56 protein-coding genes and 1 rRNA gene (1 of these 57 only partly in view) are annotated in these 56,952 nt (G+C 69.1%); 11 read left to right on the top strand and 46 right to left on the bottom strand.

What is annotated here, in order from left to right:
* The 6 genes from ACYVBN_RS16235 to mihF all read right to left on the bottom strand — a co-directional run.
* Positions 1-975, bottom strand: the 5' end (the start) of a protein-coding gene (locus tag ACYVBN_RS16235; RefSeq protein WP_460601422.1) for a primosomal protein N'. Its footprint begins 1,161 nt before the window's first position; the window shows 975 of its 2,136 coding nt (coding positions 1-975); its start codon is at positions 973-975; its stop codon lies off the left edge, out of view.
* A 57-nt stretch (positions 976-1,032) separates the two neighbouring features.
* A complete protein-coding gene (metK, locus tag ACYVBN_RS16230; RefSeq protein WP_460601421.1) occupies positions 1,033-2,247 on the bottom strand; it encodes a methionine adenosyltransferase in 1,215 nt (404 codons plus the stop codon).
* 65 nt (positions 2,248-2,312) lie between these two features.
* Positions 2,313-3,530, bottom strand: coding sequence for a bifunctional phosphopantothenoylcysteine decarboxylase/phosphopantothenate synthase (gene coaBC / locus ACYVBN_RS16225; protein ID WP_460601420.1), 1,218 nt, complete (start codon positions 3,528-3,530; stop codon positions 2,313-2,315).
* A gap of 92 nt (positions 3,531-3,622) precedes the next feature.
* Positions 3,623-3,886 (bottom strand): DNA-directed RNA polymerase subunit omega, encoded by a 264-nt coding sequence (gene rpoZ / locus ACYVBN_RS16220; RefSeq protein ID WP_440281134.1) that lies wholly within the window; start codon positions 3,884-3,886, stop codon positions 3,623-3,625.
* A gap of 50 nt (positions 3,887-3,936) precedes the next feature.
* A complete protein-coding gene (gene gmk / locus ACYVBN_RS16215) occupies positions 3,937-4,542 on the bottom strand; it encodes a guanylate kinase (RefSeq protein WP_460601419.1) in 606 nt (201 codons plus the stop codon).
* Complete coding sequence (gene mihF, locus ACYVBN_RS16210) at positions 4,539-4,865, bottom strand: integration host factor, actinobacterial type (RefSeq protein WP_460601418.1); 327 nt, start codon at positions 4,863-4,865, stop codon at positions 4,539-4,541. The genes gmk and mihF overlap by 4 nt, the downstream gene beginning before the upstream one ends.
* A gap of 301 nt (positions 4,866-5,166) precedes the next feature.
* On the opposite strand from mihF, the gene ACYVBN_RS16205 reads away from it, so the two are divergent.
* Positions 5,167-6,501: an MFS transporter gene (locus tag ACYVBN_RS16205; RefSeq protein ID WP_460601417.1), complete on the top strand. Its 1,335-nt coding sequence runs from the start codon at positions 5,167-5,169 to the stop codon at positions 6,499-6,501.
* Positions 6,502-6,550: 49 nt separating this feature from the next.
* Here the strand turns inward: ACYVBN_RS16205 and pyrF are convergent, their stop codons facing one another.
* The 9 genes from pyrF to ACYVBN_RS16160 all read right to left on the bottom strand — a co-directional run bounded on the left by pyrF (position 6,551) and on the right by ACYVBN_RS16160 (position 16,770).
* Entirely contained in the window at positions 6,551-7,450 is a 900-nt protein-coding gene (gene pyrF / locus ACYVBN_RS16200; RefSeq protein ID WP_460601416.1) for a beta/alpha barrel domain-containing protein, read from the bottom strand.
* Between the two features lie 8 nt (positions 7,451-7,458).
* On the bottom strand, positions 7,459-10,764 hold the full coding sequence (gene carB, locus ACYVBN_RS16195) for a carbamoyl phosphate synthase large subunit (RefSeq protein WP_460601415.1): 3,306 nt from the start codon (positions 10,762-10,764) through the stop codon (positions 7,459-7,461).
* The gene (carA, locus tag ACYVBN_RS16190; protein WP_460601414.1) at positions 10,764-11,945 is read right to left on the bottom strand and encodes a carbamoyl-phosphate synthase small subunit; all 1,182 of its coding nucleotides are present in this window, start codon (positions 11,943-11,945) and stop codon (positions 10,764-10,766) included. Before carA ends, carB begins: the two co-directional genes overlap by 1 nt.
* A 2-nt stretch (positions 11,946-11,947) precedes the next feature.
* Complete coding sequence (locus tag ACYVBN_RS16185) at positions 11,948-13,288, bottom strand: dihydroorotase (RefSeq protein ID WP_460601413.1); 1,341 nt, start codon at positions 13,286-13,288, stop codon at positions 11,948-11,950.
* Positions 13,285-14,208, bottom strand: a complete 924-nt coding sequence (locus tag ACYVBN_RS16180; protein ID WP_440281126.1) for an aspartate carbamoyltransferase catalytic subunit — start codon at positions 14,206-14,208, stop codon at positions 13,285-13,287. Before ACYVBN_RS16180 ends, ACYVBN_RS16185 begins: the two co-directional genes overlap by 4 nt.
* On the bottom strand, positions 14,205-14,786 hold the full coding sequence (gene pyrR / locus ACYVBN_RS16175; RefSeq protein WP_440281125.1) for a bifunctional pyr operon transcriptional regulator/uracil phosphoribosyltransferase PyrR: 582 nt from the start codon (positions 14,784-14,786) through the stop codon (positions 14,205-14,207). Before pyrR ends, ACYVBN_RS16180 begins: the two co-directional genes overlap by 4 nt.
* 314 nt (positions 14,787-15,100) lie before the next feature.
* Complete coding sequence (gene nusB / locus ACYVBN_RS16170; protein WP_460601412.1) at positions 15,101-15,547, bottom strand: transcription antitermination protein NusB; 447 nt, start codon at positions 15,545-15,547, stop codon at positions 15,101-15,103.
* Between the two features lie 2 nt (positions 15,548-15,549).
* On the bottom strand, positions 15,550-16,110 hold the full coding sequence (efp, locus tag ACYVBN_RS16165; protein WP_440281123.1) for an elongation factor P: 561 nt from the start codon (positions 16,108-16,110) through the stop codon (positions 15,550-15,552).
* Between the two features lie 147 nt (positions 16,111-16,257).
* Positions 16,258-16,770 carry an O-acetyl-ADP-ribose deacetylase gene (locus ACYVBN_RS16160; protein WP_440281122.1) on the bottom strand — a complete coding sequence of 171 codons (513 nt, stop codon included), beginning with the start codon at positions 16,768-16,770 and terminating at the stop codon, positions 16,258-16,260.
* Between the two features lie 71 nt (positions 16,771-16,841).
* Here ACYVBN_RS16160 and ACYVBN_RS16155 point away from each other — a divergent pair, with 71 nt between their 5' ends.
* Positions 16,842-16,964, top strand: coding sequence for a hypothetical protein (locus ACYVBN_RS16155; protein ID WP_440281121.1), 123 nt, complete (start codon positions 16,842-16,844; stop codon positions 16,962-16,964).
* Positions 16,948-17,493 (top strand): DUF418 domain-containing protein, encoded by a 546-nt coding sequence (locus tag ACYVBN_RS16150; RefSeq protein WP_460601411.1) that lies wholly within the window; start codon positions 16,948-16,950, stop codon positions 17,491-17,493. The genes ACYVBN_RS16155 and ACYVBN_RS16150 overlap by 17 nt, the downstream gene beginning before the upstream one ends.
* Positions 17,494-17,502: 9 nt before the next feature.
* Here the strand turns inward: ACYVBN_RS16150 and aroB are convergent, their stop codons facing one another.
* From aroB to ACYVBN_RS16075, 15 genes are all read right to left on the bottom strand, one after another.
* Positions 17,503-18,600: a 3-dehydroquinate synthase family protein gene (aroB, locus tag ACYVBN_RS16145; RefSeq protein WP_460601410.1), complete on the bottom strand. Its 1,098-nt coding sequence runs from the start codon at positions 18,598-18,600 to the stop codon at positions 17,503-17,505.
* Positions 18,593-19,108: a shikimate kinase gene (locus tag ACYVBN_RS16140; RefSeq protein WP_460601409.1), complete on the bottom strand. Its 516-nt coding sequence runs from the start codon at positions 19,106-19,108 to the stop codon at positions 18,593-18,595. Before ACYVBN_RS16140 ends, aroB begins: the two co-directional genes overlap by 8 nt.
* Complete coding sequence (gene aroC, locus ACYVBN_RS16135; RefSeq protein WP_460601408.1) at positions 19,105-20,319, bottom strand: chorismate synthase; 1,215 nt, start codon at positions 20,317-20,319, stop codon at positions 19,105-19,107. Before aroC ends, ACYVBN_RS16140 begins: the two co-directional genes overlap by 4 nt.
* Before the next feature lie 61 nt (positions 20,320-20,380).
* The gene (locus ACYVBN_RS16130; protein WP_440281116.1) at positions 20,381-21,268 is read right to left on the bottom strand and encodes a shikimate dehydrogenase; all 888 of its coding nucleotides are present in this window, start codon (positions 21,266-21,268) and stop codon (positions 20,381-20,383) included.
* The gene (gene mltG, locus ACYVBN_RS16125) at positions 21,238-22,572 is read right to left on the bottom strand and encodes an endolytic transglycosylase MltG (protein WP_460601407.1); all 1,335 of its coding nucleotides are present in this window, start codon (positions 22,570-22,572) and stop codon (positions 21,238-21,240) included. The genes ACYVBN_RS16130 and mltG overlap by 31 nt, the downstream gene beginning before the upstream one ends.
* A complete protein-coding gene (gene ruvX / locus ACYVBN_RS16120) occupies positions 22,569-23,075 on the bottom strand; it encodes a RuvX/YqgF family protein (RefSeq protein WP_460601406.1) in 507 nt (168 codons plus the stop codon). Before ruvX ends, mltG begins: the two co-directional genes overlap by 4 nt.
* The gene (gene alaS, locus ACYVBN_RS16115) at positions 23,072-25,789 is read right to left on the bottom strand and encodes an alanine--tRNA ligase (protein WP_460601405.1); all 2,718 of its coding nucleotides are present in this window, start codon (positions 25,787-25,789) and stop codon (positions 23,072-23,074) included. Before alaS ends, ruvX begins: the two co-directional genes overlap by 4 nt.
* A 168-nt stretch (positions 25,790-25,957) precedes the next feature.
* Positions 25,958-26,170, bottom strand: a complete 213-nt coding sequence (locus ACYVBN_RS16110) for a hypothetical protein (protein WP_460601404.1) — start codon at positions 26,168-26,170, stop codon at positions 25,958-25,960.
* Entirely contained in the window at positions 26,167-26,547 is a 381-nt protein-coding gene (locus ACYVBN_RS16105; RefSeq protein ID WP_460601544.1) for a DUF948 domain-containing protein, read from the bottom strand. Before ACYVBN_RS16105 ends, ACYVBN_RS16110 begins: the two co-directional genes overlap by 4 nt.
* Positions 26,548-26,716: 169 nt before the next feature.
* Positions 26,717-27,865 carry an ABC transporter ATP-binding protein gene (locus tag ACYVBN_RS16100; RefSeq protein ID WP_460601403.1) on the bottom strand — a complete coding sequence of 383 codons (1,149 nt, stop codon included), beginning with the start codon at positions 27,863-27,865 and terminating at the stop codon, positions 26,717-26,719.
* A gap of 3 nt (positions 27,866-27,868) precedes the next feature.
* Complete coding sequence (locus tag ACYVBN_RS16095; RefSeq protein WP_440282659.1) at positions 27,869-28,963, bottom strand: ABC transporter ATP-binding protein; 1,095 nt, start codon at positions 28,961-28,963, stop codon at positions 27,869-27,871.
* Complete coding sequence (locus tag ACYVBN_RS16090) at positions 28,960-29,958, bottom strand: ABC transporter permease (protein ID WP_440282658.1); 999 nt, start codon at positions 29,956-29,958, stop codon at positions 28,960-28,962. The genes ACYVBN_RS16095 and ACYVBN_RS16090 overlap by 4 nt, the downstream gene beginning before the upstream one ends.
* 94 nt (positions 29,959-30,052) lie before the next feature.
* Positions 30,053-31,834, bottom strand: coding sequence for an ABC transporter substrate-binding protein (locus tag ACYVBN_RS16085; RefSeq protein WP_460601402.1), 1,782 nt, complete (start codon positions 31,832-31,834; stop codon positions 30,053-30,055).
* Positions 31,835-31,927: 93 nt separating this feature from the next.
* Positions 31,928-32,968 carry an ABC transporter permease gene (locus tag ACYVBN_RS16080; RefSeq protein WP_460601401.1) on the bottom strand — a complete coding sequence of 347 codons (1,041 nt, stop codon included), beginning with the start codon at positions 32,966-32,968 and terminating at the stop codon, positions 31,928-31,930.
* Between the two features lie 171 nt (positions 32,969-33,139).
* Complete coding sequence (locus ACYVBN_RS16075; RefSeq protein WP_460601400.1) at positions 33,140-34,753, bottom strand: periplasmic substrate-binding domain-containing protein; 1,614 nt, start codon at positions 34,751-34,753, stop codon at positions 33,140-33,142.
* On the opposite strand from ACYVBN_RS16075, the gene ACYVBN_RS16070 reads away from it, so the two are divergent.
* On the top strand, positions 34,737-34,937 hold the full coding sequence (locus ACYVBN_RS16070; protein ID WP_440282654.1) for a hypothetical protein: 201 nt from the start codon (positions 34,737-34,739) through the stop codon (positions 34,935-34,937). The two genes, ACYVBN_RS16075 and ACYVBN_RS16070, sit on opposite strands and share 17 nt — an antisense overlap.
* A 92-nt stretch (positions 34,938-35,029) precedes the next feature.
* Here the strand turns inward: ACYVBN_RS16070 and ACYVBN_RS16065 are convergent, their stop codons facing one another.
* On the bottom strand, positions 35,030-36,403 hold the full coding sequence (locus ACYVBN_RS16065; protein WP_460601399.1) for a replication-associated recombination protein A: 1,374 nt from the start codon (positions 36,401-36,403) through the stop codon (positions 35,030-35,032).
* A gap of 19 nt (positions 36,404-36,422) precedes the next feature.
* Here ACYVBN_RS16065 and ACYVBN_RS16060 point away from each other — a divergent pair, with 19 nt between their 5' ends.
* Together ACYVBN_RS16060 and ACYVBN_RS16055 are read left to right on the top strand one after the other, a co-directional pair.
* The gene (locus ACYVBN_RS16060) at positions 36,423-37,193 is read left to right on the top strand and encodes a GNAT family N-acetyltransferase (RefSeq protein WP_460601398.1); all 771 of its coding nucleotides are present in this window, start codon (positions 36,423-36,425) and stop codon (positions 37,191-37,193) included.
* 79 nt (positions 37,194-37,272) lie between these two features.
* Positions 37,273-38,109: a thioesterase family protein gene (locus tag ACYVBN_RS16055; RefSeq protein ID WP_460601397.1), complete on the top strand. Its 837-nt coding sequence runs from the start codon at positions 37,273-37,275 to the stop codon at positions 38,107-38,109.
* Between the two features lie 54 nt (positions 38,110-38,163).
* On the opposite strand, the gene aspS is transcribed toward ACYVBN_RS16055, so the two are convergent.
* The gene (gene aspS, locus ACYVBN_RS16050; protein WP_460601396.1) at positions 38,164-39,966 is read right to left on the bottom strand and encodes an aspartate--tRNA ligase family protein; all 1,803 of its coding nucleotides are present in this window, start codon (positions 39,964-39,966) and stop codon (positions 38,164-38,166) included.
* A 326-nt stretch (positions 39,967-40,292) separates the two neighbouring features.
* Here aspS and ACYVBN_RS16045 point away from each other — a divergent pair, with 326 nt between their 5' ends.
* From ACYVBN_RS16045 to ACYVBN_RS16035, 3 genes are read left to right on the top strand one after another with little or no spacing between them, the layout of a single operon-like run.
* The gene (locus tag ACYVBN_RS16045; protein ID WP_460601395.1) at positions 40,293-40,547 is read left to right on the top strand and encodes a type II toxin-antitoxin system VapB family antitoxin; all 255 of its coding nucleotides are present in this window, start codon (positions 40,293-40,295) and stop codon (positions 40,545-40,547) included.
* 4 nt (positions 40,548-40,551) lie between these two features.
* The gene (locus ACYVBN_RS16040; protein WP_460601394.1) at positions 40,552-40,932 is read left to right on the top strand and encodes a type II toxin-antitoxin system VapC family toxin; all 381 of its coding nucleotides are present in this window, start codon (positions 40,552-40,554) and stop codon (positions 40,930-40,932) included.
* Between the two features lie 34 nt (positions 40,933-40,966).
* Positions 40,967-41,683, top strand: coding sequence for a BUD32 family EKC/KEOPS complex subunit (locus ACYVBN_RS16035; RefSeq protein WP_460601393.1), 717 nt, complete (start codon positions 40,967-40,969; stop codon positions 41,681-41,683).
* A 5-nt stretch (positions 41,684-41,688) separates the two neighbouring features.
* Here the strand turns inward: ACYVBN_RS16035 and ACYVBN_RS16030 are convergent, their stop codons facing one another.
* Together ACYVBN_RS16030 and ACYVBN_RS16025 are read right to left on the bottom strand one after the other, a co-directional pair.
* A complete protein-coding gene (locus tag ACYVBN_RS16030; protein WP_460601392.1) occupies positions 41,689-42,342 on the bottom strand; it encodes a hypothetical protein in 654 nt (217 codons plus the stop codon).
* Complete coding sequence (locus ACYVBN_RS16025; protein WP_460601391.1) at positions 42,275-42,652, bottom strand: YchJ family protein; 378 nt, start codon at positions 42,650-42,652, stop codon at positions 42,275-42,277. Before ACYVBN_RS16025 ends, ACYVBN_RS16030 begins: the two co-directional genes overlap by 68 nt.
* A 58-nt stretch (positions 42,653-42,710) precedes the next feature.
* Between ACYVBN_RS16025 and argG the strand changes: the two genes are divergently transcribed.
* Both argG and ACYVBN_RS16015 read left to right on the top strand, forming a co-directional pair.
* Positions 42,711-44,129, top strand: coding sequence for an argininosuccinate synthase (argG, locus tag ACYVBN_RS16020; RefSeq protein ID WP_460601390.1), 1,419 nt, complete (start codon positions 42,711-42,713; stop codon positions 44,127-44,129).
* Positions 44,130-44,132: 3 nt separating this feature from the next.
* The gene (locus ACYVBN_RS16015; protein WP_460601389.1) at positions 44,133-45,020 is read left to right on the top strand and encodes a patatin-like phospholipase family protein; all 888 of its coding nucleotides are present in this window, start codon (positions 44,133-44,135) and stop codon (positions 45,018-45,020) included.
* Positions 45,021-45,059: 39 nt separating this feature from the next.
* Here ACYVBN_RS16015 and ACYVBN_RS16010 read toward each other — a convergent pair whose 3' ends face one another.
* The 12 genes from ACYVBN_RS16010 to rrf all read right to left on the bottom strand — a co-directional run bounded on the left by ACYVBN_RS16010 (position 45,060) and on the right by rrf (position 56,944).
* Positions 45,060-46,169 carry a PLP-dependent aminotransferase family protein gene (locus tag ACYVBN_RS16010; RefSeq protein ID WP_460601388.1) on the bottom strand — a complete coding sequence of 370 codons (1,110 nt, stop codon included), beginning with the start codon at positions 46,167-46,169 and terminating at the stop codon, positions 45,060-45,062.
* A gap of 44 nt (positions 46,170-46,213) precedes the next feature.
* A complete protein-coding gene (locus ACYVBN_RS16005; RefSeq protein ID WP_460601387.1) occupies positions 46,214-46,873 on the bottom strand; it encodes an NUDIX hydrolase in 660 nt (219 codons plus the stop codon).
* Between the two features lie 19 nt (positions 46,874-46,892).
* Complete coding sequence (locus tag ACYVBN_RS16000) at positions 46,893-48,578, bottom strand: CTP synthase (protein WP_460601386.1); 1,686 nt, start codon at positions 48,576-48,578, stop codon at positions 46,893-46,895.
* 36 nt (positions 48,579-48,614) lie between these two features.
* Positions 48,615-50,339 (bottom strand): DNA repair protein RecN, encoded by a 1,725-nt coding sequence (gene recN, locus ACYVBN_RS15995; RefSeq protein WP_460601385.1) that lies wholly within the window; start codon positions 50,337-50,339, stop codon positions 48,615-48,617.
* Positions 50,340-50,437: 98 nt separating this feature from the next.
* Positions 50,438-51,343: a diacylglycerol kinase catalytic domain-containing protein gene (locus ACYVBN_RS15990; protein ID WP_460601384.1), complete on the bottom strand. Its 906-nt coding sequence runs from the start codon at positions 51,341-51,343 to the stop codon at positions 50,438-50,440.
* Complete coding sequence (locus tag ACYVBN_RS15985; protein ID WP_460601383.1) at positions 51,340-52,143, bottom strand: TlyA family RNA methyltransferase; 804 nt, start codon at positions 52,141-52,143, stop codon at positions 51,340-51,342. The genes ACYVBN_RS15990 and ACYVBN_RS15985 overlap by 4 nt, the downstream gene beginning before the upstream one ends.
* A gap of 3 nt (positions 52,144-52,146) precedes the next feature.
* Positions 52,147-52,593, bottom strand: coding sequence for a hypothetical protein (locus ACYVBN_RS15980; protein WP_460601382.1), 447 nt, complete (start codon positions 52,591-52,593; stop codon positions 52,147-52,149).
* Between the two features lie 8 nt (positions 52,594-52,601).
* On the bottom strand, positions 52,602-53,315 hold the full coding sequence (locus ACYVBN_RS15975) for a hypothetical protein (RefSeq protein WP_460601381.1): 714 nt from the start codon (positions 53,313-53,315) through the stop codon (positions 52,602-52,604).
* A 76-nt stretch (positions 53,316-53,391) separates the two neighbouring features.
* The gene (locus ACYVBN_RS15970) at positions 53,392-54,393 is read right to left on the bottom strand and encodes an HAD-IIA family hydrolase (protein ID WP_460601380.1); all 1,002 of its coding nucleotides are present in this window, start codon (positions 54,391-54,393) and stop codon (positions 53,392-53,394) included.
* A 196-nt stretch (positions 54,394-54,589) separates the two neighbouring features.
* Positions 54,590-55,042 carry a single-stranded DNA-binding protein gene (locus tag ACYVBN_RS15965; protein WP_460601379.1) on the bottom strand — a complete coding sequence of 151 codons (453 nt, stop codon included), beginning with the start codon at positions 55,040-55,042 and terminating at the stop codon, positions 54,590-54,592.
* Between the two features lie 144 nt (positions 55,043-55,186).
* Positions 55,187-55,999 carry a tetratricopeptide repeat protein gene (locus ACYVBN_RS15960; RefSeq protein ID WP_460601378.1) on the bottom strand — a complete coding sequence of 271 codons (813 nt, stop codon included), beginning with the start codon at positions 55,997-55,999 and terminating at the stop codon, positions 55,187-55,189.
* A gap of 827 nt (positions 56,000-56,826) precedes the next feature.
* A 5S ribosomal RNA gene (gene rrf, locus ACYVBN_RS15955) occupies positions 56,827-56,944 on the bottom strand.
* Between the last annotated feature and the right edge of the window lie 8 nt (positions 56,945-56,952).

The raw sequence follows: 56,952 nt of genomic DNA, 5'->3' as shown, positions 1-56,952 counted from the left end.
CGGCTCCGCGAGCAGGTCGTCACCGTCGTCCCAGCACGCGAGCAGGCCGAGGTCGCGCACCGGCGCCCACGCGGCGGCCCGGGTGCCGATGACGCAGCGGACATGACCGCGCAGGACCTTCAACCACGCGGTGTAGCGGGCCTGGGGGCCTTGTTCGGCGGTGAGGCGCACATGCCGGCCCTCACCCAGCTCCGCGACCAGCGCCGCGTCCAACCGGTCCAGATCCCGGTGGTCGGGCACCACCAGCAGGACGCCGCGTCCGCCGTGCAGCGTCGCCCGGGCGGCCTGTGCCAGAGCGGCCGGCCAGTCCTGGGCCGCCTCCACGGTGGGCGCCGCGAGCCAGCTCGCGGGGGGAGCGTCACCGCCGGACAGACGCCTCAGGAACGCCTCGCCCGCCGGATAGCGTTGCCAGGCGGTGTTTGCCGGCGCGGTCGGCCGCTCCGGCACCGGCGCCGTCCGGGCATCGAGCGCCTTCTCGGCGCCGGCGTGGCGCGGTGGCACGGCGAGCCGGAGCACATCGGCCAGCGGACCGGCATAGTGGTCGGCGACCGCGCGGCAGGCGTCGAGGACGGCCGGTGTCAGCACGGGCTCGGGGCTGACGACCCGTCGCAGCGGCGTCAGGCGCCCGGTGTGCTCGGGCTCCTGCACGCGCTCGATCACATATCCGGACACGTCCTTGCCGGCGAACCTGGCCTTGATCCGCACCCCGGGACGAGCCTGCTCAGCGAGCTGCTCGGGGACCGCGTATTCGAACGGCCGGTCCAGATGCGCCAGCGCGACATCCAACACCACGCGGGCCACCGGCAGCGGGATGCTCGCGTCGTCGGGCTCGGCCCGGACGCGCTCCGCTTTCGCCCGGGGCGCGGCGGCGGCGTGCAGCAGGTGCAGCTGCTCCGGTGTGGCGGGTCCGGGTCGGTGGTCGTCGGCCTCGCGCGCTGCTGCCGGCGCAGTGCTGGGTCGGCCGGACGAGTGCATGCCCTTGTTATACGTGACGCCCCGGACATCGCCGGCCGGCAGTCGTGATCAGCAGGCTCAGATGGCCCGCTGCAGCGCTTCGACCTTGTCGGTGCGTTCCCAGGTGAAGGCGTTGTCGACGCCGTCGGCCCGGGTCCGGCCGAAGTGCCCGTATGCCGCGGTCGGCTGGTAGATCGGCCGCAGCAGGTCCAGCTCCTCGACGATGGCGGCCGGGCGCAGGTCGAAGACCGTGTTGATGGCGTTCTGGATCTTCTCCAGCGGCTGCTTCTCGGTGCCGAAGGTCTCGACATACAGACCGACCGGCTGCGCCTTGCCGATGGCGTAGGCGACCTGCACCTCGCAGCGCTCGGCGAGGCCAGCAGCGACGACGTTCTTGGCCACCCAGCGCATGGCGTATGCCGCCGAACGGTCCACCTTCGACGGATCCTTGCCGGAGAAGGCGCCGCCGCCGTGGCGGGCCATCCCGCCGTAGGTGTCGACGATGATCTTGCGGCCGGTGAGACCGGCGTCGCCCATCGGGCCGCCGATGACGAACTTGCCCGTCGGGTTGATCAGCTTGCGGTAGGACGAGGTGTCCAGGGTGTTGCCGGTTGCGGCGAGTTCTTCCAGGACCGGCTTGATGACGAGCGTGTCGATGTCCGGCTCGAGCATGCCTTCCAGGGAGATGTTCTCGGCGTGCTGGGTGGACAGCACCACCGTGTCGAGACGGACGGCCTTCTCACCGTCGTACTCGATGGTGACCTGCGTCTTGCCGTCCGGGCGCAGGTAGGCGAGCTCGCCGCTCTTGCGGACACCGGTCAGTCGCTCGGAGAGCCGGTGCGCGAGGAAGATCGGCAACGGCATCAGCTCGGCGGTGTCGGAGCAGGCGTAGCCGAACATCAGCCCCTGGTCGCCCGCGCCCTGGCTGTCGCGGGCCTCGGTGCCGCCCTCGGCGCGGTGCTCGTGCGCGGTGTCGACGCCCTGGGCGATGTCCTGCGATTGTTCGCCGATGGAGATGGACACACCGCAGGAGTTGCCGTCGAAACCCTTGAGCGAGGAGTCGTAGCCGATCTCCTTGATGGTGTCGCGGACCAGCTTCGCGATCGGCACGTAGCTGTCGGTGGTCACTTCGCCGGCCACGTGGACCAGTCCGGTCGTGACCATCGTCTCGACGGCGACCCGTGACTTGGGGTCGTCGGCGAGCATGGCGTCCAGGATCGAATCGCTGATCTGGTCGCAGATTTTGTCGGGGTGCCCCTCGGTCACGGATTCCGAGGTGAAGAGACGGGCCACAGGTTGCTCCTTCGATGTGCAGCGGCTGCTGGCTGGCGCCACCGTCCGGCGGAGCCACCCGGAGTCTAAACGGTGTGCAGGTGTTGCTGGACGACATCCCACACAGCGCGTGCCAGCGTCGCCTTGTCGGCCGGCCCGACGTCCGCCGCCGTCCCGATGTCGTCGCCGTCGCGGGTGAGGATGTGTATGACGGCCTGGTCCTGGCCGAACGTCACGCCCGGACCGACCTCGTTGACGACCTGGATGTCACTGCCCTTGCGGGCGAACTTGGCACGTGCGTGCTCCATGACGGATGCCTCGGCATCCCCGGTCTCGGCCGCGAAACTGACGATGACCGGAGTCGGGCAAGCCCCACGGTCGGCGACCAGGCCCTGGACGATGTCGGGGTTCTGGACCAGCCGCAAGGTGAGGTCGTCGTCGCCGGACTTCTTGATCTTGTGATCGCTGTATGCCGCCGACCGGTAGTCGGCCGGTGCCGCGGCCATCACGATCGCGTCGGCGTCGCTTGCCGCGGCGGTGACTGCCCGCTGCAGCTCCACGGTCGTCTCGACGCGCACGACCCTCACCCCGGGCGGGGTCGGCAGGTCGGCGTTGGCGCTGACGAGGGTCACCCGTGCGCCCCGCTCGGCGGCGACGGCAGCGAGCGCGTAGCCCTGCTTGCCGCTGGAGCGGTTGCCGAGGAAGCGCACCGGGTCGATCGGTTCCCGGGTCCCGCCGGCCGAGACCACCACGTGCCGGCCGGACAACGGCCCGTCCGGGCGGTGCGCCAGGGCCAGCGCGTAGTCGGCGATCTCCTCGGGTGCACGCAGCCGGCCGGGGCCGGTGTCGGCTCCGGTCAGCCGGCCCGAGTCCGGGTCCATGACGTGCACGCCACGCTCCCGCAGGGTCGCCACATTGGCGACGGTCGCCGGGTGCTGCCACATCTCGGTATGCATCGCCGGCGCGAGGACCACCGGACAGCGTGCCGTCAGCAGCGTGTTGGTGAGCAGATCGTCGGCGAGTCCGTGTGCGGCCTTGGCCAGCAGGTCAGTGGTGGCCGGAGCGACCACCACGAGGTCGGCCCCCTTGCCGAGCCGGACGTGTGGCACCTCTTCGACCCGGGTCCACACGTCATCGGCAACGGGCTTGCCGGACAACGCGGCCCAGGTGGGCGCGCCGACGAATCGCAGGGCGGCCGCCGTCGGGATCACGGTGACGTCGTGACCGGCTTCGGTGAATCGGCGCAGCAGCAGGCACGCCTTGTAGGCGGCGATGCCCCCGCTCACGCCGAGAACGATCTGCATAGCTGGTGGTTACAGCGCAACCGGGCGTGGTGCGTGGACCCCGCGAAGTATGGGGAGGAGCGGAGCGAGGCAAAAACTTCGCGGGGTGCGCATCAGGCTTCGATCTTCTCGATCGACAGCAGACCCTCGTTGATCTCGCGCAGCGACACCGACAGCGGCTTGTCGTTGACCTGGCTGTCGACCAGCGGGCCGACATACTCCAGCAGGCCTTCGGACAGCTGCGAGTAGTAGGCGTTGATCTGCCGGGCGCGCTTGGCGGAGTAGATGACCAGCGCGTACTTGGAGTCGGCCACCTGCAGCAGGTCGTCGATCGGCGGGTTGGTGATGCCCTCGGGGGCGGCCTTGGTGCCAGACACGAAGAAAATCTCACTTCTCGTTGGGGGTGTAACCGGTCAGCGGCTGCGCCTCATGAGGTGGCGCAGATGTGCTGCTGCATCAAGTGTACGAGTTCCTCGGCGGCGCGCTGCACATCGTCGTTGACGATGGTGGTGTCGAACTCGGCCTGCGCGGCGAGTTCCCGGCGCGCCGTGGCCAGCCGCACCTCGCGTTCGGCCTCGCTCTCGGTCCCACGGCCGACCAGCCGGCGCACCAGCTCCTCCCAGCTGGGCGGCGCGAGGAAGACGAAGTAGGCCTCGGGCAGTTGCTCGCGCACCTGCCGGGCGCCTTGCAGGTCGATCTCGAGCAGCGGCAGCTTGCCGTCGGCCGCCGCCTCGGTCACCGGGCGGCGGGGTGTGCCGTAGCTGGCCCGGCCGTGTACCACCGCGTGCTCGAGGAACTCACCGCCGGCGACCATCCGGTCGAAGCGCTCCTGGCTGATGAAGTGGTAGTGCTTGCCGTCGACCTCCCCCGGCCGTGCCGGGCGGGTGGTGGCCGACACCGACAGCCAGACCTCGGGATAGTGCTGGCGGATGTATGCCGACACGGTGCCCTTGCCGACGGCGGTCGGCCCGGCCAGCACGACCAGCGGGGCGCATTTCCGCTGGTCGGTGGTGCTGGGGATGTCGGACGTCACGCCTCCCCCGACTGCTCGAAGTGCTCCAACAGCCGCTGCACCTGGTTCGCGCCCAGGCCACGGACCCGGCGCGTCTCGGCGATGCCGATGTCGGCCATGATCTGGCGGGCCCGCACCCGCCCGACGCCGGGCAGCGACTCCAGCAGCGCGGACACCTTCATCTTGCCGATGACCTCGTTGTCCTTACCGGCCTCGATGACGTCGCGCAGCGAACCCTGCGCGTACTTCAGCCGATTCTTGACCTCCGCCCGTTCTCGTCGCGCGGCCGCCGCCTTGGCGAGTGCCTCAGCGCGCTGCTCCGGCGTCAATTGCGGTAGGGCCACGTGTCTTTCTCCTGGCGTGCGTCCGATGCGAGGTGTGTCGCTGCGAGGGTGTTCGTTCACCCGCACCCAGCGAACCTAGCGAGTGTCCCAGCAGTTCGGCAACGAGGGGTCACCCCCGGGTCAGCCGCCCCTCCCGCGGGGGAACGCCGCGCCCACGGACCGACTTGGACCTGCACCGACCAGCGGGTAACGTCGTGCGCCGTTTGTGTCCGACGGACCCCTACCAGGACCTGGAGATGATTCGGTGAGTCTCACTCACCCGTCCAACCAACCCGTCCCGAATTCTGTCCTCCGCCGTGCCGTGGGTGCCTCCGCACTCGGCAACGCCGTCGAATGGTTCGACTACGGCATCTACGCGTACGGCGTCGCCCACATATCCAATGCACTCTTCCCCGCCGGCTCCGACAGCGCCGTCGCGTTCACCCTGCTCGGCTTCGCCCTCAGCTTCCTGATCCGCCCCATCGGCGGATTCTTCTGGGGGCCGCTGGGCGACCGCATCGGCCGCAAGAAGGTGCTGGCCGCGACGATCCTGCTGATGGCCGGTTCGACCGTCCTGGTCGGCGTCATCCCGTCATACGCCGCGATCGGCATCTGGGCGCCGATCCTGCTCTACCTGCTGCGGATGCTGCAGGGCTTCTCGACCGGCGGTGAGTACGGCGGGGCGGCCACCTTCATGGCCGAATACGCGCCCGATCGCCGCCGCGGCTTCTGGGGCAGCTTCCTGGAGTTCGGCACGCTCGCCGGCTTCAACCTCGGTGCCCTGCTGATGCTGTTGCTGACCAACGTGCTCAGCTCCAGCCAGATGGACAGCTGGGGCTGGCGCCTGCCGTTCCTGGTCGCCGGCCCGCTCGGCCTCATCGGCAGCTACCTGCGCTCCAAGATGCAGGACACGCCGGTCTACCGCGATCTGGAGAAGAAGGAAGAGGTCCAGGACAACCCGGGCCGCAACCTGCGCGACCTCGTGGCGCAGTACTCCCCGCAGATCTTCCAGCTGTTCGGGCTGGTGCTGGCGCTGAACGTCGTCAACTACACCCTCATCTCGTACATGCCGACCTACCTGCAGGACGCGATCGGGCTGTCCGACAACGGTGCGCTGATCGTGCCGGTGATCGGGCAATTCCTGATGATGGCCGTGCTGCCGTTCCTCGGTGCGCTCTCCGACCGGGTGGGGCGCAAGCCGCTGTGGGCCACCTCGCTGATCTCGCTGACGATCCTGTCGGTGCCGATGTTCGCGCTGATGTCCACGGGCACGGTCGGTGCCCTGATCGCCTTCGCCGTGCTCGCACTGCTCTACGCGCCGCAGTTGTCGACCATCTCGGCGACGTTCCCGGCGTTCTTCCCGGCGCACGTGCGGTTCGCCGGACTAGCACTCAGCTACAACGTCGCCACGTCGCTGTTCGGCGGCACCGCCCCGGTGGTCAACGACCGCCTGATCAGTTGGACCGGCGACGACCTGTGGCCGGCCTACTACATGGCGGGCGCCTGCGTCCTTGGGCTGGTGGCCCTGTGGTTCGTCATCGAGACGAAGGGAGTCTCCTTGCGCGGCAAGGAGATCCCCGGCACCGAGGCCGCCGAGGAGGAAGCGCGGGCAGCGCAGGACTCCACGCCGGCGCCGGCACCCAGCCTGGAGCGGTGAGCCAGCGAAGCGCGCTCCGACACCTGGGGCGCCGGTGGCCGGTCGCGCTTCAGTCCAGTGCGGCCGGCGGCCGCAGTGCGGCCGCCTGTTGCTGCACCTCGCGCAACGCCTGCCGCAGCGCCGCGACGTCGGGACCGGCCGACAGGACCGCGCGGGAGGTCGCGGGAAGCACCAGCCGGGCGGCCGGCCCGAACCCGCGGCCGATGTCACCGATCGTCGCGCCCTGGGCGCCCAGGCCGGGAGCCAGCAACGGTGCGCGTGATTGGGCGAGGCGTTCGGCCAGACCCAGGTCGGCGATGTCCTTGCCGACCGTCGCGCCGACCACCATGCCGACGTCTCCGTAGCTGTCGGCACGGGCCAGCGCATTGGCCTCGGCGACCTCGTCCACGATCGTGCCGCTGACGGTCTCCTCGCCCCACATAGCGTGCTGGACGTGCCCGGCCTCCGGGTTGGAGGTCATCGCCAGCACGAAGACGCCACGTCCGGCCCGTCGCGCCAGATCGAACGCCGGTGCCAGCGAACCGAACCCGAGGAACGGGCTGACCGTGATCGCGTCGGCCCGCAGCGGCGAGGCGTCGGACAGGTAGGCCTGCGCATAGGCCGCCATCGTCGAACCGATGTCGCCGCGTTTGACGTCCAGCAGGCTCAGCGTGCCCATCTCGCGCAGGCCGGCCAGCACGTCCTCGAGCATCTCGACGCCGGCTGCGCCGAACCGCTCGAAGAAGGCACTCTGCGGTTTGACCAGCGCTGCCTGCCCGCCGAACGCCTCGACGGCGATCTCACAGAACTGCCGCAGTCCCTGGACGGTGTCGGGCAGCTGCCACGCCTCCAGCAGGGCGGCGTGCGGGTCGATTCCGACACATACGGATCCGAACCGGTCCACCGCCTCGCCGAGCCGGATGCCGAACGGGTCCAACGCTTTCGGCTGCTGGCCTGCACTGGTGCCCATGACGCTCCTCAGACCCGCCCGTAGAGGTCGAGGTCGCGTGCGTGATCCTGCAACGGCTTGACCTTGAACGGTCCGGCGAGTTGCGCCTCGATGCCCTGCACCGCCGCGGCCAACTGCTGCACCGTGGTGATGATCGGCCGGTCCATGCTGGTGGTCGCCGCGCGGATCGCGTAGCCGTCCTCGCGAGCACCCTGCCCGGACGGTGTGTTGACCACCATCGCCACGTCACCGTCCAGGATCCGCTCGACGATCGTGGGCTCCCCGTGCTCGCCGGTGCCGTCGCTGTGCTTGCGCACCACCTCGGCGGTGATTCCGTTGCGCCGCAGCACATCTGCCGTGCCGGTGGTGGCCAGGATGTGGAACCCGAGGTCGGCCAGCCGCTTCACCGGGAAGATCATCGCCCGCTTGTCACGGTTGGCAACCGAGACGAAGACCGAACCCTCGCGCGGCAGCCCGGTGATCGAGCTCAACTGGCTCTTGGCGAAAGCCGCGCCGAAGTCGTCGTCGAAGCCCATGACCTCGCCGGTGGAGCGCATCTCCGGGCCGAGCAGGCTGTCGACGACGTCGCCCTCGCGGGTGCGGAACCGCTTGAACGGCAGGACCGCCTCCTTGACGGCGATGGCGGAGTCGGCCGGCAACATCCCGCCGTCCCCGTGCGGCGGCAGCAGACCGTCGTCGCGCAACTGCTGGATCGACTCGCCCAGCATGACGCGAGCGGCCGCCTTCGACAACGGCACGCCGGTCGACTTGGCCACGAACGGAACCGTGCGGCTGGCGCGCGGATTGGCCTCCAGCACATAGAGCGTGTCGTGTGCCAGGGCGAACTGCACATTGATCAGGCCGCGCACGCCGACGCCCTCGGCCAGCGCCCGGGTGGAGGTGCGGACCCGCTCGATCTCCTCGGCACCGAGGGTCACCGGCGGCAGCGTGCACGCGGAGTCGCCGGAGTGGATGCCGGCCTCCTCGATGTGCTCCATGATGCCGCCGAGGTACATGTCGCTGCCGTCGAAGAGGGCGTCGACGTCGATCTCGACCGCGTCGTCGAGGAAGCGGTCGACCAGCACCGGGTGCTCGTTGGACGCGGTCGTCGCGCGGGTCACGTAGTCGGTGAGGGTCTCGTCGTCATACACGATCTCCATGCCGCGACCGCCCAGGACGTACGACGGACGGACGAGCACCGGATAGCCGATCTCGCGGGCGACCGCGAGCGCCTCGTCCACGCTGTATGCCGTGCCGTGCTTCGGCGACGGCAGTCCCGCCTCCGCCAGCACGCGACCGAACGCGCCGCGGTCCTCCGCCAGGTCGATCGCCTCCGGCGAGGTTCCGACGATGGGCACGCCGGCGTCCTTGAGGGACTGAGCCAGGCCGAGCGGGGTCTGTCCGCCCAGCTGCACGATGACACCGGCGACCGGACCCGCCTGCTGCTCGGCGTGGTAGACCTCGAGCACGTCCTCCAGCGTCAGCGGTTCGAAGTAGAGCCGCGTGGAGGTGTCGTAGTCGGTCGACACGGTCTCCGGGTTGCAGTTGACCATGATCGTGTCGAACCCCTTGTCCTGCAACGCGAACGACGCGTGCACACAGGAGTAGTCGAACTCCACACCCTGACCTATGCGGTTGGGGCCCGACCCCAGGATGATCACGGCGGGCCGCTCGCGCGGCTCCACCTCCGTCTCCTGGTCGTAACTGGAGTAGTAGTACGGCGTCTGCGCGGCGAATTCGGCCGCGCAGGTGTCGACCGTCTTGTAGACCGGGCGCACGCCGAGGGCGTAGCGCAGGCCGCGGACCACGGCCTCCGGCATCCGGGTCAGCTGCGCGATCTGCGCGTCGGAGAAGCCGTGCCGCTTGGCCAGCTTGAGCAGTTCGGGCGTCAACTGGTCGGCATCGGCGATGATGCCGGCCACCCGGTTGATCAGCTCGATCTGGTCGAGGAACCACGGGTCGATCTTGGTGCCCTCGAAGACCTCCTCGACACTGAGTCCGGCGCGAAGAGCCTGCTGCACCAGCACGATCCGTCCGTCGGTCGGGGTGCCGGCCTGCTCCAGCAGCGCCCGGCCCATCTCGCGGCTCGGTGCGTTGTCCGGGTCCCAGTGGAACGTCGCGCCGCTGCGCTCGAGCGACCGCAACGCCTTCTGCAGCGCCTCGGTGAAGTTGCGACCGATCGCCATCGCCTCGCCGACCGACTTCATGGTCGTGGTCAGCGTCGGGTCGGCGGCCGGGAACTTCTCGAAGGCGAACCGCGGCACCTTGACCACGACGTAGTCCAGCGTGGGCTCGAAGCTGGCCGGGGTCTCGCGGGTGATGTCGTTGGGCACCTCGTCGAGCGTGTAGCCGATCGCCATCTTCGCGGCGATCTTCGCGATCGGGAATCCGGTCGCTTTGGAGGCCAGGGCGGAGGAGCGCGACACGCGCGGGTTCATCTCGATGACGATCATCCGACCGTCCGTCGGGTCGATCGCGAACTGGATGTTGCAGCCGCCGGTCTCCACGCCGACCTCGCGGATGACCGCGATGCCGACGTCCCGCATCTTCTGGTATTCGCGGTCGGTGAGGGTCAGCGCCGGCGCCACCGTGATCGAGTCGCCGGTGTGCACGCCGACCGGATCGACGTTCTCGATCGAGCACACGACCACCACGTTGTCCGCGCGGTCCCGCATGACCTCCAGCTCGTACTCCTTCCAGCCCAGGATCGACTCCTCCAGGAGCACCTCGGTGGTGGGGCTGGCGTGCAGACCGGCGCCGGCGATGCGGCGCAGGTCGGTCTCGTCGTACGCGAAGCCGGAGCCGAGACCGCCCATGGTGAACGACGGTCGCACGACCATCGGGTAGCCGAGTTCGTCTGCGGCAGCGAGGCATTCGTCCATCGTGTGGCAGATGATGGACTTGGCGGACTCGGCACCGCAGCGTTCGACGACTCCCTTGAACCGCTCGCGGTCCTCCCCCAGCTGGATCGCTTCGACGCTCGCGCCGATCAGCGGGCAGTCGTACTTCTCGAGCACTCCCGCGTCGTGCAGTGCGATGGCGGTGTTCAGCGCGGTCTGGCCGCCCAGCGTGGCCAGCACGGCGTCCGGGCGCTCCTTGGCGATGATCGTCTCCACGACCTCCGGCGTGATCGGCTCCACGTAGGTGGCGTCGGCGAACTCGGGGTCGGTCATGATCGTGGCCGGGTTGGAGTTGACCAGGATGACCCGCAGGCCCTCCTCGCGCAGCACCCGGCAGGCCTGGGTGCCTGAGTAGTCGAACTCGCAGGCCTGGCCGATCACGATCGGCCCGGACCCGATGACCAGCACGCTCTTGATGTCGTCCCGCTTCGGCATCAGTTGTTCTCCTTCGTAGCGTCGGTCGTGTGCTGTGCGAGCTGCTCGACGAACCGGTCGAAGAGGTATGCCGCGTCGTGCGGCCCCGCGGCCGCCTCGGGGTGGTATTGGACCGAGAAGGCGGGAATATCAAGGCACTCCAGCCCTTCGACCACGTCGTCGTTCAGGCAGATGTGCGACACGCGCACCCGGCCGTACTGCTCACCGGCGGGTGCCTGGACCGGCTCACCGTCGCGCGGCGCGTCGACCGCGAACCCGTGGTTGTGTGCGGTGACCTCCACCTTGTCGGTCGTGCGGTCGAGCACCGGCTGGTTGATGCCGCGGTGGCCGTACTTCAGCTTGTAGGTGCCGAAGCCGAGCGCCCGGCCGAGCAGCTGGTTGCCGAAACAGATGCCGAAGAAGGGGATCCGCGCCGCGAGGACTTGCCGCAGGACGTCGACCTGCGGTGCGGTCGCCGGATCACCCGGTCCGTTGGAGAAGAACACACCGTCGGGCTGGACGGCCCGGATCTGCTCGAAGGTGCTGTCCGCGGGCAGAACGTGGACCTCGATGCCGCGCTCGGCGAGCCGCTGCGGCGTCATCGCCTTGATCCCCAGGTCGACGGCGGCGACGGTGAAGCGCTGCTCCCCCTGTGCCGGCACGACATACGGCTCGGCCGTGCTGACCTCAGAGGCCAGCTCGGCGCCGCTCATCTGCGGCTGCTCGCGGACCCGCTGGGCGAGGATCTCGGCCGGCTCGTCGGTGCGGGAGAAGATGCCGACCCGCATGGCGCCGGCCTCGCGCAGGTGGCGGGTCAGGGCGCGCGTGTCGATGTCGCAGATGCCGACCACGCGCTGCTCGGACAGCTCGTCCTCGAGGGTGCGTTGTGCTCGCCAGTTGGAGGGGCGCAGTGCGGGGTCACGGACGACGTAGCCGCTGACCCAGATGCGCTTGGACTCCGAGTCCTCGTCGTTGACACCGGTGTTGCCCACGTGCGGTGCCGTCATCACGACCACCTGACGGTGGTAGCTGGGGTCGGTGAGGGTCTCCTGGTAGCCGGTCATGCCGGTCGAGAACACGGCCTCGCCGAAGGTCTCGCCGATCGCGCCGTAGGCCAGGCCGTCGAACGAAGTGCCGTCCTCGAGCACGAGGATCGCGCGGCCACGCCCGGTCAGCGGATCGATTGGATGAGTCTGGTTCATGGTCACTTCTGGGGTCCCCTCAAAGTATTGGAGCGACGAAGGAGCGGAAAACTTTGTGGGGCTTCCTCCTGGTCGAGTAGGGTCGGTCGGCCACGCAGGAAGGTCGCCTGCACCCGGCCGGTGAGCGTCATCTGGTGCCACGGGTTGTTGCGCGACAGCGAGCGGGAGTCGGCGCGGTCGATCTCCACAGCGGGAGTGGGGTCGATGAGGGTGATGTTGGCCGGTTCGCCCGCGGCGAGCGGCCGGCCGTGGCCGTCGAGTCCGGCGATGTGTGCGGGCGCGGTGGACATCACGGTGCCGACCTGCTGCCAGCTCATCAGCCCGGGCTGCACCATCACCGTGTTGACGACCTGCAGTGCCTGCTCCAGGCCCAGCATCCCGAATGCCGCCTCGGCGAACGCGTGCTCCTTGTCGTGCCGGGCATGGGGTGCGTGGTCGGTGGCGACCGCATCGATCGTGCCGTCGGCCAACGCTTTACGGAGTTCGGCGATGTCCTCGGTCGGCCGCAGCGGCGGATTGACCTTGAAGGTCGGGTCGTAGTCGCTGAGCCGCGTCGTGTCCAGCATCAGGTGGTGCGGCGTGACCTCCGCGGTCACCGCGATGCCCTGGGCCTTGGCCCAGCGGATCACCTCCACCGAGCCGGCGGTCGAGACGTGTGCGATGTGCACCCGCGAGCCGGTATGGCGGGCGAGCATCACGTCGCGAGCGACGATGACCTCCTCGGCGACACCGGGCCAGCCCGGCAGGCCGAGGCGCCCGGAGAGTTCGCCCTCGTGGCAACACGCATTCGCATCGGCCAGGCGCGGCTCCTGGGCGTGCTGCGAGACCACGCCGCCGAACGCCTTGACGTATTCCAGCGCCCGGCGCATCAGCCGCGCGTCGTGCACACACTTGCCGTCGTCGGAGAAGACCCGCACGGCTGCGCGGCTGCGCGCCATCAGGCCGAGCTCGGCGAGCTCTTGTCCCGCAAGGCCTTTGGACACCGCGCCGATGGGTTGCACGTCGACCAGCCCGCACGAGCGGCCCAGGTCGAGCACTCGCTCCGCCGCCTCGGCGGTGTCCGTCACCGGAGTGGTGTTGGCCATCGCCAGCACGGCGGTGAAACCGCCCGCGGCGGCGGCTGCCGACCCGCTGGCCACCGTTTCGGCATCTTCGCGGCCGGGCTCGCGCAGGTGGGTGTGCAGGTCGACCAGGCCCGGCAGGGCGATCAGTCCGTCCGCGTCGAGGACCGTGGCGTCGCCCGCGTCGACGGTGCCGACCTCGGCGATCACGCCGTCGCGCACCAGCAGGTCCTGGCGGCCGGTACCCAGCAGATCGGCGCCCTTGATCAGGTATGTCGTCATTCCGCCCCTCCGAGCAAGTGGTAGAGCACGCTCATCCGCACCGCGACACCGGCCGAGACCTGGTCGAGGATGAGCGAGCGGGCTTCGTCGGCGGCATCCGCAGTGATCTCGAGGCCGCGGTTCATCGGGCCGGGGTGACAGATCACGGCATGGTCCGGCAGGGCGCGCAGTCGGTCGCGGGTCAGCCCGTAGCCGACCGTGTATTCGCGCGGCGTCGGGAAGAACCCGCCCGTCATACGTTCTTTCTGGACCCGCAGCATCATCGCCGCGTCCAGTTTCGGCAGCACCTCGTCGAAGTCGTAGGTGTACGAGAACCCTTCGGCAGCAGCCCACTCCGCGATGCCGCTGGGCATCAGCGTCGGCGGGGCGACCAGGGTGACCTCGGCGCCCAGGGTGCGCAACAGGATCAGGTTGCTGCGCACGACCCGGGAGTGCGTGAGGTCGCCGATGATGCCGATCCGCTTGCCGGCGAGATCACCGAGCCGGGTCTGCATGGTGTAGGCGTCCAGCAGCGCCTGCGTCGGGTGCTCGTGCGTGCCGTCGCCGGCGTTGACGACCGCGGCGTCGACCCAGTCGGTCACCTGCTGCGGCGCCCCACTCGCGTGGTGGCGTATGACGAGAGCGTCGACACCCATGGCGGCGACCGTCATGACGGTGTCGCGCAACGATTCGCCCTTGCTCACCGAGGAGCCCTTGGCGGACACGTTGATGACGTCGGCGGACAGCCACTTCCCGGCGATCTCGAACGACGAGCGCGTGCGGGTGGAGTCCTCGAAGAACAGGTTGACCACGGTGCGGCCGCGCAGCACCGGCAGCTTCTTGACTTCGCGTTGCTGCACGTCGTGCATCTGGGCGGCGGTCGTCAGGATCTGGGCGGCGTCCTCGCGGGTGAGGTCCGCCGCGGACAGCAGGTGCTTCATGCCGGCCCCTCTGCGATGCGTACTTCCTCGACACCGTCCGGGTCGGCCAGCCGGACACTGACCCGCTCGGACCGCGCAGTCGGGAGATTCTTGCCGACGTGATCGGCTCGGATCGGCAGCTCCCGGTGGCCTCGGTCCACCAGGACCGCCAGCCGCACCGCCTGCGGCCGGCCGAGGTCGCCGAGCGCGTCCAGCGCGGCGCGCACCGTGCGGCCGGAGTAGAGCACGTCGTCGACCAGGACGACGACCTTGCCGTCAACCCCGCCGTCGGGCACGGTCGTGGCGCCGACCGCGCGGGTCGGCTGGCTGCGCAGGTCGTCGCGGTACATCGTCACGTCGAGTGAGCCGACGGGCACCTCCGCGCCCTCGATCTCGCGCAACAGGGCGACGATCCGAGCTGCCAACGCCTCACCGCGGGTCGGGATGCCGAGGACCACCAGATCGTGCACGCCCTTGTTGTGCTCCACGATCTCGTGCGCGATGCGCCGCAGTGCGCGGGAGATGTCGGGTGCGGTGAGCACGATGCGGCCGGGCGGACCGGCCTCGGCCAGGGATGAACCAGAGTCAGGACGCTCCATGCGTCGGGACCTCCTTCGCCGCCTCACGGGACGGAATCGTTAAAGGATGTCGAACGGGGCAAGGGTACCGCTGCCCCTGATGTGGCCTGCACCACGTCCGCGCTTCGGCCCTCCGGTCGGCCCGACCCGCCGCCGCACCGAAACCGCTACTGTCGCGACTTCCTCGCCGAACCAAGCAGGAACCGGCAAATGTCTCGCTACTGTCGCGACTTCCTCGTCGAACCAAGCAGGAACCGGCAAATGTCTCGCTACTGTCGCGACTTCCTCGCCGAACCAGGGGGACGGCGGTCGGCCCCGACCCGCCGCCGGCGCGGTCAGACCAGTGACTGGCGCACGGCGGCGATCTTGTCGAGCAGGCCGTTGACGAACTTCGGGGAGCTGTCGGTGGACAGCTCCTGGGCCAGCTTGACCGCCTCGGAGATCACGACCGGCGCGTCGACGCCGTCGCTCCACACCAGCTCCCAGGTCGCCGCACGCAACAATGACCGGTCGACGGCCGGCATCCGGTCCGGCGGCCAGTCGCTGGAGCTGTATGTCGTCAGCGCGTCGTTGATCGCGGCCCAGTGCTCGACCACGCCGCGCACGATCTGCACGGTGTAGACCGGCAGTGGCGTCTGGGTGGTCGGCACGTCGACGCGCTGATCGACCAGCTCACGGGCGTTGACGCCGCGTTGCTCGGCCTCGAAGAGCAGGTCCAGCGCCTTCTTGCGCGCCTTGCTGCGTGCGCCGCGGCGTGCGGTGGTGTCCGGCGTCGGAGACATTGTCAGCTGACGCGACCCAGGTAGGAGCCGTCCCGGGTGTCGACCTTGACCTTGGTGCCCTGCTCCAGGAAGAGCGGCACCTGGATCTCGGCGCCGGTCTCCAGCGTGGCCGGCTTGGTGCCCCCGGAGGAGCGGTCACCCTGCAGGCCCGGCTCGGTGTGACTGATCTCGAGCACCACCGATGCGGGCAGCTCGACATACAGGACGGTGCCGTCGTGCTGCGCGACGATCGCCTCCTGGTTCTCCAGCAGGTAGTCGGCGGCCTTGCCGACGGTGTCCGCGGGGATCGGCAGCTGGTCGTAGGTCTTGGTGTCCATGAAGATGTAGTCGGTGCCGTCGTTGTAGAGGTACTGCATGTCCGACCGGTCCACGTTCGCGGTCTCCACCTTCACGCCGGCGTTGAACGTCTTGTCCACGGTCTTGCCGGACAGGACGTTCTTCAGCTTGGTGCGCACGAACGCCGGGCCCTTGCCGGGCTTGACGTGCTGGAACTCGACCACTGACCAGAGCTGGTTGTCGATCTTGAGGACCAGACCGTTCTTCAGGTCGTTGGTGGATGCCACGTTTCGCTCTTCTCTTTCGGTGACCAGCGCTCAGGGCGCTCGGGACGTATGACGCGCCGCGCCACGAGCTGCCGGCATCAGGGCGTGCGGCAGCCGCTCGAAGCGGCGGGAGTGGCCCAGTCTAACGGTTTCGGGCGGTGTGCCGCGTCACGCGTCCTCCAGCGCCCGCCGGAAGGCCGCCAGGGCGTTCGGCGAGAACAGCGCGAAGGTGACCTCGCGCACGTTCGTCCGAGTCCGCCGGACCGTGCTGGTCGCGATCCGCGCGGCGTCATCCATCGGCCAGCCGTAGATGCCCGCGGACACCGCCGGGAAGGCGATGGTCGCGGCGCCCAACTCGTCGGCAACCCGCAACGACTCCCGGTAACAACTGGCCAGCAGCGCCGAGCGGTCCTGCCGGGTGCTGAACACCGGGCCGACCGTGTGGATGACCCACCGCGCGGGCAGCGTGCCTGCCGTCGTGGCGATCGCCTGCCCGGTGGGCAATCCGTCGGGCAACCGCGTCTCCCGCAGCTGCCGGCAGGCGTCCAGGATCGCCCGGCCTCCTGCCCGGTGAATCGCACCGTCGACTCCGCCGCCACCCATCAGTGAGGAGTTCGCCGCGTTGACAATGGCATCCACGGTCACCGTGGTGATATCGGCTCGGACGGCGCTGACTTCCACACGCGCCACGCTACGCCGCAGCGGGCGTCATCGGGCCCGACCGGGTGGCTCCTCCGGCATACTCGCTCATCGTGAGTACCGTCAGCCGCCCGGCGCAGCGTGACCTGGGTCTGGACGCGGCCCGCGGCGTCGCCATCGCGGCCATGGTCATCGCGCACGCCGGCCCACTGGTTGCGCGTGTACGTCCTGAGTGACTCGCACTACCGGCTGACCGGATTGCTGCCGCTCTTCCTCCTGGGCGCCGTCCTCGGCCGGGTCGGGCACACCACGGCGCGAACCCAGCGGGCAACCGCCGACCTCGGCCTGCTCGCCGGGTGCGGCTGGCTGGTCGGCAAGGCGCTGCACTGGAGCACCGATCCGGGCCGATGGGTGGACAACACCCTCGACGTCGCCCTGAGCGCGCTGGTCGTCGCCGCTGTGTGCGCCGCGGCGGGCGCACCCGCACTGCTGGGCGTTGTGTCGCGCGCCGTGCTGCGCCCCGTCGCCGTGATCGGCACCGTCGCGTTGTCGACCTACGCACTGCAGTTCGTGCTGCTCGTGCTGCTGGTCCGGCACGGGCCGGCCTGGCTGCCGTTCGGGTGGCCACCGGCCGCCGTGTTCGTCGCGGCGTGCCTGCTGGTCAGCTGGTGGTGGGCGCGGCTGGTCGGCACGGGGCCGCTGGAGTGGGCACTCGGGGCGCTCAGCGGTCGTGCGCTGCTGCAGCGGCAGCCGGCACGCGGCTGACCGCTGCGGTCATCGCCGTACGGCGTCGAACGCCTCGCGCAGCATGCTCTCGTCCGGCCCGACGAGCCGCGTCGGGGCACCGACGGCGGTGAGGGCCACGAAGCGCAGCATCGAACCGCGGGTCTTCTTGTCCCGTCCCATCGCGGCACGCAGTGCCCTCCAGCGTGCGTCCACGTCACCGGTCACGGCGTATGACGTGGGCAGTCCCACTCGGTCCAGTGCCGCCCGGTGCCGTTCGACCAGCGCGTCGTCGATCAGGCCGGCCCGGCGGGAGAGCTCTGCGACATACATCATGCCGACGGCGACGGCGTCCCCGTGCCGCCAGCGGAAGCCGGAGACCTGCTCCACGGCGTGCGCGAAGGTGTGCCCGTAGTTGAGGATCTCCCGCAGCCCGGCCTCGCGCAGGTCGGCGCCGACGACGTCGGCCTTGACCCGGACGGCCCGGGCGATCAGCTCGGGCAGCACGGCGCCGGACACGTCCGTGGCCGCGACCGGGTCGGCCGCGAGCCGCAGGATGTGCTCGTCCGCGATGAACCCGCACTTGATCACCTCGGCGAGCCCGGCGACCAGGTCCTCGCCGGGCAGGGTGCGCAGCAGGTCGAGGTCGCAGATCACCGCGGCGGGCGGGTGGAACGAGCCGACGAGGTTCTTGCCCGCGGGGATGTTGATGCCGGTCTTGCCGCCGACGGCCGCGTCCACCATGCCGAGCACCGTGGACGGCACCTGCACCACCGGCACGCCGCGCAGCCAGGTCGCGGCGACGAAGCCGCCGAGGTCGGTGGTCGCGCCGCCACCGAGCGCGATGACGGCGTCCGAGCGGGTGAACCCGGATTCGGCCAGCACGGACCATAGACGGACCGCGACGTCGGCGGTCTTGGCGGCCTCCGCATCCGGTAACGCCTGCACGACCGGTCGCCGGCCCGCGGCCGTCGCGGCGGCTGCGATGCGGTCGGCCGCACCGGCCAGCACCGGAGCGTGCACGATCAGCACGCGCTCGGCGGCCTCGGGCACCCGCGCGATCACCTGGTCGAGCACGCCGTGGCCGATGATCACCTCGTAGTCACCGTGCTGGTCGTCGGCGACCCGGATCACCTCGGGCTCACTCATGACCGGACCCGGCCACCAGGGCCACCACCTCGGCGGCGAGCTCCTGCGCCGACCGCCCGTCGGTGTCGACCACCCAGGTCGCCAGTCGCTCGTAGGTCGGCCGGCGCTGGGCCATCATCCGCGTCCAGGCGGCCCGTGGGTTCACCGCGAGCAAGGGGCGTGCCGTCGAGAACCCGACCCGGCCTGCAGCGTCGGCGATCGTGACGTCGAGGAAGACCACCGGCAACGATTCCAGCAGCGTGGCGGTGGCCGGAGTCATCGGCGCTCCCCCGCCGACGGCGACGACGCCGCTGCCGGTCACCGCCCGCGCCACCGCGTCGGCCTCCAGCTCGCGGAAGTGCGCCTCGCCGTGTTCGACGAAGATGTCCGAGATCGCTTGGCCCTGCTCGGTCTCCACCAACTCGTCGGTGTCGGTGAAGTCGGCGCCCATCTGTTGGGCGACCAGTCGTCCGACGGTGCTCTTGCCGGCGCCGGGCGGCCCGATGATGACGACTGCCGGCGCGTTCATCGCTGCAACTCCGGGATGGCAGCGAGGTATGCCGCATGGTTGCGTGCCACTTCGGCGACGCTGTCGCCGCCGAACTTCTCCAGCGCCTCCTTGGCGAGCACCAGGGCGACCATCGCCTCGGCGACGACGCCGGCAGCCGGCACGGCACACACGTCCGAACGCTGATGTATGGCGGTGGCCTCCTCGCCGGTCGCGACGTCCACCGTCTTCAGCGCCCGCGGCACCGTCGAGATCGGTTTCATCGCCGCACGGACCCGCAGCACCTCACCGGTCGACATGCCGCCCTCGGTGCCGCCGGCCCGGTTGGTCTCCCGACGGATCCGGCCGTCCTCCCGCACGATCTCGTCGTGCGCGGCGGACCCGCGGCGCGCAGCGGTGCGGAAACCGTCGCCGACCTCGACTCCCTTGATCGCCTGGATGCCCATCAGTGCGCCGGCCAGCTGTGCGTCCAGCCGCCGGTCGCCGTGCACGTGCGACCCGAGACCCGGCGGCACGCCATACGCCAGCACCTCCACGATCCCGCCGAGGGTGTCACCGTCCTTCTTGGCCACGTCGATGACCTCGACCATCCGGCGAGACGCGTCCGTGTCGAGGGAGCGCACCAGATCCGCGTCCAGCGCAGCCACGTCGTCCGGGCCCGGCAGCGGAGCCTCGTCGGACACCTCTTCGCCACCGATGGCGACGGTGTGCGACACCAGCCGGACGCCGAGGGCCTGCTCCAGGAAGGCCGCGGCCACCCGGCCGAGGGCGACGCGGGCCGCGGTCTCCCGGGCGGAGGCCCGTTCCAGCACCGGACGCGCCTCGTCGAAGCCGTACTTCTGCATGCCGACCAGATCCGCGTGACCCGGCCGCGGCCGGGTGAGCGGACGGTTGCGAGCCAGCTCGCCGGATGCGCCGACATCCGCGGCGGCCGCGAGCGCCTCCGGGTGGATCGCCTCCGGGCTCATGACGGCCTGCCACTTGGGCCATTCGGTGTTGGCGATGGTGATCGCGACCGGCGAGCCGAGCGTGCAGCCGTGCCGGACGCCGCCGGTGAACGAGACCTCGTCCTGCTCGAACTTCATCCGCGCGCCGCGGCCGTACCCGAGCCGGCGCCGCGCCAGCGCGTCGGCGAGGTCGGCGGCACCGATGGTGATCCCGGCGGGCAGGCCGTCGATCACGGCGGTGAGTTGCGGCCCGTGCGATTCGCCTGCAGTCAACCAACGAAGCATGTCGCTGATCTTTTCATGTGGTCGGAACGGCCGGTATGCCGCGCCGTATGGCGAGAAGGGCTCAGCTGAGTGCAGCCGAGCGGCCCGCGCGTTGCATGACGTCCAGCGGCGCCGGCGTGCCGGTCATCAACTCGAACTGTGCCGCACCCTGATGGATCAGCATCTCGATCCCGGGCACGATGCGAGCACCGTATGCCGCGGTTGTCGCCGCGAGCGCGGTGGGCCACCCGGCATACACGACGTCGAGCAGGACCTGGCCGGGGGCGATCGTGGCCCCGGCGGAGGCTGCTGCCGCCACCGCGTCGGCGAGCGCGTCGGCGGCACCCGCCGGCACCGTGCTGACCACCAGCGGCGCCTGCAGCACCGCCGCGGCACCGTCCCGGGGGCCGCCCGACTCCCCTACTGTCACGATCCGGAACCCGTGGTCGCGTGCCTGCGCCAGGGTGGACGCGCGCACGTCACGGCGTACGACGAAGACGACCTCCGGCACGCCGAGTTCGGCCAGTGCCGCCAGCGCCGACCGCGCGGTGGCGCCGGATCCGACGACCACGGCCTGCGGCACCGTGCCGGCCCGGACGCCGGCGTCCCGCAGCGCCTCACGGATGCCGGCCACATCGGTGTTCTCGCCGTGCCAGCCGCGCCCGTCCCGCAACAGCGTGTTGACCGCGCCGGTGCGCCGCGCCACGTCGCTGGAGCTGTCGGCGATCAGCAGTGCCTCCTCCTTCAGCGGCATCGTCAGCGACAGGCCGCGCCAGGTCGGCCCCAGTCCGGAGACGAGTTCCCGCAAGGAGGCGGTGTCGCACTCTCGTATGTCGTAGGACCAGTCCGTCATACCGAGCGCTGCGTAGGCGGCGCGGTGCAGCACCGGTGACATCGAGTGGGCGATCGGCTTGCCCAGGACTGCGGCGCGATGCCGGGTCAGCACTTGCCCGGATGTTTCTGACACCACGCGTGGAACACCTGCTCGTTCTGCTGTTGTTCGGCATAGGTGTCGGCGAAGAGGGTCTTGCCCGTCTCCGGGTTCACCGTCACGAAGTAGAGCCAGTTGCCGTTCGCCGGGTGCAGCGCGGCCTTGATCGCGGCCAGACCCGGGTTGTTGATCGGCGTGGGCGGCAGCCCGGTGTTGAGATAGGAGTTGTACGGCCCTTTCCTGGCGCGTTCCTGGTCCGTCGTGGTGATGGTGCCGCGCTTCTTCTCGGCGTAATGGATCGTCGAGTCCAGCTGCAACGGCATGCCCTTGGTCACGCGGTTCTGGATGACCCGGGCGACCTTCGGTCCGTCCTCGGCCAGCCGGGACTCGGCCTCGACCAGCGACGCGACCACCATCACCTCGTGGAGTCGGTTCTGCGGGATGTGCAGGGGTGCGATCTTCTTGCGCCATTCGTCGGCCATCGTCTGCAGCTGTTGCTGCGCGGTCGATCCCTTGGCGAAGTTGTAGGTCGACGGGAAGAGGTAACCCTCGAGGTGTCCTGTGGCGGCGGCCGGCAGGCCGATCGACTGCGCGGTGACCTTCTGGTAGTCGGCGACCGGGACACCGGTCTGCTTGGACAGCAACTGGAAGATCTGACGCGCCCACAGGCCCTCGGGGACCGTGATGCCGGTGCTTTGGAAGCTCTTGGGGTCCAGCATCATGGCCAGCGCGGACTGCGCGCTCATCTTCTCGTGCAGCGTGTAGCGGCCCGGCTGGATCCGCCCGAAGTCGCGGCTGGTCGACGCCGCCTGCACGAACGCCGCCGAGGACTTGACCACGCCGGCTTTGAGCAAGGTCTGGGCGATCGCCGTCCCGGTGTCCCCTTCCTTGACCACGATGGTCACCGAACCACTGCCCGTGCCGGTGTAGTCCGGAACGCCCTTGCTCATCCCCGGCAGGCTGATCCGGCCGACCTTGCTGGCCGCGTAACCCGCGCCCGCCAGCACCAGCACCATGAGGAGCACCAGCAGCAGGCACGAGCGGCCCGCGCGGCGCCTGCGGTGACGCTGCTGTTCCTCGTACGACGTGTGCCGGTCGGGCCCGCCGTGGTCGTCCTCGCTGGCCCAGTCGTGGAAGCCGGTCCACCCGTCGTCCGCCACGGACACCGCGACGAACTCGGTCGTCTCGTCCTGGGAGGAGTCCGGTTGCCGGGGGGCGGACCGGGTCGGCGCCGCCGGACCGCTGCCTTGGCCCGCGGCGGCCTGCCGGGCTCGGTCGCGTGCTTCACGGCGCGTGCGCGGAGCGGGATCGTCCGCGGACGTCCCGTCGGGAGAAGTGTTCACCGTGACCTTTCCGTGTCGGTTCGGGAGCGCGAGTGCCGTGGCTTGCGTCCGCCGACGAGTTCTCCGGCAGGTTGGCCGGAAACGCGCTCCGCGTCAAGCGCGGCCTGCAGGATCAGCACGGCGGCCTGCTGGTCGACCACCTCGCGCCGCTGCCTCGACCGCAGCCCACTGGCCTGCATGGCGCGGTGCGCGTCGACGGTGGTCATCCGCTCGTCGACGAGCCGCACCGCGAGCCCGGGCGCCCGACGCCGCAACGCCTTCGCCCACCCGCGGGCGGCATCGGCAGCAGCGTGCTCGCGCCCGTCCAGGGACAACGGCAGACCCACCACCACCTCGATCGCGGCACGGTCGGCGGACAACTCGGCCACTTCCTGTATGTCGGACTCGTCGCCCGCTCGCCGCAGGGTCCGGACCGGCGTCGCGAGCACGCCGTCCGGGTCGCACGCGGCGACGCCGACGCGGACACTGCCCACGTCGACGCCGATCCGGACCCCGTACCTCACCGGACTCCAGTGAGGTTGTGCAGTTGTCCCTCGACCGCTTCGAGCGCCGCGCCGACGGCCGACGCGTCGGTGCCGCCGCCCTGGGCGATGTCCGGCTTGCCACCCCCGCCACCGCCGAGCACCCCGGCCGCCGTGCGCACCAGGTCGCCGGCCCTGATGCCGCGGTCCCGGGCGGCGGCATTGGTGGCCACGACGATCAGCGGCCGGCCCTTGGCCGCTCCGGTCACCGCGACGACGGAGGGTTGCTCGTCACCGAGACGGCTGCGCAGCCCGGTGACCAGGGACCGGACCTCGTCCGCACCCAGGTCGCCGCCGTCGTGGGTCAGCACCCGCACACCGCCGATGTCGGAGGCGCCGGCGAGCAGTTCCCCGGCCTGCGCCTGCAACTGCTGCTGCCGCAGCGTCGCGATCTCCCGCTCGGCCGTCTTGACCCGGGTGAGGAGTTCCTCGACCCGTTCGCGCAGCTCGCCCGGCTGTGCCTTGACCAGTCGCCCGAGCTCCGCGACGATCGCGCGTTCCTTGGCCAGGTAGCGCAGCGCCTCCATGCCGACGAACGCTTCGACGCGGCGCACGCCGGAGCCGACGGACGACTCGCCCGTGAGGGTCAGGGCGCCGACCTGCGAGGAGTGTGCGACGTGTGTGCCACCGCAGAGCTCGCGGGACCAGGGTCCGCCGATCTCGATGACCCGGACCTGCTCGTCATACGTCTCGCCGAACAGTGCCAGCGCGCCCCACTCGCGGGCTTCGGGCAATGTCATGTACTGCGAGGAGACCGGCAGGTCCTGGCGCACCGCCAGGTTGGCGACCTCCTCGATCTCCGAGCGGGTCTCCGCCGACAGCGCGCTGTTCCAGGCGAAGTCGAGCCGCAGGTAGCCCGGCTTGTTGTACGAGCCGCTCTGCAGCGCCGACGGGCCGAGCACCTGCCGCAGCGCCGCGTGCACCACGTGGGTGCCCGAGTGCGCCTGGCAGGCCGAGATGCGCCAGTCGGGGTCGACCTGCGCCTCCACCTGTTCACCGACCTTGACCTCACCGGTCGCCACCTCGACGGTGTGCACGACCAAGCCCTTGACCGGCCGCTGGACATCGAGCACGCGCAACCGGCCGGTCGGGGTGGTGATGATGCCCTCGTCGGCGATCTGACCGCCGGACTCGGCGTAGAACGTGGTCCGGTCCAGCACGACCTGGCCGGTCGCGCCCTGCTCGAGCCCGTCGACCCGTTGCCCGTCCGAGACGAGGCCGACAACCGTGCCTTCGGTCGAGAGGGCCTGATAGGCCTGCCAATCGGTAGCTCCGAGCTCGCGCAGTTCCTTCCAGATCTCGGTGTGCGCGTGCCCGCTCTTCTTCGCCTTGGCGTCCGCCTTGGCTCGCTCGCGCTGCTCGGTCATCAACCGGACGAAGCCCTCACGGTCGACGGCGACGCCTTGCTCGGCGGCCATCTCGAGGGTCAGGTCGATCGGGAAGCCGTAGGTGTCGTGCAGCGCGAACGCCTCCGACCCGGGCAGGGTCGGCGTGCTGCTGCCGCCCAGCGCCGCCGAGGACTGCTTCGCCTTGGTCACCGCGGTGTCCAGGATCGTGGTGCCTTGGTCGAGCGTGCGCCGGAAGGCGTCCTCCTCGCCGTACGCGATCTGGCTGATCCGGCCGAAATCGGTTTCCAGCTCCGGGTAGGAGGCCTTCATCCGGTCGAGGCTGACGGGCAGCAGCTGCGGCAGCACCTTGTCGCCGTAGCCGAGCAACCGCATGGCACGCACCGCACGGCGCAGCATGCGCCGCAGCACGTAGCCGCGCCCCTCGTTGCCCGGCGTGACGCCGTCGCCGATCAGCATCAGCGAGGACCGCACGTGGTCAGCGACGACCCGCAGGTGCACGTCGTCCGGGTGACTGGAGGTGGCCGCGTGGCCGGAGTGCGCGCCGTAGACCTTGCCGGTCATCTGGGCGGCCTTGGCCAGCACCGGGTAGACCTCGTCGATCTCGTAGAGGTTGTCCTTGCCTTGCAGCAGGGTCGCCATACGTTCCAGGCCCATGCCGGTGTCGATGTTGCGCTTGGGCAACGGACCGGCGACGTCGAAGTCCGGCTTGCTGCGGACCGCCGAGAGCTCCTCCTGCATGAACACGAGGTTCCAGAACTCCATGTAACGGTCCTCGTCGACCGCCGGCCCACCGTCCTGGCCGTATTCGGACCCGCGGTCGTAGAACAGTTCGGAGCTCGGGCCGCCGGGACCGGGCACACCCATGTGCCAGTAGTTGTCGTTGGCGTCCCGGCGGGTGATGCGGTCGGTGGGTATGCCGATCTGCTCGTGCCAGATCGCGAACGCCTCGTCGTCGTCGATGTAGACCGTCGGCCAGATCCGCTCCGGGTCCAGGCCGTAACCGCCCTCGTCGACGGAGGCGGTGATCAGGCCCCAGGCCAGTCGGATGGCGCCTTCCTTGAAGTAGTCGCCGAAGCTGAAGTTGCCGTTCATCTGGAAGAACGTGCCGTGCCGGGACGTCTTGCCGACCTCTTCGATGTCGCCGGTGCGGACGCACTTCTGCACGCTGGTGGCGCGGTCCCACGGCGGCGTCTGCTGGCCCAGGAAGTAGGGCTTGAACGGCACCATGCCGGCGTTGACGAACAGCAGGTTGGGGTCGTCGTAGATCAAGGGGGCGGAAGGCACCACGGTGTGCTTGTTCCGTTCGAAGTAGTCCAGCCAGCGTCGGCGGATCTCCGCGGTTTCCATCATCAATTCCTTTACGTCTCACATCGTCGGTCGAGGAGCGACTGGGGCACGTCGGTCGAGTAGGGCGAGCCCGTGTCGAGATCATGTGTCCGATGGACTTGACCTCGACACGCTCGGTCGTCGCTGCTCGATCAGCGTGGACTGGGCAAACTGGTCGAAGGCGGGGCCTTACCGGCCCTCGATAGCTCGCGCGCCGTCGATCCGCTCGCCCGGCAGTGTCAGCCGGGTGTCGGCTGCCAGCACCTCGCGCAGTTGCGCCTCGCGCTGCGCCATACCGCGGCGGACGTCGGCCCGGAACCGCGTCGCCTCTTCACGACCCGCGCGGCGACCGGCGAACGCCACGCCGGTGGCCACCAGAACGGCGGGGACCCACCACTTCATCTGCGGTCACCCATGGTGTTCGACGGCTTCACCCGCCGCGACTCGACCGCGGACCGTAACCCGTAGGAGAAGGCCGCGAGCTTGATCAGCGGACGCCCCACGGTCGCCGTCGCGACCGAGGTCAACGCGCTCACATTGGTGGTCATCGTCGCGACGTTGGAGGAGATCGTGTCCAGCCGGGCCACCTGCTGACCGGTCGCGGCAACGGTGTCGGTCACTTCACGCAACAACGGCACGGTCTCGTCGGTGATCTCGCGGACCCCCGCGCGCGTCTCGTCCAGCACCTTGCCGGCCTTGCCGATCACCGCGCCCAGGCGCAGCACGAGCACGACGAACGCCAGTGCGGCGATCATCCCGGCCAGGTCCCCCAGGGACACGTTCATGAGTGCTCTTCCATGATTGCTGTCCAGCGTACCGAACGGAACCGCCCTCTCCGGCATACCTGCCGGGCCGGCGGCGTCCGGCACACGACGACGGCCCCGTCCCACCGGGTGGTGGGACGGGGCCGTCAGACGATCACTTCCGGCTCACGGTGGGGCCGGCCGGTCAGGAAGCGTCCGCCTCCACGACCAGGTCCGGCTTCACCTCGGGGAAGTGGCAGGCGATCGTGTGCGCGGGTTTGCCCTCCTCCGGCTCGAGCAGCGGCTCCTCGGCGGCACAGATCTCCTGCGCCTTCCAGCAACGGGTCCGGAACCGGCAGCCGCTCGGGGGGTCGATCGGGCTGGGCACGTCGCCGATCAGTCGGATGCGTTCGTTCGGCACCGCGCCCCGGACCACGTTGAGGTCAGGAGCCGCCGACAGCAGCGCCTGGGTGTAGGGGTGTTGCGGCTTCTCGTAGATGTCCTCGCGGTCGCCGAGTTCGACGACCTTGCCGAGATACATGACGGCGATGCGGTCGCAGAAGTGCCGCACGATGCCGAGGTCGTGCGCGATGAAGACGAAGGCGATGCCCAGGTCACGGCGCAGCTGGCTCATGAGGTTCATGACCTGCGCCTGGATCGACACGTCGAGCGCGGACACCGGCTCGTCGGCCACGACGACCTTCGGTTCCACCGCCAGTGCGCGGGCGATGCCGATCCGCTGGCGCTGTCCGCCGGAGAACTCGTTCGGATAACGATTGACGTGCTCGGGGTTCAGCCCGACCGTCTCCAGCAGCTCCTGCACCCGGGCCTTGATCTTGTTCTTCGGCACGATGCCATGGATCTCCAGCGGCGCACCGATGATCTTCAGCACCGTGAACCGCGGGTTCAGCGACCCGTAGGGGTCCTGGAAGATCATCTGGATGTCCCGGCGCATCGGCCGGAGCGCCTTCTCCTTGAGGTCGGCGATCTCACGTCCCTCGAACTCGATCGAGCCGGAGGTGGGTTCCAGCAAGCGGGTCACCAGGCGACCGGTCGTGGTCTTGCCACAGCCGGACTCTCCCACCAGGCCGAGCGTCTCACCCTTGGCCAGATCGAAGCTCACCCCATCGACCGCGCGCGTCTGCAGGGTCTTGGGGAACAACCCGGTGTATTCCTTCACCGGGAAGTGCTTCACCAGGTCCTTGACGGTCAGCAGGACGTCACGCTCACGCGACGACTCGTGCACGATCGGCTGCTCCGCCGGATGCGCCGAGCCGTCCGCCGACTCGCCGCTCCCCTTGGTGATGTCGACGGTGCTGCCGCTTGCGGCAGCGTCAGTGGTGTTGTCAGTCATCGATCACTCCAGGTTGGGGGCGACTTCGTCGGCGAAGATCGCAGCGGGGTCTGCCAGGTGGCAACGGGTGAGGCGTCCCGGCTCACCCGGCACCGGGAGGAACTCCGGCATCTCGGTCGCACACCGATTGTCCGGCACGCGGTCCGAGTAGGGACAACGAGGCCGGAACGAGCAGCCGTCGGGCAGGTTCAGCAAGCTCGGCGGGTTGCCCGGGATCGGCTTGAGGTCCGAGCCGACATCGGCCGTCAATGACGGCACCGAGCTGAGCAGCCCCCAGGTGTAGGGCATGCGCGGGTTGGCCAGCACCTCCTGCGCGGTCCCCTTCTCGACGCTGCGGCCGGCATACATCACCAACACGTGATCGGCGACCTCCGCGACGACCGCCAGGTCGTGCGTGATCATGATGATGGCCGACCCGAACTCACGCTGCAGGTCGTTCATCAGGTCCAGGATCTGCGCCTGGACCGTCACGTCCAACGCGGTCGTCGGTTCGTCGGCGATGAGCAGCTTCGGGTCGTTGACGAGCCCGAGCGCGATCATCGCCCGCTGCCGCATACCCCCGGAGAACTCGAACGGGTACTGCTTGGCCCGTCGGTCCGGGTTGGGCACGCCCACTCGGTCCAGCATCTCGACGGCGCGCTTGGCGGCCACCGACTTGGAGACCTTGTGGTGCGCCAGATAGGCCTCGGCGATCTGTGCACCGACCTTCTTGAAGGGGTGCAGGGAGGACTGCGGGTCCTGGAAGATCATCGCGACCGTCTCGCTGCGCAGCTTGCGGAACTCCGCCTGCGACAGGCCGACGAGCTCCTTGCCGTCCAGCTTGATGGAACCACTGATCCGGCTGCGCTTGGGGTCGTGCAGGCCCATGACCGCCATCGACGAGACGCTCTTACCGGACCCCGACTCGCCCACGATGGCCAGCGTCTGTCCGGCCTTCACCTCGTAGGAGACACCGTTGACCGCACTGATCAGGCCCTCCTCGGTCGGGAACTGCACCTGCAGGTCCTCGACCGTGAGGATGACCGGGGCGTTGGGGTCCAGCGGCGGACGCCGCTGAGTGCCCGGCTCACCGGCCGGGGATGTCGTTGTCTGTGTCATGTCAGCTTCACTGTCGGGTCGACGGCAACGTAGAGCAGATCGACGAGGAGGTTTCCGAGGACGATGAACGTCGCGCCGACCAGGACTGTTCCCGCGATGACCGGCAGGTCATTCGTGCTGATCGCGTCCAGGCCGAGGCGTCCGATGCCCCGCACGTTGAACACCTGCTCGGTGAAGATGGAGCCCGACAGCTGCAGGGCCACATCGATCCCGATGAGGGTCAGGTAGGGAGCCACCGTCGCTCGCAACGCGTGCCGCCAGACGACGCGGCGCTCCGAGATGCCCTTGGACCGGGCTGTCCGCACGAAGTCGCTGGACAGCGTGTTGATCATGAAGGCGCGCACATAACGCACGTAGGCGGTGGCCGCGAACAGTCCGAAGATGATCCAGATCGCCAGGAACCCCTTGAACCAGGTGCCCGGATCCTGCGTCAGCGGCGTGTAACCGGTGGCCGGCAGGATCTTCCAGGTGAAGATCAGGTAGAGGTTCAGGATGAGCGCGATCGCGTAGTAGGGCATCGCGCTGATCACCTGGGAGACGCCGACGAGGACACGGTCGAGGGGTGAGCCACGGTTACGTCCACACACCACGCCGAGCAACAGACCCACCGGGATGTAGACGATCATCCCGCCGAAGACGATGGCGAAGGTGACCGGCATGACCTGCTTGACCTGGTCGGTCACCGACTGGCTCTGCACGTAGGACCAGCCCAGACACGGTGCGTCGCAGTGGCCGATCACCTGACCGTCGTTGGTGATGTCGCGACCGGCGACCAGACCCTTGAGGTAGGTGCCGAACTGCGACACGACCGGCTTGTCCAGGCCGAGTGCGTGGTTGATGTCGTGCACCTTCTGGTTGGTGCACTTGGTGCCGCAGATCTGGTATGCGACGCCGTCCTTGGCCGGCCCGGTGAAGAACAGGCCGAAGGTCAGCACGATTGTCGCGAACAGCACCGAGATCGCAAGCAGCAATCTCCGGGCGATGTAGACGATCACGTAGTGGCTCCTCGAAAGATGATGACCCGCCGGTGACCGGGATGGCGGAGCCGACGCTCCCCAGCCCGGTCACCGGTGGTTGTGACGACGTGCGTCAGTTGCTGACCCAGAGCTGGGACAGGCTCGGCATGCTGATGATGGGGTTCAACCCGACGTTCTTGACGTTCTTGCCGAACGTCGCGGTGTTCATCGAGTAGTAGTCCGGCAGACCAGGCACGTACTTGGTCATGATCTCCTGGTCCAGCGCCGCCCACTCGGGCGCAGCCTTCTCCGGGTCCATCTTGCCGATCTTGTCCATCTTGGCATTGATCTCGGCGTTCTTGAACTGACCGACGGTGGTGCCGTCGGGGATGCCCTCGCCGCTGAACAGCACCGGGTAGACCGAGTCACCGGTCGGCCAGTCGTAGCACCAGCCGGGGGTGCCCTGCAGCATGTTGACCGGCGCGTTCGGGTCCGCGATCTTCTTGGTGCGCTCCGCCTTGGGGATCGGGAGGTCCTTCACCTTGAAGCCGGCAGCCGTCAGGCCGGCCTTACGGGCGGTGTTGGCCGCCACCGACTGGGGGTTGTCGCCGGTGTAGTAGTAGGACAGCTCGAACCCGAGCTTGCCGGCCTTCTTCAGGATCTCCTTGGCCTTGGCCGGGTCACCGTTGCCCTGGCCGGTGGCGTAGGGCAGCGGCGGGTACTTCTTGTAGCCCTGCAGGCTGGGCGCCGCGTAAGTGGTCGCCGGCTGCAGGTTGATCTTGGACGTACCGCTGGCCTTGCGGATCTGGTTCCACGGGTAGGCGTAGCCGATCGCCTTACGAACGTTCAACGGAATCTTGTTGACGTTCATGTTGACGTAGTACTCACAGGACGAGGGACCGAGCGCGAACTGGTCCTTCTGCGCACCGGTCACCTTCGACTCCAGCGAGGAGTCGAGTGCGCCGATGTTGACGGTGTTGGAACCCACGCCGCTGTTGGCCAGGATGCGCTGCTGCGACGCCAGGTCGACGATCGCGAAGTTGATCTGCACCTTGTCGGGGTAGGCGTGCCGCACCGGGTCGGTCTTGGGGTCCCAGTTGGTGTTGCGGGACAGCACCATCTTGGAGCCGATGCTGTAGCTGTCCACCTTGTAGGGGCCGGTGGTCAGCGGGTGCTTCTGGTAGTCGTTCTTGGTGTCCTTGGCCTTGGGCACCGGGGTGAACTCCGGGAACGAGGCGAAGTAGTTGAACGAGGGGACCTTCTGGGTCAGGTGGAAGACCAGGGTGTCGTCGCCCTGGGTGGTGACGCCCTTGAAGTCGGCGTTGGGCTGCTTGTACGGGCCCAGGTAGCTCTTGCCACCGACCAGGTACTGACGCTGGTAGTCGGTGCCGTTGAGGGCGACGCTCTCCTTGGCGAAGGAGCGCTTGATGCCGTAGACGAAGTCCTCGATCTTGACCGGGGAGCCGTCGGAGTACTTCAGGCCGGGCTTGATCTTGAAGGTCCAGGTCAGACCATCCGCGGACGGGGTGCCGACGTTGGTCGCGAGGTCCGGCACGAGCACCGGCTTGCCGTTGACGATCTGGTACTGCGTCAGCGTGCGGTAGAGGTACTGCGTCGCGAACGCGTTGGAGTCGACGTAGTAGATGCCGGCCGGGTCCATGGTGGGCGGGTTCGACGAGTCGTCGATGTAGATCGTGCCGCCCTTCTTGGCACCCTTGACCTCCGGCGCCGGGCCCTTCAGGTCGGGGTTGGTCACGGCCTGGGCGGCCTTCGTCTGCTCCGCGGCCGCGGTGTTGTTGCCGCTGCCGCCGCCGTTGCTGCTGCCGCTGCCTGACGGACCTCCGCTGCTGCAGGCGGCCAACGACACCGCAGTGAAACCTGCAGCGGTCAGCGCGACCATTTTCGTCCAGCGCATTTGTGTTTCTCCCTTTTTCGTTACTTTCCGGCACAGCCCGGAAAGAGTCTGTGATGTGTCGTGCCGTGTGTCAGAGGTGCCGGAACCCGGGCGTCAGCGCCGGGTGTTGGGGTTGAAGGCGTCGGACACCGCGTCGCCCAGCAGGCTGAGGCACAGCACGAGGAGGAGCAATCCGGCGAGCGGCACGAGCATCGGCAACGGGAAGGCCTGCATCTGCTGCTGACCCAGTGAGATGTCGAGGCCCCAGTCCGCGGTCGGCAGGCTGATGCCCACGCCGAGGTAGGAAAGCCCGGCTTCGAGTCCGATCAGCGCCGGAAGGGACGTGGTGAACGCCACCAGGATCACGCTGGTCAGGTTGGGCAGCATCTCCTTGAAGAGGATGCGTCCGGTGGGCGATCCGAGCGACCGGGCCGCCTGCACGAACTCCTTCTCGCGCAGGGCCAGCACCTCGCCGCGGATCAGGCGGCACAGGCCCGCCCAGCCGAAGATGGTCAGCGCGATGAAGACTGCGGCAATACGGATCTTCTGCTGCTCACTGGACGTCGCCTGTCCGCCGGGCACCAGGTAGTTGCTCATGATCGGCACCAGCGCGATCGCGAAGAGCAGGAACGGCAGAGACAGCACCAGGTCGACGAACCAGCCGATGACACGGTCGATCCAGCCGCCGAAGAAGCCGCTGACCAGGCCGAGGACCACGCCGATGATGGTGGTCACGACGGTGACGATCAGGGCGATCGAGAAGGACGGCCGGATGCCGTAGACGAACCGCGCGAAGACGTCGTACCCGGTGTTGGACGTGATGCCCAGCCAGTGCGACCCGTTGGTGTAGAACGTCGGCAGGTTGTCGTCGCCGATCAGATTGTAGTTGGGCGCCGTCGGCGATTGGCCTTCGATGCCCGCGATGAGCGGGGCGAAGATGCCCATCAAGAGGAAGAGCACGATGATGACCGCGCAAGTGACGGCGATGCGGTCCTTGCGCAATCGCGCGAACGCGATCTGCGCCGGCGACTTGCTCTTCTGCCCCCCGTCGTCTCCGTGATCCGTCTTGCCCAGGACATCCGTTGAACCGTCGGTGTGGTGAACTTCACCGACCTCGGTGAGCGTCTCGTTGACGCCGCCTGGCCCAGAGGTCATCGATCCTCCATACGAGTTTTGGATGCCGGCTTCGTCAGAACCGCCGACGCTTTCGTGGTCACTCAGCCGTGCCCCCGCCCGCTGCGACGGCACAACGATGCCACAGCGGACGGGGACCCGGAACTAGTCAAGGTGAAGGTCACCTAATCGTTACATTGTGTGAGTTGTGCCTCAGCCCACCCAGATCTGTGCGAAATCGGGCAGACCGTGGGTCGGATCGGGGATCACATTGTGCACCTTGTTGCCGAGCACCGAGCTCGCCTTGGAGTAGGACAGTGGGAGACCCATGACCTGCTCGGTCATCTTCTTGTCGAAGGCCAGCCACTCCGGCTCCGCGGCCGTCGGGTCCATCGCGCTGATCCGGTTGAGCTCCTTGTCGATCGCCGCGTCGCGCAGGTTGGCGACGGAGCGACCGTCCTTGGCAGTCGTCGAGCTGAACAGCTGCGGGTAGATCGAGTCGCCGGACGGCCAGTCGTAGCACCACGACTGGATGCCCTGCCCGACATTCTCCGGAGCGTTGGGGTCGTTGATCTTCTCGGAGAACTCGGCCTGGCTGACCGGGACGTCCTTGACCTTGAACCCGGCCTCCTGGAACGCCGCCTTCTTGGCGTTGTTCTCGGCCACGTCCTCGGTCTTGTCGCTCACGTAGTACCAAGACAGCTCGAAGCCCAGCTTGCCCGCCTTCTTCAGCATCGCCTTGGCCTTGGCCGGGTCGCCGCTGCCCTTGCCGATGAGACCGTTGACCGGGGGGTACTGCTGGATCCCCGGCACCTGGGGCGGCGCGTAGGTCGTCGCCGGATCCAAGGTCAGGGAGCTGTCACCCACCGCCTTGCGGGATTGGTCGTACGGGTAGGCGATCGCGATCGCCTTACGGACCTCGAGCGGGATCTTCTGGGAGTCCAGCGGCAGATAGGCCTCGCACGGAGACGGTCCGAAGACGATCTGCTTGGCCTGCGAGTTGACCTTCGAGCTCAGACTGGCATCCAGTCCGGAGATGTCGACGGTCGTCGCGCCGGATCCGGAGTTGGCCAGGATCTGCTGCTGCTGGGTCAACGCGGTGACGCCGAGCTTGACGTCGATGGTGTCCGGGTACTGGTGCCGGATCGGGTCCGACTGTGCGTCCCACTGGGGGTTCTTCTCCAGCACGATGCTGGTGCCCTTGCTGAAGCTCTTGAACTGGTAGGGGCCGGTGGCCAGCGGGTCCTTCTCATAGGCGGCCTTCTTCTCCGCCGATTGTGGCACCGGGCTCGCGGCGGGGAACGCCAGGTAGTAGGGCAGCGTCGGCCACTTGCGGGTGAGGTGGAAGATGACGGTGTCGTCGCCCTGCGAGGTGACGCCCTGGAAGTCCTTGCCGGCATCCTTGAACGGGCCCTGGTAGGTGTCACCACCGACGAGGTAGGTCTTCAGGTAGGGCACGGGGCCGTTGCCGCCGAGGTTCTCGTCGAAGGACCGTTTGATGGCGTAGACGAAGTCGGCCGCCTTGACCGGCTGGCCGTTGCTGTACTTCATGCCCGGCTTGATCTTGAAGGTCCAGGTCTTGCCGTCCGCGGACTCCTTGCCCAGACCTTGCGCCAGGTCGGGCACCAGCGTGGAGACACCGTCCTTGCTCACCTGGTAACCGGTCAGACCGCGCGTCACCAGCTCGGACAGGATCGTCATCGAGAACTCGTAGTAGGCGCCGGCGGGGTCGAAGGTCGGCGGCGCGCCGGCGTCGGTGATCGTCAGCGTCCCGCCCTTCTTCGCCCCGGAGATCTCCGGCGCGGGGCCCTTGACCGAGGCGTCCATCGCCGAGGACTTCACCTTGGCCCTGGGACTCGACGACGACTTCGACGAGTTGTTGCTCTTGCTGCTCGGGCCGCTGCTGCTGCACGCGGCCAACGGCATGGCGATCATGACCACGGCCGCGGCGATCTTGCTCGACCTACGCATGTTTATCTCCGATTCGGTGAAGCGACGGGACGATCTCTGAACGCTGCCACGAACACCCATGGCGCGTGCGGCATTTACAGCCGGCGAAACGAGATCGTTACTTGTTTACCATCACGCCTCACCGGCGCGGGCTCAATTGGCCTGATCGTCCGTACCTCGGATGACCGAGCGCAGCGACAGCCACCGCGGACCGAGGTTCTGCTCCCATCCCCGGTCGGTGGGTCGGTAGTAGTCGGCGTCGACCAGGTCGTCCGGGAGGAACTGCTGGTGACCGACGCCGGACGGCTCGTCGTGGGTGTAGCGGTAGCCGTCGCCGTGCCCCCACGCGGCCGCGCCGACATACCCCGAACCCCGTAGGTGCGGCGGCACCGCTCCCCCGCGGCCGGCGCGGACGTCCTCGATGGCCGCGTTGATGCCGCGGTATGCGGCGTTCGACTTCGGCGCGAGCGCGTTGTGCACGACCGCCTGGCCCAGGATGATGCGCGCCTCCGGCATACCGATCTGGGCGACCGCGTGCATCGCCGCGACAGCCGTCTGCAGGGCGGTCGGGTCCGCCATACCGACGTCCTCGCTGGCGCTGATCACGATCCTCCGGGCGATGAAGCGCGGGTCCTCGCCGGCCTCCAGCATGCGTGCCAGGTAGTGCAGCGCCGCGTCGACGTCGCTGCCGCGCATCGACTTGATGAGCGCGCTGGCCACGTCGTAATGCTGATCACCCGCACGGTCATAGCGCACCGCCGCAGTCGCCATCGCCTGCTCGACATGCGCCAGCTCGATGGGGATCGGGTGCACCTCCGGCCCGGCGGCGTCCTGGGCGACGCCCGCCGCCGCTTCCAGAGCCGTCAGAGACCGCCGAGCATCGCCGCCGGCCATCCGGACCAAGTGCGCGCGGCCCTCGTCGGAGAGAGTGAACTTCCCTGCCAGACCTCGGGGCTCGGTCACCGCGTCGCCCAGCAATGCAGCGACGTCGTCGTCGTCGAGTGACTCCAGCCGCACCAGCATCGAGCGGGAGAGCAGCGGCGCGATGACGCTGAAGCTCGGATTCTCGGTCGTGGCCGCGACAAGGACGACCAGCCGGTTCTCGACACCCGGCAGCAAGGCGTCCTGTTGCGCCTTGCTGAACCGATGGATCTCGTCGAGGAACAGCACCGTCTGGCGCCCGTAGAGGCTGCGGTCGCGAGTGGCCTGCTCCATCACCGCGCGGACGTCCTTGACGCCGGCGTTGATCGCCGACAGCTCGACGAAGCGCCGGTCCGCAGCATGGGCGACCAGGTGGGCAAGCGTCGTCTTGCCGGTGCCGGGTGGCCCCCACAGGATCGCCGAGATCGGCCCGGCCGCCCCGCGTGCGCCCTCGATCAACCGGCGCAGCGGACTGCCCTGCTGGAGCGCGTCGCGCTGGCCGCGGACCTCCTCCACCGAGCGCGGTCGCATCCGGACGGCGAGCGGCGCGCTCGTCGCTCCACCGGAGGTGTCGTCGCCAGTGGCGCTGAACAGATCATCGGACACCCATGACACGCTAATGCCCGTGCCGGACACCATGATTCGCCGCCTCCCGGGCGACGCACTGCACGAATTGTTCCCCGAGGATCCCTTCCTGCGATGGGACCTCGCACACCCGCATACCTCCGACATCTGGGTGCACGGTGATGCCGTTGCGTTCCAGCGCCATTCACACTCCCGTCACATCCACGGCATCTCGGTGCTGGGTGGCCAGGACGTGCCCGCACTGCTGGACGCCGTACTCGAGGAACTGCCCCCGGACGTCAACGGACTCGCGGTTGAGCGGCAGTTCCTGGCGCTGGTGCAACAACGGCTCGGTAGCCGGCTCGCGGCCGGCGGCGACTGGGACTGGATGTGGACCGAGCTCGCGCCGCCGCGCGCACCGGCCGAGCCGGAACTCGTCGAACTGGACGACCTGCGGGACGCTGCCGAGATCACCGCCCTGAACCAGGTCGGCAATCCGACCGCCGAGTCCGAACCCGGCACCGGCCGGACCCGACTCTGGCTCGGCGCACGGGAGTCCGGTCGGCTGATCGCCGCCGGCGCCATTCACCTGACCCCCGCAGGTGCGCCGCACCTGGCCGGCATCGTCGTCCACCCGCGGGCGCGCGGGCGCGGCCTCGGCGTCGCCGTCACCTCCGGCCTCGCCCGGCAGGCGGTCGACGAGTACGGCGTCTGCAGCCTCGGCATGTATGCCGACAACGACCGCGCCCGCGCGATCTACGAGCGTCTCGGCTTCCGCGTCGCCCGGGCCTGGGCCAGCCGGCGACTGCTCCCCAGCGATACCGACCGGTAACCGTCGGTCATGATGGCGCCATGGCACCCCACGAAACTCTCCCCCGCTGCGCTCCTGCGATACTTCGCGGGGACCCCGCATGAGCGAACTCGGTGCCGCGCTCCGGCTGGAGCGATCCGGCCACGACTGGACCGGCGAACTCAGCGACGATTGGGCGATCGGGACGGCGACCAACGGCGGCCTGCTGATGGCACTTGCCGGCAAGGCCGCAGCCGGTTGCAGCGTCGCCGGGGGCGGCCACCGGGATCCGTTGAGCCTCTCCGCTGTGTTCCTCTCCCCCGGCGGCCCGGGTCCGGTGCTGCTGCACCCGACGATCCTGCGTGTCGGTCGCTCGATGACCACAGCGCAGGTCAGCGTCATACAGCAGGACGACGGAGACGAGGTGGAGCGGCTGCGCGCCCACGTGACACTGGGCGACCTCGAAAGGTACGCCGAACCGGTGCTGAAAACCGTTGCGGCACCGTCTATTCCGCCACCGGAGCAGTGCGCCTCCGCGAAGGATGCGCCGCCGAACGTGCTGCTCGACTCCGGCTTCCTCCGACGCCTCGACCTGCGGATGGACCCCGCCACCGTCGGTTGGGCCCTGGGCACGCCGAGCGGTGCGGGCGAGCTGCGTGGCTGGTTGCGGCTCGCGGACGGCACCGATTTCGACGCGGTGAGCCTGTTGCTGGCGCTCGACGCGTTCCCGCCGGTGTCGTTCGATCTCGGGTCGGTGGGCTGGGTGCCGACCGTGGAGTTCACCGGTTATGTGCGCGGCACACCGGCGCCGGGTTGGCTGCAGCTGCGGCTGCACACCGAGCACGTCGCGGGCGGGCTGCTCAACGAGGACTGCCAGGTGTGGGATTCCACCGGACGGCTCGTCGCGCACTCGCGGCAGTTGGCGTCCGCCCGCTTCCCCGCCTCGACCGCCGACTGACGCAACTGACGCCGAGTGACGCATTTGCAAATGCGTCACTCGGCGTCGAGTGCGTCACTCGGCGTGCGCGGCCTCGGACTGCTCGCCCTTCTTCTCCGGCGTGGCGTCGACGCCAGCCTCCGTGCGCTGGGCCGCGGTGATCGGCGCGGGCGCAGCGGTCAGCGGGTCGTAGCCGCCGCCCGACTTCGGGAAGGCGATGACCTCACGGATCGAGTCGGTGCCGGCGAGCAGCGCGCAGATGCGGTCCCAGCCGAACGCGATGCCGCCGTGCGGCGGTGCGCCGAAGGCGAACGCGTCGAGCAGGAAGCCGAACTTCTCCTGCGCCTCATCCTCGGACAGGCCCATCACCTTGAACACTCGCTCCTGAATGTCCTTGCGGTGGATACGGATCGAGCCGCCGCCGATCTCGTTGCCGTTGCAGACCATGTCGTAGGCGTAGGCGAGTGCCGAGCCGGGGTCGGTGTCGAAGGTGTCGAGGTACTCCTTCTTCGGCATCGTGAACGCGTGGTGCACCGCGGTCCAGGCACCGGCACCGACCGCGACGTCACCGGAGGCGACGGCGTCCGCGGCCGGTTCGAAGAGTGGCGCGTCGAGCACCCACAGGAAGGACCACTTCGACTCGTCGATGAGTCCGCAACGGCGGCCGATCTCCAGCCGGGCCGCCCCGAGCAGCGCACGGGAGGACTTGGCGTCGCCCGCGGCGAAGAAGATGCAGTCGCCCGGCTGGGCGCCGACGTGAGCCGGCAGCGCCGCGATCTCGGCCTCGGTGAGGTTCTTGGCGACCGGACCGGTGAGGGTGCCGTCGTCCTGCACGAGGATGTAGGCCAGCCCCTTCGCGCCGCGCTGCTTGGCCCACTCCTGCCAGGCGTCGAGCTGGCGGCGGGGCTGCGACGCACCACCGGGCATGACGACCGCGCCGACATACGGCGCCTGGAAGACGCGGAACGTGGTGTCCTTGAAAAGCTCTGTGCACTCGACGAGTTCGAGGTCGAAGCGCAGGTCGGGCTTGTCCGAGCCGTACTTCGCCATCGCGTCGGCATACGTCATCTGCGGGAACGGCGTCGGGATGTCCACCCCGATGACCTGCCACAGCGCCTTGGCGATCGCCTCGCCGAGTTCGATGATGTCGGACTGCTCGACGAAGCTCATCTCGATGTCGAGCTGGGTGAACTCCGGCTGCCGGTCGGCGCGGAAGTCCTCGTCGCGGTAGCAGCGCGCGATCTGGTAGTAGCGCTCCATGCCGGCGACCATCAGCAGCTGCTTGAACAGCTGGGGGCTCTGCGGCAGGGCGTACCAGCTGCCCGGCTGCAGGCGAGCAGGCACCAGGAAGTCGCGCGCGCCTTCCGGGGTGGAGCGGGTCAGCGTCGGCGTCTCGATCTCCACGAAGTCACGTTCGGCCAGCACCGAGCGGGCCGCGGCGTTGACCTTGGAACGCAGCCGGATCGCACCGCCCTGCGCCGGCCGGCGCAGGTCCAGGTAGCGGTGCTTGAGGCGTGCTTCCTCGCCGACGTTGATGCGTTCGTCGATCTGGAACGGCAGCGGCGCGGACTCGCTGAGCACGTCGATCGTGTCCGCGACGACGTCGACCTCACCGGTCGGCAGGTCGGCGTTGACGTCCTTCGCCTCACGCGGCGTGACCGTGCCGGTCACTGCGATGCAGTATTCGTTGCGCAGGCCGTGTGCGGCACCGGTCAGCACCTCGTCGCGAGCGACGACCTGGACGACGCCGCTGGCGTCGCGCAGGTCGAGGAAGGCGACGCCGCCGTGGTCGCGGCGGCGGGCCACCCAGCCGGCAAGGGTCACGGTCTGTCCCGCGTCGGCCGCACGCAGCGTGCCGGCGTCATGGTTTCGAAGCATGATTGCGTTTCCTTTCGGGTTGGTTCCCGTCAAGGTCGCGCTGTCGGCCACCTTGTCGAGAAGGCAGCCCTGGAGGTGTGGGCGGGGGCCAGATCGCGGTGCCACCACACCTTCGCCGAGGAGACCTCGGCCTCTCGTCGGTGTCGCCGGACGCGCGGCCCGTGGCCTGCGCCCGTCGTATGGCGAGCCTGCGTCATACGCCCGGACGTCCGGTGGGTCGTCACTCCACCACCACGTGCGACGTCCATCCTACGACGCGGGATGTGCTCCCCGGAAATCAATATGCGACCGTGGTGCACTGCTTCTACCCACGGTAGAATCGGTGGATGGCGACGCTCAACATCAAGGACCCCGAAGTGCACCGGATGGCACACGAGCTTGCCACGCGTCGTCATACCACCGCCACCGGCGCGGTCCGCGACGCCCTGGCCAAAGCACTCGCGGAGGACGATTCCGCGACCGTGCCCGACGGCGAAGAGATCCTCGAAAAGATCCGCGAGATCGCCCGCCGCTCCGCCGCACGACCGGAGCCATTCTTGAGTGACGACGACCTCTACGACGAGAACGGCCTGCCGAAGTAGCCACATGATCGTCGACACATCAGCCCTCATCGCGATCCTCAAGGAAGAGCCAGAAGCAGATCAGTTGATGAGAGTGCTGGCGAGCCGCCCGTCACGGATATCAGCATCAACACTCTTGGAGACGATGATTGTGGGCACTCCCGCTCGTCGGCTCGACGTGCGCGGACTGCTCGAAATGACCGCGACGAACGTCGTGCCATTCGATCGGAATCTGACTGAACTCGCGGCCACAGCACACAGGCAGTTCGGCCGCGGCAGCGGATCGCCGGCGAAGCTCAACTTCGGTGACTGCTTCAGCTACGCGCTCGCCAAGGCGTATGACGAGCCGCTGCTGTTCAAGGGTGACGACTTCTCGCACACCGACGTCCGGTCTGCGCTGTCCTGAGGACTCCGTGGACTGGCACGCCTAGGCTGATCCGATGACGACGTGCGACCACCCCGGGGCGCTGCTGGCGTCGGGGGCGACGGCGCTGGTCTACGAACTGGACGACCGGCGGGTGTTGCGCCGGTACCGGGATCCCGCCCACGCGACCGGCCGGGCGGCGGCCGCGGCGCGGATTGCCGGAGACGCCGGTGTGCCGACGCCGCGCGTGCTCGCCGCCCACGGACCCGACCTGGTGCTCGAACGCGTCGACGGTCCGACGATGCTCGCCGAGATGACGAGCGGCGCGGTCGCCGAGCAGTTGCCGATGCGCGAGGCCATGGCGATGCTGGCCGAGCTGCACCGCCGCATGCACCGGGTCCGGATGCCGCAGGGCGAACGCGAACTGCCGCGGTTACCGGGCGGCGACAGTCTGCTGCATCTGGACCTGCACCCGAACAACGTGCTGATGGCCGCGGACGGCCCGCAGCTGATCGACTGGGAGAACGCCTCGTGGGGTCCGCCCGGTTTCGATGTCGCGGTGACCGCGGTGATCCTGGCGTGTTACGCGCTGGCCTACCGCACCGAGGACGACGCGGTTGATGCCACAGACCTGCTCGACGCGTTCCTCCGGAGCGCCGAACCGCTCACTCACCTGTCCGACGCCGTCGATTTCCGCCGTGAACGGGTCGACTTCATGCCGGCGGCGGAGGCCGCCCAACTGGACAACGCCGCCGGGCTGGTGCGCTACCTGGCGGACCGTTCGGGTCAGTAGTCCGGTCAGTGGTCGTCGATCCCGCGCTCGTCGAGGATCATGCCGACCCTGACGTCGTACTCGATGACGATCGCGAGCAGGTCGAGCACCACGGCGCACAATTCCTCGCCCGCGAGCTCCTGCATCTCCCGGATTGTCGCCACCTGCTGACCGGTGACCATCCGGTGCAGGCGCCGATCCTCGGCGGCCGTTGTCGGGTAGTCGTCCCGCACCACGGTCAGCACGTGGCGAAAGTCGGCCATTGCCAGTGGTTTCCATGTCGCCATCGGCTCGAGCACGATGTCGGCGGCGTCGACCCACAAGCCATGGCCGAGCTCATGGGCATCCAGCACCGCGCGGAAGGCGTACATGTGGGCGGCCAGCGACAGCGGCGAGGCCGCACCGTAGTCGTCGTACGGCAGACGTTCGGCCTTCCGGAGGTACGTCATCGCCTTGTCCGTCTGTTCGGCCTCGAGCGCGGCGACGGCCTTGTGCAGCAGGTTCGTCGCGGCCTCGTGCATCGCGAGGCTCTGACCCTGCAGTGCTCCGTGCTTGCGGTGCTCGATGTCGCCGAAACCACGTTCGCTCGGAGCCGTGGGGATGTCGAAGGCGTCAGTCATCGGATTCGGCGTCCAGATAGAACCAGCGCCCACCGCGCTTGGCGAACCGGCTGCGTTCACGCAGCTCACCGCGGTTGTATGACGCAACGAACTCGACCACGCCGGTGTCGTCGCCGGCGCCGCCATCGCGAACGCCGAGGATTCGCAATCCCGTCCAGCTGGTGGACGGGTCGAGCGTCACGTCCGACGGACGCGTCCGCGGGTGGCAGGTCCGCCACAGGTGCTCCCGGTTGCCGTAGAAGTAGGCGGTGTAACGCGAGCGCATCAGCTCCTCCGCGGTGGACGCGAGCCGCTCCGTAGCCAGCAGCGGGCCGCAGCAGTCGTCATACGCCGCGCCGGAGCCACACGGGCAGGGATCATCGGTCGTCATCGTCCACACCGTAGACCGCTCACCCACCGCGCACCTGCTGCCCCTAGGCTGGTGAGCCGTGTCGAAAGTGTTGAACTCCATCCCCGTCGGCGAGCGCGTCGGCATCGCCTTCTCCGGTGGCCTGGACACCTCTGTGGCCGTGGCCTGGATGCGTGACAAGGGCGCCGTCCCCTGCACCTACACCGCGGATCTCGGTCAATACGACGAGCTGGACATCGAGTCGGTGCCCGGTCGCGCGGGTCAGTACGGCGCGGAGCTGTCCCGCCTGGTCGACTGCAAGCGACAACTGGTCGAGGAGGGTCTGGCCGCAATCGCCTGCGGCGCCTTCCACGTCCGATCGGGTGGCCGGGTCTACTTCAACACCACGCCGCTCGGCCGGGCCGTCACCGGCACGCTGCTGGTGCGCGCGATGCGCGAGGACGGCGTCTCGATCTGGGGAGACGGCTCGACATACAAAGGCAACGACATCGAGCGGTTCTACCGTTACGGGCTGCTGGCCAACCCCGACCTGCGCATCTACAAACCGTGGCTGGACGCGCAGTTCGTCGATGAACTCGGCGGCCGGCACGAGATGTCGGAGTGGCTGAAGGCCAAGGACCTGCCCTACCGGGATTCCACCGAGAAGGCATACTCCACCGACGCCAACATCCTCGGAGCCACGCACGAGGCCAAGCGCCTGGAGCACCTCGACACCTCCCTGGAGATCGTCGAACCCATCATGGGTGTCCGGTTCTGGGACCCCGACGTGAAGATCGAAACCGAAGACGTCACAGTGCGATTCGAGCGCGGCCGACCGGTGTCGATCAACGGGCAGACGTTCGACGACGTCGTCGACCTGTTCAAGCTGGCCAACGAGATCGGCGGCCGGCACGGCCTGGGCATGTCGGACCAGATCGAGAACCGCATCATCGAGGCGAAGTCCCGCGGCATCTACGAGGCGCCGGGTCTGGCGCTGCTGTTCGCGGCATACGAACGACTGGTCAACGCCATACACAACGAGGACACTGTCGCGCAGTACCACAACGAGGGCCGTCGGCTGGGTCGGCTGCTCTACGAGGGCCGTTGGTTCGACCCGCAGTCGTTGATGATCCGTGAGGGCCTGTTGCGCTGGGTCGCCTCGGCCGTGACCGGTGAGGTCGTGCTGCGGCTGCGCCGCGGCGAGGACTACTCGATCGTCGACACCCGTGGCGAGGGCTTCAGCTACCACCCCGACAAGCTGTCCATGGAGCGCACCGAGGACGCCGCGTTCGGCCCGACCGACCGCATCGGCCAGCTCACCATGCGCAACCTCGACATCGCCGACACCCGCTCCAAGCTGGAGCTGTATGCCGGACTCGGTGCGCTCCCCCAGCGCGACACCGATCTGGTCGGCGAGCTGAAACCCGGTGGTGCTGCGGCCATTTCGGCCAATCCGTCCGTCGAGTCCGATGAGGACGAAGCGCTCGACCGGGCCGCCATCGACTTCGGTGTCGACTGAGCGGTGACGGATCAACCTCTCGTCACGGACACCGCCCTCGTCATCGAGGGCGGTGCCATGCGCGGCACGCACTCAGCCGGCCTGATCGTCGCTCTCATCGAAGCCGGTATCCGGTTGCCGTGGGTGGTCGGCATCTCGGCCGGCGCGACCAATGCGTCCAACTTCGTGACCCGGGACGCGTGGCGAGCTCACGCCTCGTTCACCACCTTCGCGCAGGAGCGCGACTTCGGCGGATGGCGCACGTTCGTCCGCGGCAAGGGCATCTTCAACTCCCAGTTCATCTACCAGGAGTCCGGGCTGCCGGACAACGTGCTGCCGTTCGACTGGCAGGCGTATGTCGAGTCGCCGATGGAGTGGAAGATCGGCGCGTTCGACGCCACCACGGGCGAGACCGTCTACTGGGGCCGCGACGACATGAAAACGCTGCCGGACCTGCTCGCGCGCGTGCAGGCGTCCGCGTCGATGCCGGTGCTGATGCCCGGGGTCAGGCTCGACGGCCATCTGTACGTCGACGGAGCGCTCGGCACCTCGGGTGGCATCGCGCTGGACGCCGCGCAGTCGGACGGCTTCGAGAAATTCTTCGTGGTCCTGACCCAGGAGCGCGACTACGTCAAGGAGCCACAGAACCACCTGCGGTTCCTCCGGCAGTACTACCGTCGCTATCCAGCGGTGACCGAGGCGATGACCACCCGGGCGGATCGTTACAACCGGACGCGAGAGGAGCTCTTCGAGCTCGAAAAGGCCGGCAAAGCCTACGTTTTCGCGCCACAGATCGCCCCGGTCAGCAACGGCGAGCGTCGCCTACCCGTGCTGGAAGCCATGTACCGCGCCGGATACGACCAGGCGCAGCGCGAGCTACCCGCCATACAGGAATTCCTCTGCCTGGCCTGAGCCCCCGGGCCGGCTCGGTGCGGCGCTGCCGGCCCTTGCCTAGACGATCGCGACGAGGCGGTCGATCGCCTCGTCGAGTGCGTCAGTGGTGCCGCAGAAGCTGAGCCGGATGCAGCGGTGTCCATTGACCGGGTCGAAATCGATACCCGGAGCGATCGCGACACCGGTGCGATCCAGCACCTCGGCACACCAACGCTGGGTGTCGTCGGTCAGGTGTGACACATCGCAGTAGGCGTAGAACGCGCCGTCCGGTGGAGCGAAAGAGTGAATGCCCAGCTCCGGCAGGCGGCGCAGCAACAGGTCGCGATTGACGGCATACCGCTCGACGTGGCGGGTCAGCTCAGCGGTCGCCTCCGGTGAAAACGCAGCAACCGCAGCGTGTTGCGACACTGCCGGGGCGCAGATCGCCAGATTGGTCTGCAGCACGTCGACCGGGCGGCGGAGTTGCACGGGCAGCAGGTTCCAGCCGACGCGCCACCCGGTCATCGACCAGAACTTGCTGGCCGAGCCGAGCACGACCGCTTCCCGGCTGAACTCCCGGGCGCTGCGGGCGGACGCGGTGTACGAGATGCCGTGATAGATCTCGTCGGACAACAACAGCACGTCGTGGGCGGTGCACCAGTCCGCGATGGCTGCCAGCTGGTCGGGTCCGATGATCGTGCCGGTCGGGTTCGCCGGGCTGGCCACGATCACCCCGTGCAGCGGCGTTTCGGCATGCTCGCGCTCGAGCTGTTCGACCGCCAGTTGGAAGCGTGTCTCGGATCCACAGTCGATCTCGACCGGCTGAAGTCCCAACGCGCGCAAGGTGTTCCGGTAGGCCGGGTATCCCGGCCGTGCCATCGCCACTCGCTGACCGGCGTCGAAGGCGGCGAGCAGCACGGTGCTGAACCCGCCGGAGGATCCGGTGCTGATCAGCACCTCGTCCGGGGCGACGTCCACGTCGTAGGTCGCCCGGTAGTGCGCCGCGATCGTCTCGCGCAGCAACGGGATGCCGTCACCCTCGGTGTAACCCAGCGCATCGGACTCGAGCACGGTGTGCACCGCGTCGAGGGCCGCCCGTGGTGCGGGCGTCGAGGGCTGCCCGACGCACAACAGGATCATGTCGCCGTGACTGCGCTGCCGCGCGGCCGCAGCCCGGACGACCTCCATCACATGGAAGGGTTCCACCGCGCTGCGGGTCGACGGCCGGACTCTCATCGGTATGCCGGGTGGTACGGCCACGGCGAGTCCGCCGGGCGCAGCGACTCCCAGTTCCGTTGCCGGGCAGCGGATGCACCGAGTATGGCGGCAACCGCGATGCTGTTGTGCACCCTGCCGGCGAGGACCGCGTCGGCCGCCGCATCGAGGGACACCCAGCCCGTCGGCATCCCGAGTTCCTCACCCTCGCGGACGAAGTCGTGAGCCGGGGCGGCGTGCACGTCGCGGGCCAGGAAGACCCGCAGGTTCTCCGACAGCGCTCCCGGCGAGGTGAACAGGTCGATCAGCACGTGCCAGGTCGACGCATCGAGGTCGACCTCCTCGCGCAGTTCACGGGCCGCGGCGTCACGGGGGTCCTCCCCCGGCTTGTCGAGCAGGCCGGCCGGCACCTCCCAGTCGAAGACGCCGACCGGATGGCGGTACTGCTGGATCATCAGCACCTCCTCGGCTCCGGCGTCACCGCGCAGCGGAACGACCGCGACGGCCCCGGTGTGTCGCACGAAGTCACGGGTGACGTGACCTCCGTCGCCGAGCTGCACGTCCTCGGAGACCACGTCCCAGACGCGCCCCTGATAGACCAGCGACGACGAGGTCACCGGTTGCGGATCGAGTCGGTCGACCAACGGAGCGGTCAGCCGGTGATGCCCTGAGGTCATGCAGATCCCTTCGCGAAAACTATTGCGCCGCAGCGGCTTCGGTTGTCTTCGGCTTCTCCACCTCGACCAGCCGGCTGGCCCGCTGCTGGTCGATCGCGGCACCGATCAGTCCGGCGAAGAGCGGATGCGCCCGGTTGGGACGCGAGAGGAACTCCGGGTGCGCCTGGGTCGACACGTAGTAGGGGTGCTTGTCCCGCGGGAGCTCGACGAACTCGACCAGCTGACCGTCCGGCGACAGGCCGCTGAAGGACAGCCCCGCCTTTTCCAGCTCACCGCGGTAGGCGTTGTTGACCTCGTAGCGGTGCCGGTGCCGCTCGGACACCTCGCTCGCGCCATACGTCTCGGCGACGACGCTGCCCTCGGTGAGCCGTGCCGGGTAGGCGCCCAGCCGCATGGTCCCGCCGAGGTCGCCGGCGCCCTCGACATACACCTTCTGCTCCTCCATCGTGGCGATGACCGGCGCAGGCGTCTGCGGGTCGAACTCGCTGGACGAGGCGCCGTCGATGCCGGCGACGTTGCGCGCGTATTCGATCACCATGCACTGCAGACCCAGGCAGATGCCCAGCGTGGGCACCTGGTGCTCCCGCGCCCACCGCAGCGCACCCAGCTTGCCCTCGATGCCACGCACCCCGAACCCACCGGGCACCAGGACCGCATCCACCCCTCCCAGGGCCTTCGCAGCGCCGGCAGGCGTGGTGCAGTCGTCACTGGCGACCCATCGGATGCGCACCTTGGCGTCGTTGTGGAACCCTCCGGACCGCAACGCTTCGGTCACCGACAGGTAGGCGTCGGGCAGGTCGATGTACTTGCCCACCAGCGCGACCTCGACCTGGTGCTCGGGTTCGTGCACGCGTTGCAGCAACCGGTCCCAGTCGTGCCAGTCGACGTCACGGAACGGCATACCGAGCCGGCGGATGACGTAGGCGTCGATGCCCTCGGCGTGCAGCACCTTCGGTATGTCGTAGATGCTCGGCGCATCCACGCAAGCGGCGACTGCTTCCAGGTCGACGTCGCACATGCGGGCGATCTTGTGCTTGATGCCGTCGGGCAGATCGCGGTCGGCACGCAGCACCAGGGCGTCCGGCTGGATGCCGACCTGACGCAGGGCGGCGACCGAGTGCTGCGTCGGCTTGGTCTTCAGCTCCCCGCTCGGGGCGAGGTAGGGCACGAGCGACACGTGCAGGAAGAACACGTTGTCGCGGCCGACGTCCTGCCGGACCTGGCGCGCGGCCTCCAGGAACGGCAGTGACTCGATGTCACCGACGGTGCCACCGATCTCGGTGATGATGATGTCGACGTCGGACGCGGCCTGCGCGCGCATCTGCGCCTTGATCTCGTTGGTGATGTGCGGGATGACCTGCACGGTGTCGCCGAGGTATTCGCCGCGGCGTTCCTTGGCGATGACCTCGCTGTAGACCTTGCCGGTCGTGACGTTCGCATCACCGGCGAGGTTGACGTCCAGGAAGCGTTCGTAGTGGCCGATGTCCAGGTCGGTCTCGGCGCCGTCCTCGGTGACGAACACCTCGCCGTGCTGGAAGGGGTTCATGGTGCCCGGATCCACGTTGATGTAAGGATCCAGCTTCTGCATCGTCACCCGCAGACCGCGAGCGCGAAGCAAATGTCCGAGGCTGGAGGCGGTGAGCCCCTTGCCGAGCGAAGAGGCAACGCCTCCGGTCACGAAGATGTGTTTCGTCTGCTGCACCACGGGCTCTCAGTCTAGGGCACGGATCGTCCGTCGCCGTCAGCGGACTCTCCGCGCGCCGTCCAGCAACTCCTGCGCGTGCTCGCGCGCGGCGGCGCTGTCGCTGACGCCGCCCAGCATCCGGGCGAGTTCGGCCAGTCGGTCCTCGCCGTCCACAGCGCTCACCCCGCTGGCGGTGATGTGCCCGTCGCTGGATTTGTGCACCACCAGATGCCGATCGGCGTATGCCGCCACCTGCGCCAGGTGGGTGACCACGATCACCTGGGCCTGCTGCGCCAGCCGTGCCAGCCGTGCACCGATGTCCAGTGCGGCGGCGCCGCCGACTCCGGCGTCGACCTCGTCGAAGACGAAGGTCGGGACGGTGCCGGTGGCCGTCACCACCTCGAGCGCGAGCATCACGCGGGACAGCTCACCGCCGGATGCAGACTTGGCGACGCTCCGCGGCACGGCGCCCGCGTTGGCAGCGAGCAGGATCTCCACCTCGTCGACACCATGTGCGGCCCGGTGCGCGGGGTCGCTGGTCACCGTGACGGTGAGCCGGGCCGAACCCATCGCCAGGTGGGCCAGCTCCTCGGTCACCGCCTTCTGCAGTTTCCGGGCCGCCGTCGACCGGGCCTTGGTCAGTTTCTGTGCCGCCGCGTCGAGCTGGGGCTCCAGTTCCTCCAACCGGCCTCGCAACTGCTGGATGCGGTCGTCCGAGCCGGCCAGTGCGGCAGCCTCCGCCGCAGCGCTCTTGCTCCAGACCAGGACGTCGTCGATGCTCTCGCCATACTTGCGCAGCAAGCCGGTCAGCTCGGCCCGGCGCTGCTGCACGTGCTCCAGCCGGGCGGGGTCGACCTCCAGGTCCGCCAGGTACGACGCCAGGTCGCCCGCGATGTCGGCGGCCAGCACACCGAGTTCGCGCAACCGGCCATCCAGCGCCGCCAACTCGGCGTCGTGGTCGGCGAGTCCGGCGAGGGCCTGCCGCGCTCGCGCGACCAACTCCACCACGTGCGACTGGGCGTCACCGGGATCCCCGGAGTCATCGCCGGCCAGCAGCGCGTGCGCGGCCCCGGCGCCCTCGCGCAGCCCGTCGGCGTGGGTGAGGCGCTCGGATTCCGCGCTCAACTCCGTGTCCTCGCCGGGCACCGGGTCGACGCGTTCGATGTCTTCCAGCGCTGCGGTGAGCAGGTCCAGGCGCTGGGCGCGCTCCCGCGCGCGTTCGGTCAGCTCGGTCAGCTCACTCACGGTGTCCTGCCACTGCTGGTGCAGCCGCCGGTATGCCGCCAGCGCCGACGCCACCGGTGTGCCACCGAAGTCGTCGAGCATCACGCGGTGCTGCTCGGGTCGCTGTAACCGCCACTGGTCGGCCTGACCGTGCACGGCCACCAGGAGTTCGCCCAGTTCACCCAGCACACCGACCGGGGCGCTGCGCCCCCCGACGTGTGCCCGCGACCGGCCCTGGCCCGAGACGCTCCTCGCCAGGATCAACTCGGTGTTGCCCACCGCGCCGTCCTCCGGGTCCGCCTCCGCCCCGGCCTCCCGTGCGCGCACGACCGCGGGGTGATCCGTCACCAGCTCGACGATGCCTTCGACGTAGGCCTTGTCCGCGCCACCACGGACCAAGCCGGCGTCGCTGCGCCCGCCGAGCAGCAGGCCGAGTCCCTGCACCACCATGGTCTTGCCCGCACCGGTCTCGCCGGTGACGACATTCAACCCCGGCGACAGGTCGAGCAAGGCGTCGTCGATGACGCCGAGCCCTTGGATCCGCAGTTCGCGCAGCACGTCGGGCAGCCTAGTTCACCGCCACGACGTCAGCGCCAGGAAGTTCTCCGCCGCCGGAACGTCGCCGTAGGCGTCCGGCAGCGTCGGGCAGGCCGTGCTCAGTCGCGCGGACGCCCGGCTGTGCCGCGCCAGCCGGAGACCGAGAGATCGAACTTTGCGACCAGCCGATCGGTGAAGGGGCCGGTGCCCAGCCGTGCCAGCCGCACGGGCCGGTCACTGCGTCGTACCTCGATGCGCGCGCCCTGCGGCACGTCGAACGATCGCCGTCCGTCGCACCACAGGACCGCCTGCGCGTCGGTGGTGTCGCGCAGGTCGATCGCGATGTGCACGTCGTGGCTGAGCACCAGAGGACGGGCGAAGAGAGCGTGCGCCGAGATGGGCACCACCAGCGTCGCCGGCACGCCGGGCCAGACGATCGGGCCGCCGGCGGAGAAGGCGTAGGCCGTCGAGCCGGTGGGCGTGGCCATCACCACACCGTCACAACCCCAGGTGGACAGCGGCCGGCCGTCGATCGCCAGCGTCACTTCGAGCATCCGTTCGCGCGCGGCCTTCTCCACGGATGCTTCGTTGAGCGCCCAGTTGGTCCACAGCGACTCGCCACCCAACGACGCCTCGACCTCCAGGGTCTCGCGTTCCTCGACCGTCCAGCCGCGGTCGACGATCTTGCCCACGGTGTGGTGTATGTCGTCCCGGTCGGCCTCGGCGAGGAAGCCGACGTGCCCGAGGTTGATGCCCAACAACGGCACGCCGCTCTCCCGCACGATCTCGGCACCGCGCAGGATCGTGCCGTCGCCGCCCAGGACCACCGCGAGCTCGGCACCGTCCGGGTGCGGGGCGTCGTGGCCGGTGACGCCTCGCTCGCCGAGGACGCCGAATGCGTTGAGTTCGTCGGTGCGGCCCATCACCTCGATGCCGTTCGCGGTGAGACCGTGGACCAGCTCGGCCGCCACGTCGAGCGCCTCGGGCCGGCCGGGATGGCCCACCAGCAAGATGCAGCGCGTCATACCTGCGCTTCCTTCAGTTCGTCGTGCAGCAGCTGCTCCAGCACCCGGTGAACGTCCACATCGGTCATCCTGCCCTCCGCCGTGTGTCGCGCCCACAGCAGGTACTCACGGTTGCCGGTGCCGCCGGCGATGGGACTGGTCGTCAGGCCGTGGACGTGCAACCCGACGCCGGGCACCGTGGCCAGCACGTCGCGCAGGACGCGATGCCGTTCTCGCGGCGACGACACGACACCGGTTCTGGCCAGTCGTTCGCGGCCCACCTCGAACTGGGGCTTGATCAGTGTGACCAGCGCACCGTCGGCGGCGGTGAGCACGGCGAGCCGGTCCAAAACCAGCCGCAGGGAGATGAAGCTGAGGTCGGCGACCACGACGTCGGCGGCGCCGCCTACGTCGTCCGGTCCGATGTCTCGCACATTGGTGCCGGATCGCTCGACGACGCGCGGATCGCTGCGCACGGGTTCGGCCAACTGCCCGTGACCGACGTCGACGGCGACGACCTCACGGGCGCCGTGCTGCAACAACACCTGCGTGAAGCCACCGGTGGAGGCACCCACATCGATGCATCGCGCGCCGGCGACGTGCACCGGGAACTCCGCAAGCGCCCGCAACAGCTTGTATGCCGCCCGCCCGACCCACGGATCGACGGTGCCCGAGACGCGGAGGTCAGCAGCGTCGACGGAGGTCGACGGTTTGCTGACCGGGCGTCCGCCGGCCGAGACCTGACCTGCGGCGATGAGCTCGCGGGCAACGGCGCGCGAACGGGCCAGACCGCGTTCGACCAGCGCTGCGTCGGCTCGCACGAGTCAGCCCGACAGGTCCGACAGCCGCTGCTGCAACTGTCGGTGCACCGACGTGACGTCTCCGATGTGCCTGTCCAGCAGTCCGGGAGCGGGCAGCTCGATGCCGCTCCCGCTGTCATCGTGCCGAGGTAACCGCTCGGCAGCGTCTGCTTCCCCGTCCCTGTGCGGCCCGTCTGCGTGTGCTCCGTCTCCGTGTGGCCCGTCTCCGTGTGGCTCCGCGCGATCGCCCGCGGACCGGTGGTGCGCGGCGGGGTCCGGCAGGTCCGCCAGCGCCCGATCCACCCGTGGGTCGCCCGTGCTCGGGAAACGCGACTCGGCTGCTCCGGCGCGCTCCGCGTCGTCCTGCGCACCGGCGTCGGTCGCCGGCGCGGCGGTGGAGAGGGACTCGGATGAGGCGGCCGGAAGCGAACCGGCGGGCTGGGGCAGTTGCTGCTCCGCGTCATCACTCACATCGGCCATTATGGCGTGCCGCTGGACGCCTTCCTGGCTCCGGCCGTCCGTGTCCCGGGCTGCTGGGCGGTCGTCTTCGCGGCCGTGGCCCTCTGGGCGGTGGACCTGGCCGTCTTCTTCGCCGCGGTCTTCTTGCCGGTGGTCTGCCGGGTCGTCTTCTTCGCGGCGGCGTTCTTGCCGGTGGCCTTCGTGCCGGTGGCCTGCCGAGTCGTCTTCTTCGCGGCGGCCTTCTTGCCGGTGGCGCTCGTGACCCCCTCCTGGGCAGCCGATTCTTGGGCGCTCGGTCTGGCGGCGGTGCGCTGTGCAACCGACGTGCGGGCGGGTCGCTTCGTCGCGGTCGCCTGCGTACCGATGCCGGCTCGCGACGGCCGGGGTCCGCGCTCGCCGGTCGACCCGGCCACGCCGGTCCGGCCACGCAATGCGGCGACCTCCGCCTCGAGTGTGGCGATCTTGCGCTGGGCAGCTTCCAGGTCGCTACCGCGCGCCAGGCCGAGTTGCAGCAGACGGCGATCGACCTCGGTGCGGACGACATCCTGCAGCATCGCCTGGTTCGCCGATGCCGCCTCGATGAGTTCTTCCGCGAGTTGTCCCGCGCGAGCGGAGGTCTCGCCGACGCCGGGCAGCTCCAGCAGGGTGCCGGCGGCTTCGAGCGCCTTGGCCCGCGTCAGTTCGCCGGCGCCGGTCAGCAATTGCAGGGCGGTGCGCACGCTGTTGATGGGCATGTGGCCGTCTCCTCGGGATCGCGCGGGGTCGCCACCGGTGCGGCGGCGCGACGTGTCGGTCACGTCTTCCGGCAGGCTACTGCTGCGGCGGCAGCGCGGCTACGGCCTCCTCGGGGCTCAGCAGTCCTGCGTCCAGCGCCTCCCACAGCAGACGCAACGCCAGTCGCAGCCTCTGGATCCACGGCAGGTCGTCGCGTCCGTCGGCCGGTTGGAACCGGAGCGTCGTCGAATCACCCTCCGCGTCAAGGACGCCCGCCGATTCGCCCACCATCCACCGCCCCTCGCCGGCCCGCACCGGCTCGACATAGGGATCGTGCAGCACCCGCAGGTCCAACCCGACGAACCGGGGCCGAAGCTCCGGCGTGGCGCGCACCAGATCCGCCGGCCCATGCACACCGGTCAGCACGTGCAAGGCGTCCATCCCGGCGGCGTGGGCGCCCGCTGTGTCGGTTTCGAGCCGGTCGCCGACACCGAGCGTCGCTTCGGCATCCGTGCCGAGCGCTTGCGCTGCGAGTTGGTAGAGCAGCGGCCCGGGCTTCCCGACGACGATCGGATCGGCGTCGACCGCCTGACCGACGGCCGCCACCAACGACCCGTTGCCGGGCGCCATCCCGCGGTCGGTGGGCAAGGTGAGGTCGTTGTTGGTCGCCACCCAACGCGCACCACGCTGAATCGCGTATGCCGCCTCGCCGAGATGCGCGGCTGTCACATCCGGCCCGTATCCCTGCAGCACCGCTTCGATCGAGGCGTCCCGCGCCTCCCCGGGCAGCACCGGCTGCAGGCCGACGGAGCGCAGCGCGTCTGCCACTCCGGGACCGCCGACGGCGAGCACGGCAGCACCCTGCGTCAGCTCGCCTTCGAGATGTCGCGCCCCGGCGAGCGAGCTGGTGAGCACGTCGGCGTCGTCGAGCTCCAGACCCAACTTCCGCAGTGAGTCGGCCACCGCCGACGGTGGCCGTGACGCGTTGTTCGTCGCGAAGATCAGGCGTGTGCCGTGGGCGCGTGCCGCGGTCAGTTCCGCCACGGCGTGCGGAACGGCCTGGCTGCCGCGGTAGACGACCCCGTCGAGATCGCACACCAAGCCGGAGTAGGACGCAGCAAGACTCTCAGCAGGACTCTCAGCAGGACTCTTTGTCGGTGACACGTGATCCATCATGCCGTCCGACCCGGGACCGAGGCCCGGCCGGCCCCGTCGGTCTCGGCAGGAGTCGCAAGGCGCCGCGGCAGGAGTCGCAAGGTGCCGCGGCAGCCCGGTCGATACCGTCCCGGCGGCCTCAGGCTGGCTTCGGCTTCTTGAGCACGCGCAGCTTTGCTGCCTCCACCTCGTATCGGCTCGCCACACCGGACGGTCCACGCCAGAAGCGGCGTCGCAACGCCCCCGAGACATCGACTACTTCGGTCCCGGAACAAGCCAGCGCGCGACGCCGGGCGACGGGCGACCAACAAGCGATGTCGATGGTGTCGACCGTAGGCGGCCGCGCCGTGCCGCCCTTTGCCGGTGTCCGTGGGTGGGGTGGTCGCTGGACCACCACACGCAACTGGACGACCTCCGCGCCGCTGGGCATATGCTTCACGATCGGCGGCGCACTGAGCCGCCCGACCAGATGCACCTCGTTGACGGCAGCGATCGCCACGACGTCCGGGTCCGGCATGCTGCGACGTGAATCGTCGGGACGCGCATCAGCCATCATGTCGGATGCACGGGTGGGTGCGGTTCGCGCGGTCATCGCTTCTCCCTCGGTATGCGAACGTGTGTTCGCCATCAGGATGCGATGCGCCGACCCGGGACTCCAGCAGCTTCACCGTAGCTGTGGATCGACCGATCGACCGCACAGGGCTGTGGACACACGACCGCACCATGACCACACCGGTCAGTCGCTGCGCTGTTCCTTCCCGTCGTTGAAGGTGAGCTGGCCCGGCGCCTGATCTCGACGTTGCGTGACCGACTTCTCGGTCCGGGCCGGTGACTCGTCGACGTCAGATGGACCAGGCGATGCGGCGCTTGATCGACCGGCCTGCGACGCGTCCTGCATCGGGACGTCCGATGCGCCGTCTTCCTCTTCCGCCTCCGGATCCAGGGCGTCGATGAAGACCACCCCGTCGAGTTCGGCGACCCGTTCCGCGGCGTCTGTCTGACCTTCCACGTCGGCATCGATGGCCTTCCCGAACCAGGCCCGTGCCTCGTCCGGGGACCCGCCGGCGAGGAGCGCCTCGGCATACGCGTAGAACAGGCGCGCGGCCCAGGGCTGCTTCGACGCACGCTCGAGCGCCGGGATGCGCAGAACCATCTGCGCCGCCTCGGGCTGGTCGAGGTCGCGACGGACACCAGAAACCACGATCGCGAGCTCGATGTTGTCGGATTCGCCGAGCGACCGCGCCTCGGGCGAGGCAGCAAGGTCCAGTGCGCGCTCATACCGCCCTAGCCCGCGCTCACAGTCGACCAGGTAGGGCAGCAGGTGGTCGGACCCGGAGAGCCGCTTCGCAGTGCGGAACTCGCGGATGGCGTCATTGAACTCGGACCGCCGGTAATGCACCAGGCCGAGCGCTTCCCGCACCGCGGCCACGCGGCCGGCCCGCCGCGCGGCGTGTTCGGCGTGCGCAAGTGCCAGGTCCGAGTCCTCCTCGAGCAGTGTCGCCGCGGCCACCAGATGCTTGGCGACGCCCTCGGCATTCTCCTTGGTCAAGGTGCGCAGTTCGCGCCATACCGACCGGTCGAGCTCCTTACCGGTGATGTCCTCCGGAAGCGGCGGCTCGACTCGGGTATCGCGCGACGAGCGGTTCGACGGCGAGGAACGGTCCCACGCACGAGGCCCGCGCTGCTCACGAGCGTTTTCGCCACCACGCGCGGTGCGTGCCCGGTCACGGCCGTCGTCGCGCCGGTCCTCGCGCGCACCCTCACGGCGCCGACCCGGAGCCGCAGCACCGCGACCACGTTCGGAACCGGTAAACCCACGCTCCTGCCGGCCACCCGCTGTGCGGGCACCACCGCGCGATGCGCGCGACGGCCGTGAGCCGGTCGGCCCGTCGTCTGCCCGGCCGCTGCGGCGCCGGTCAGCGGAGCCTCCCGTCCGTCCACGGTCGCGCGCGTCCCGCCGTGGCGCCGTGCGCGAGCGGTCCCCGCGCTCCGGACCACGCCCGCGCTCATCGCGGTCCGGACGACGGTCCGACTGCTCGCCGCCTCGTGCGCGCACGCCCGGGTCGCTGCCGCGGTCACGCTGTTCGCTGCGGTGTTCCGATTCCCCGCCGCGCGACTCGCCGGCACCACCGGTCGCCCGGGCCCACCGCCCGGCCCGCCGCTGTCCGCCGTCCCCCGGAGCGGCCGAAGCACCCTCATCGTCATTCGTCACCGGAACGCACCAACTCTCAAGATCTCCGTGCGCGGCCGTCGACGGTCCTCGCGCTGCAACTCACCGTACGCCGGTCGACCATCTGCCGGCGAAGGTCTGAAAATGACAAAGGGCCGGTCACAAACACTCTGAAGTGCTCGTGACCGACCCTCTGCGTAAATTATGTTCGGCGGTGTCCTACTCTCCCACACCCTACCGAGTGCAGTACCATCGGCGCTGAAGGGCTTAGCTTCCGGGTTCGGGATGTGACCGGGCGTTTCCCACTTCGCTATAACCGCCGTAACCCTGTG

This window comes from Flexivirga lutea (assembly GCF_054778955.1).
Note: the sequence above shows the minus strand (reverse complement) of the source record. Positions and strands in the feature narration are given on the sequence as shown.

Bases quoted from the DNA above. Each gene is read 5' to 3' on its own strand.
- aspS (WP_460601396.1), bottom strand. From the start codon at position 39,966: ATGCTTCGAAACCATGACGCCGGCACGCTGCGTGCGGCCGACGCGGGA.
- carA (WP_460601414.1), bottom strand. From the start codon at position 11,945: ATGAACCAGACTCATCCAATCGATCCGCTGACCGGGCGTGGCCGCGCG.
- ACYVBN_RS16075 (WP_460601400.1), bottom strand. From the start codon at position 34,753: ATGGACGCCTCGGTCAAGGGCCCCGCGCCGGAGATCTCCGGGGCGAAG.
- ACYVBN_RS16095 (WP_440282659.1), bottom strand. From the start codon at position 28,963: ATGACACAGACAACGACATCCCCGGCCGGTGAGCCGGGCACTCAGCGG.
- alaS (WP_460601405.1), bottom strand. From the start codon at position 25,789: ATGGAAACCGCGGAGATCCGCCGACGCTGGCTGGACTACTTCGAACGG.
- ACYVBN_RS16055 (WP_460601397.1), top strand. From the start codon at position 37,273: ATGAGCGAACTCGGTGCCGCGCTCCGGCTGGAGCGATCCGGCCACGAC.
- aroC (WP_460601408.1), bottom strand. From the start codon at position 20,319: ATGCTTCGTTGGTTGACTGCAGGCGAATCGCACGGGCCGCAACTCACC.
- aroB (WP_460601410.1), bottom strand. From the start codon at position 18,600: ATGAGTGAGCCCGAGGTGATCCGGGTCGCCGACGACCAGCACGGTGAC.
- ACYVBN_RS16080 (WP_460601401.1), bottom strand. From the start codon at position 32,968: ATGACCTCTGGGCCAGGCGGCGTCAACGAGACGCTCACCGAGGTCGGT.
- pyrF (WP_460601416.1), bottom strand. From the start codon at position 7,450: ATGGGCACCAGTGCAGGCCAGCAGCCGAAAGCGTTGGACCCGTTCGGC.
- coaBC (WP_460601420.1), bottom strand. From the start codon at position 3,530: ATGCAGATCGTTCTCGGCGTGAGCGGGGGCATCGCCGCCTACAAGGCG.
- ACYVBN_RS16035 (WP_460601393.1), top strand. From the start codon at position 40,967: ATGACGACGTGCGACCACCCCGGGGCGCTGCTGGCGTCGGGGGCGACG.
- nusB (WP_460601412.1), bottom strand. From the start codon at position 15,547: ATGTCTCCGACGCCGGACACCACCGCACGCCGCGGCGCACGCAGCAAG.
- ACYVBN_RS16005 (WP_460601387.1), bottom strand. From the start codon at position 46,873: ATGACCTCAGGGCATCACCGGCTGACCGCTCCGTTGGTCGACCGACTC.
- ACYVBN_RS16045 (WP_460601395.1), top strand. From the start codon at position 40,293: ATGGCGACGCTCAACATCAAGGACCCCGAAGTGCACCGGATGGCACAC.
- pyrR (WP_440281125.1), bottom strand. From the start codon at position 14,786: ATGGAGCGTCCTGACTCTGGTTCATCCCTGGCCGAGGCCGGTCCGCCC.
- ACYVBN_RS16180 (WP_440281126.1), bottom strand. From the start codon at position 14,208: ATGAAGCACCTGCTGTCCGCGGCGGACCTCACCCGCGAGGACGCCGCC.
- ACYVBN_RS15965 (WP_460601379.1), bottom strand. From the start codon at position 55,042: ATGACCGCGCGAACCGCACCCACCCGTGCATCCGACATGATGGCTGAT.
- ACYVBN_RS16185 (WP_460601413.1), bottom strand. From the start codon at position 13,288: ATGACGACATACCTGATCAAGGGCGCCGATCTGCTGGGTACCGGCCGC.
- ACYVBN_RS16085 (WP_460601402.1), bottom strand. From the start codon at position 31,834: ATGCGCTGGACGAAAATGGTCGCGCTGACCGCTGCAGGTTTCACTGCG.
- ACYVBN_RS16040 (WP_460601394.1), top strand. From the start codon at position 40,552: ATGATCGTCGACACATCAGCCCTCATCGCGATCCTCAAGGAAGAGCCA.
- ACYVBN_RS16100 (WP_460601403.1), bottom strand. From the start codon at position 27,865: ATGACTGACAACACCACTGACGCTGCCGCAAGCGGCAGCACCGTCGAC.
- ACYVBN_RS16025 (WP_460601391.1), bottom strand. From the start codon at position 42,652: ATGACGACCGATGATCCCTGCCCGTGTGGCTCCGGCGCGGCGTATGAC.
- ACYVBN_RS16110 (WP_460601404.1), bottom strand. From the start codon at position 26,170: ATGAAGTGGTGGGTCCCCGCCGTTCTGGTGGCCACCGGCGTGGCGTTC.
- ACYVBN_RS16010 (WP_460601388.1), bottom strand. From the start codon at position 46,169: ATGGAGGTCGTCCGGGCTGCGGCCGCGCGGCAGCGCAGTCACGGCGAC.
- ACYVBN_RS16140 (WP_460601409.1), bottom strand. From the start codon at position 19,108: ATGAACGCGCCGGCAGTCGTCATCATCGGGCCGCCCGGCGCCGGCAAG.
- ACYVBN_RS15975 (WP_460601381.1), bottom strand. From the start codon at position 53,315: ATGCCCATCAACAGCGTGCGCACCGCCCTGCAATTGCTGACCGGCGCC.
- ACYVBN_RS15990 (WP_460601384.1), bottom strand. From the start codon at position 51,343: ATGACGCGCTGCATCTTGCTGGTGGGCCATCCCGGCCGGCCCGAGGCG.
- carB (WP_460601415.1), bottom strand. From the start codon at position 10,764: ATGCCGAAGCGGGACGACATCAAGAGCGTGCTGGTCATCGGGTCCGGG.